Origin of the sequence: Actinophytocola sp. NPDC049390 (assembly GCF_044466355.1) — a bacterium.
GTDB lineage: Bacteria > Actinomycetota > Actinomycetes > Mycobacteriales > Pseudonocardiaceae > Actinophytocola.
In genome coordinates, this window is sequence record NZ_JBITMQ010000013.1 from 54,510 (window position 1) to 109,952 (window position 55,443).

A 55,443-nucleotide genomic window follows, 5' to 3' on the forward strand; every position below is an offset into this window, starting at 1 on the left:
GGTACTGGTAGCCAGGAGGCGGCGCGACCGGTGGCGGTGGCCTGCGGCCGCGGTACCACAGGAGCACCATCAGCCCGGCGAAGACCGCCGCCCCGGCGAGGATCAGGATGATCGTCAGCGCGCTCGACCCGCCGCGGTCCGCGCCGTCCTCGCTCTCCTCGGTGAGTCCGGCGGGGCGGTCGCCGAACTCGGCCGTCAGGTCCTCCGGCGTCGCGTCCACGAGGATCGCGCCGTTCATGTTGACCACCAGGTGGTCGAACTCGCCCGGGTACTTCTTCCACACGATCTCGGCGACCTTCTTGCCGTCCTCCTCGGTGGGCACCGCGTCGGGCATCGCGATGCCGATGCTCAGCACGGAGTTGCCGTTGGTCGTGTTGTGGTTGACGGAGGTCGCGTTGTAACCCGCCGCGTCGAGGTCCTGCTGCAGCTTGCCGAGGTCGGCCAGCGAGGCGCAGCCGGCCAGTGCCAGCACGCAGGCGAGCAGTGCGGCGAGTGCGACTCTGGCCATCGGACCTCCCCAGGAGCGCGGTGATCGAAGTATGACCGTTTCGCGTCCTGCCCGGCACGTAATTGTTCCAAGTTGCGTGTTCGTGGCTGGTGACCTGACGTGGCGGCCAGCAGCACGAGCCCGACGTCGAACACGCCGACCAGGTGGTCGGGCGTGCCGGGCCGGTGCCAGGTGGCTCAGTGCGCCGAACACGGACAGCGCGGTGAAGCGCAGCGCGAGTTGAACTCATGCGCATGTGACTATATGTTGTGGTCATGGGGCACGGACACGGGCACGGGATGCCCGCGAGCGCCTCCGGCAGGCATGTCGGACGGCTGGCCGCCGCGTTCATCGTGACCGCGGTGTTCATGGTGGTCGAGATCGCGACCGGGATCGCGACCGGTTCGCTCGCGTTGCTGTCCGACGGTGCCCACATGGTCACCGACGTCCTTGGAATCGGGCTCGCGCTGGCCGCGATCCTGGCCGCCCGGCGGTCGCGCCGGTCGTCGGCATGGACGTTCGGGCTCTACCGCGCCGAGGTCCTCGCGGCGCTGGCCAACGCGGTGCTGCTGTTCGGGGTCGCCGGGTACGTGCTGTACGAGGCGGTCATGCGGTTCTCGTCGCCGCCGGAGGTACCCGGGGGGCCCGTGGCCGTGGTCGCCGGGCTCGGGCTGGCGGCCAACGTGGTGGCGTTCCTGCTGTTGCGTGCCGGTGCGGCGGAGAGCCTCAACCTCCGCGGCGCGTACCTCGAGGTCGTCGCCGACATGGTCGGGTCGGTCGGGGTGCTGGTGTCCGGGCTGGTCACGCTGCTGTTCGGGTGGCGGTACGCGGACCCGGTGATCGGTGTCGCCATCGGGTTGTTCGTGCTGCCGCGGACGTGGACGCTCGCCAGGCGGTCGTTGCGGATCCTGTTCCAGCACGCGCCGGAGCGGGTCGACGTGGACGCGCTGACCGCGGCGCTGGGCAGGCTGCCCGGGGTGGGGGAGGTGCACGACGTGCACGTCTGGACGCTGACCTCGGGAATGGAGGTCGCCTCCGCCCACCTCACCGTGGGCCCGGACTGCGACCAGTCGGCGATCCTGGCCGCCGCCCGGGAGCTACTGGCACGCGAGTACCAGCTGGAACACGCGACCCTGCAGGTGGAGTCGGGCACAGCCGCGAAGACCTGCCACGAACTCCAGTGGTAACGCGGACGGCATGTGGCCGGGCTAAGAGGCCAGAATTGGAAGTTCTTCGGGGGCTGAGGCGCGTTCGGGGTTGGCTGGCCGCGTGACCCGGTTCGGTGTCTCGAAAGTGCCCTTCGAGACACCGGGCATGTCTCGAAAGTGCCCTTCGAGACGTTCAATGACCCCATGGCGCCCTTCGAGACATCAGCCACGTCCCGAGGGGCACCTTCGAGACATCGGCGCCGGACCCGCCACGCCGACGTCGCCGCCAACCCCCGAAAGACTTCCGAAACCGACCACTAACTAAGGGAACGGGAGCGGTTGGGCGCCGCGCTCTGCCAGGTAGCTCTTCATGAGGTCGGTTTCGCTCTGCTGGCTCGCCACGATCTTCTCCGCGAGGTTGCGGACGTAGCCCCGCGCGGCGTGGTCGGCGGCGTACTGCGCCATCTCCAGCCCGCCCTCGTGGTGGCGCAGCATGAGCTGGAGGAAGAACACGTCCAGCTCCTTGCCGGTCAGCTTGCGCAGCTTGTTCAGCTCGTCACTGGTCGCCATGCCCGGCATGCGCTGCACGGCACCCGTGGTCTTGCCGCCCTCACCGTTGCTGTGGGTGTGCGTGCCGCCCTCGCTCATCCACTGCATGTACGGCTTGCCCACCGCCGGGAGCTGCGGGTGGCCCCACACGGTCAGCCAGCCCGCCATCTCGCTCGACTGGGCCAGCTGGGTGGACTCCACGTCGAACGCGAAACCCTGCAGGATCGGGTCGGACGTGTTGTCACGTTCGATGCCCGCCATCGTGACGGCCTGCAGGTGGTGGACCCGCATGTCCTGCGCGAAGCCGACGTCCACCGAGTCGGCGCTCGGTGGGGCGTCCTCGCTGGTGGTGCCCCTGCTGATCAGCATGCCGCCCGCCGCGCCGACCAGCAGCACGGCGACCAGCGCGGCGATGAGGACGAAAGTGCGGCTCGATGACGAGCTGGGCATCACTGGCTGGGTGCGGTCGCGGGCGGAGCCGTCGACGCGCCGGAGGCCGGCGGAGCGGTGCCGGTCGCGGGCGGCGGGGTCTGCCCGTTCATCTCCTCGTCGGTGGCGTCCGTCGCGCCCTTGCCGTCCATCGTGACCGTGTTCGGGTCGCCCGCCTTGGGCGCCTCGGCCACGTACGGCGGCGGGTTGGTCACGTCGAAGCCCGTGCCCTGGGCGTCACAGCGGCCGCCCGGCTCCGGGTTCTGGTAGTTGTTCTGCCGCAACGACGTGATGAACTGGTCGATGCGCTCGTCGGTGGCGCTCGACAGCTTCAGCTGGTGACCCCAGGACTGCAGCGAGATCGGCTTGTCGAGGTTCGGCCACGGCGACATCAGCATGTACGGCTGGCCCTCGACCTTCGCCTTCAGCGTGTCGAGGTCCTTGCCCTTGACCTGGTCCGGGTTGTAGGCGATCCACACCGAGCCGTGCTCGAGGGAGTGGACCAGGTTCTCGGTGCGCACCGGGTTCGGGTAGACCGTGCCGTTGCACTCGGCCCAGGCGTTGTCGTGCGGGCCGCCGAACGGCGGGCTCTGGTCGTAGGCCACGCGCTGCTCGGCGGTGACGTGCTGAGCGGCCTCGTAGTCCTTGCGGACGACACCCGGGATGTTCTCCGACGGGTCCTGGTTGTCCTCGGAGACGATCCACTTCTCCTTCGCGTCGATCTCCATGAACGCGTAGGTGAAGACACCGCCCGCCAGCGCGATGATCACGATGATCCCGACGATCATGCCCCAGGGCTTGGGCTTGCGTGCGGTACCGACGACGGAACGCCGGGCCTTGTTGACGCTGCTGCCTTTGCCCTTGGGCTTGTTCGCGCCCTTGCTCTTCGTTCCGCTGGCCATCCGGTGCCGGTCCTTGTCTCACTTCTACAGGGAGTCTCCGACCGCCCAGTGTAAGGACACGGTGTCAGGTGGGCGTCAACGGAGGGTGGTCAGTTGTCGTCGACCGGCGCCGCGTCCGGCCCGGGCGGGGCCGCCTCGAACGGTGGCGGGTTGTTCGTGTCGAACTCCGGGCCGACCGAGTCGCAGGACGCGCCGGGCTCCGGCGTCGTGTACTCGTTCTCCCGCAGGGCCGTGATGAACTGGTCGACGCGCTCGTCGTCGACGTCGTCCAGCTTGAGCTGGTGGCCCCACGCCTGCAGCGAGATCGGCTGGTCGAGGCCGGGGTAGGGCGACAGCATCAGGTACGGCTGACCGTCCACGCGCTCGACCAGCGCGTCGAGGTCGCCGCCGGTCACCTCGTCGGGGTCGTACGCGATCCAGACGGCGCCGTGTTCCAGCGAGTGGACCATGTGCTCGTTGCGCACCGCTGTGTCGTAGACGACACCGTTGCAGGTCGCCCAGACCTGGTCGTGCCTGCCGCCGTCCGGCGGGGCCTTCTCGTAGGCGACGCGCTGGCCGGGTTCGGCGTGCACGGCGTCGTACTCGGTGATGACGACGCCCTCGATGTCCTCCGACGGGTCCTCGTTGTCGGGGCTGGGCACCCACTCGGACGCGCCCGGTTTCTCGGACGGCGCCTCCGCGGCGCCCGAGCCGCCGGAATTGTCGGAGGTCGGTTCGCCGGTGCGCTCGACCGAGCAGGCAGCGAGGGAGACGAGAACAGCAGTGATGGCAGCCAGCCTGCCGACCCGGGATTCGATGGCGACCCGCCTCCTGTCGAAGTCAGCACCACGGTATGGCCGAGGCGACTCTATCGGGTGCGCGCACGCTACCTAGACTTCCCGGGGTGACTCCCGCAGCACTTGCCGACCTGGTCCGCGCCGTCGCCACCGACGTGCTGACCAGCCGAGACCTGGACGCCTCCGCCCTGCCGCCCGCCGTGACGATCGAGCGACCCCGCAACCCGGAGCACGGCGACTACGCGACGAACCTCGCGCTGCAGGTGGCGAAGAAGGTCGGCGTGCCGCCGCGTGACCTCGCGAACTGGCTGGCCGAGGCCCTCACCGGCAGGGACGGCATCGCGGGCGCCGAGGTCGCGGGCCCCGGCTTCCTCAACCTGCGGATCGCCGCGGACGCGCAGGGCGACATCGTCCGGCAGGTGCTCGCGCAGGGCGAGTCGTACGGCCACGGCGACCTGATGGCCGGCCGCAGGATCAACCTGGAGTTCGTCTCGGCGAACCCGACCGGCCCGCTGCACCTGGGCGGCACCCGCTGGGCCGCCGCGGGCGACGCGCTGGGCCGCGTGCTGGCCGCGCAGGGCGGCGACGTCACGCGCGAGTACTACTTCAACGACGCCGGTGCCCAGATCGACCGGTTCGTCCGGTCGCTGATCGCGTCGGCGAAGGGGGAGCCACCGCCCGAGGACGGCTACGCGGGCACGTACCTGTCCGACGTGGCCGCCGAGGTGCTGCGCCGCGAGCCGAGCGCGCTCTCGCTGCCCGCCGAGGACTGCGCGGAGATCTTCCGCAAGATCGGCGTCAACCTCATGTTCGACGAGATCAAGGCTGACCTCCACAACTTCCGCACCGACTTCGACGTGTACTTCCACGAGGACTCGCTGCACAAGTCCGGCGCCGTGGGGGAGTTGGTCGAGCAGCTCAAGGAGAAGGGCCACCTGTACTTCGCCGACGGCGCGTGGTGGCTGCGGTCGAAGCAGTACGGCGACGACAAGGACCGGGTGGTCATCAAGGCCGACGGTGCCCCGGCGTACATCGCGGGTGACATCGCCTACTTCGCCGACAAGCGCGGCCGCGGCTTCGACCTGTGCATCTACATGCTGGGCGCCGACCACCACGGCTACATCGCGCGCCTCAAGGCCGCGGCGGCCGCGCTGGACGACGACCCGGACACCGTCGAGGTCCTCATCGGCCAGATGGTGAACCTGGTCAGCGACGGCAAGCCGGTCCGGATGAGCAAGCGCGCCGGGACGATCGTCACGATGAACGACCTGGTCGACGCGGTCGGCGTGGACGCGGCCCGCTATGCGCTGATCCGGTCGTCGGCGAACGCGTCGATCGACATCGACCTCGACCTGTGGTCCCGCAAGACCAGCGACAACCCGGTGTTCTACGTGCAGTACGCGCACGCCCGGCTGTCGTCGATCGCCCGCAACGCCGCGGACCTGGGCATCGCGGTGCCCGACAGCGGCGTCGAGCTGGACACCGAGGTGGACCTCGGTCTGCTCACCCACCAGCGGGAGGGCGAGCTCGTCCGCACGATCGGCCAGTACCCTGAGGTCCTGCGCACGGCCGCCGAGCTGCGAGAACCGCACCGGGTCGCGCGCTACCTGGAAGAACTGGCAGGCGCGTACCACAAGTTCAACGAGAGCTGCCGGATCCTTCCGAAGGGCGACGAGGACGTCACCCCGCTGACCACCGCCCGCCTCGCGCTCGCGGGCGCCACCCGCCGGCTGCTGGCCAACGGCCTTGGCCTGCTCGGCGTCGAAGCACCAGAACGGATGTAGGGCCATGAGGGCACATCCGGCGGGACCCCGCCACGCAGAAGTCCTGCTGCCCAGCAACACCGCGGGGCCCCAGCCGCCCGACCCGGCCGAGCTGGACCGGTTGAACGCCGAGATCTGGCCACGCAACTCGGCCCGCGGCGACGACGGCGTGGTCCGTGTCGCCGGTGTGGACGTCCGCGAGCTGGCCGCCGAGTTCGGCACGCCGCTGTTCGTGATGGACGAGGACGACTTCCGGTCCCGCTGCCGCGACCACGCCCGCGCGTTCGGCGACCCGGCGCTCGTGCACTACGCGGCCAAGGCGTTCCTGTCCGTGAAGATCGCGCGGTGGGTCGCCGAGGAAGGCCTCTCGCTCGACGTGTGCAGCGGCGGCGAGCTGGCGATCGCGATGCGCGCGGACTTCCCGGCCGAGCGGATCACGTTGCACGGCAACAACAAGTCGGTCGACGAGCTGACCCAGGCGGTCGAGGCCGGGGTCGGCGCGGTCGTGCTCGACTCGTACTTCGAGATCGCCCGCCTCGACCGGATCGCCCGCGAGCGCGGCGTCACCCAGAACGTGCTGGTGCGCGTGACCGTCGGCGTCGAGGCCCACACCCACGAGTACATCGCGACCGCGCACGAGGACCAGAAGTTCGGCTTCTCCCTCGCGGGCGGCGCGGCGGCCGAGGCGGTGCGGCGGGTGCTGCGCTCGCCGGGCCTGAAACTCACCGGGCTGCACAGCCACATCGGCTCCCAGATCTTCGACGCCAACGCGTTCGAGCTGTCCGCGCACCGCGTGATCGGGCTGCTCGCGGAGCTGCACAAGGAACACGGGTCCGACGCGCTGGCCTCGGTGACCACAGTGGACCTCGGCGGTGGCCTCGGCATCGCGTACACGGCCGACGACGACCCGCCGCCGCCCGGCTGGCTGGCCGAGCAGCTGCGCAACATCGTGTCCAAGGAGTGCGAGCACGCGGGCCTGGACATGCCGAAGATCGCGGTCGAGCCGGGCCGCGCGATCGTCGGGCCCAGCACGGTGACGCTGTACGAGGTGGGCACCACCAAGGATGTCGAGCTGGGGCACGGGTCGTCGCGCCGGTACGTGAGCGTCGACGGCGGCATGAGCGACAACATCCGCACCGCCCTGTACGACGCGCTGTACGACTGCAGGCTGGTGTCGCGGTCGAGCGACGAGGGGGAGCGGGGCGCGGAGGCGACGCTGTCCCGGGTCGTCGGCAAGCACTGCGAGTCCGGCGACGTGGTCGTGCGGGACTGCTGGCTGCCGGAGAACCTCACGCCGGGCGACCTGATCGCGGTCGCCGCCACCGGCGCGTACTGCTACGCGATGGCCAGCTCCTACAACCGTCTCGTGCGCCCGGCCGTGGTCGCGGTGAAGGACGGCGAGGCGCGCCTTCTGCTGCGTCGGGAGACGCTGGACGACCTGCTGCGCCTGGAGGTTTCATGACTCAGGAGGGGCACAAGCCCATCCGGGTGGCGATGCTCGGGTGCGGCACCGTCGGGTCGCAGGTCATGCGGATCCTGCACGAGCAGGGCGCCGACCTCGCCGCCCGCGTTGGGGCACCCGTGGAGCTCGCGGGTGTCGCGGTGCGCCGCCCCAACCGCCACCCGGACGTCCCGGCGCACCTGATCACGACCGACGCCGAGGCCCTCATCTCCTCCGACGTGGACGTCGTGGTCGAGGTCGTCGGCGGCATCGACCCGGTGCGTGGCTGGCTGCTTTCCGCGCTGTCCAAGGGAAAGTCGGTCGTCACCGCCAACAAGGCGCTGCTCGCCGAGCACGCGGCCGACCTGTTCGCCGCCGCCGACACCTCCGGCGCGGACCTCTACTTCGAGGCGGCCGTGGCGGGCGCGATCCCGTTGGTGCGGCCGCTGCGCGAGTCGCTCGCCGGTGACCACATCACCCGCGTGATGGGGATCGTCAACGGCACCACCAACTTCATCCTGTCCGCCATGGACGCGACCGGCGCGAGCTACGCGGAGACCCTCGACGAGGCGTCCCGGCTCGGCTACGCGGAGGCGGACCCGACGGCCGACGTGGACGGCTACGACGCCGCGTCCAAGGCCGCCATCCTCGCCTCGATCGCCTTCCACACCAGGGTCACCGCCGCCGACGTGTACCGCGAGGGCATCTCCGCGGTCACCCCCGCCGACATCGCCGCGGCGAAAACCCTTGGCAGGACGATAAAACTGCTCGCCATCTGCGAGCGCGTGAACGGCAGCGTCGCGGTGCGCGTGCACCCGGCGATGATCCCGCGCACGCACCCGCTGGCCAGCGTCGGCGGCGCGTACAACGCGGTGTTCGTCGAGGCGGAGGCGGCCGGTTCGCTCATGTTCTACGGCCAGGGCGCCGGTGGCGCGCCGACCGCCAGCGCCGTGCTCGGCGACCTCGTCGCCGTGGCACGCAACAAGGTCAGCGGTGGCCGCGGCCCGGGGGAGTCGTCCTACGCCGCGCTGCCCGTCGTGCCGATCGCGCAGGTGAACACCCGCTACCACGTCAGCCTGGACGTGGCCGACCGCGCCGGTGTGCTGTCGACGGTCGCGTCGGTGTTCGCCGAACACGACGTGAGCATCGCCGCCGTGCGCCAGCAGGGCCGCGGCAGCGACGCGAGCCTGGTGATCGTCACGCACTACGCGCCGGACGAGGCGCTGCGGTCCACAGTGGACAAGGTGGCCGGCCTGCCGTCGGTGCGCGAGGTCGCCAGTGTGATGCGGGTAGAAGGAGAAGAACCGTGACACCGCAAGCGAGTCTTGGCGTGCGCCCGGCGTGGCCGGGCGTCATCGCGGCCTACGCCGACCGGATCGAGCTGCCCGAGGGCGCCAAGCCGGTGACCCTGCAGGAGGGCGGCACGCCGCTCGTCGAGGCGCCGCACCTGTCGGAGCTGACCGGCAGCCAGATCCACCTGAAGGTCGAGGGCGCGAACCCGACGGGCTCGTTCAAGGACCGCGGCATGACCGTCGCGATGACCTACGCGCTCGCGTCCGGCGTGGCGGGCGTGATCTGCGCGTCGACCGGCAACACGTCCGCGTCCGCCGCCGCCTACGCCGCCCGCGCAGGCCTGACCTGCGCCGTTCTCGTGCCGCGCGGCAAGATCGCGAAGGGCAAGCTCGCGCAGGCCGTCGTGTACGGGGCCCGCATCCTGCAGATCGACGGCAACTTCGACGACTGCCTCGAACTGGCCCGCAAGACCGCCGTCGAGTACCCGATCGAGCTGGTCAACTCGGTCAACCCGGTGCGGCTGGTCGGCCAGCAGTCCGCCGCGTGGGAGATCTGCGACACGCTCGGCCGTGCCCCCGACATCCACTGCCTGCCCGTCGGCAACGCGGGCAACATCACCGCGTACTGGAGCGGCTACCGCGCGTACGCCCGGGACGGTGTCGTCGGCTCGCTGCCCAGGATGTTCGGGTTCCAGGCCGCGGGCGCCGCACCGCTCGTGTCCGGCAAGCCGGTCAAGGACCCCGACACCATCGCGACCGCGATCCGCGTCGGCAACCCCGCGTCGTGGACCGGTGCGATCAACGCCCGTGACGAGTCGGACGGCCTCATCGACGCCGTCACCGACGAGCAGATCCTCGCCGCGTACCACCTGCTCGCCCGCAGGGAGGGCGTGTTCGTGGAACCCGCGTCGGCTGCCAGCGTCGCCGGTCTGCTGGCCGCCGCCGAGGACGGCCGCCTGCCCAAGGGCTCGCTCGTGACCTGCACCGTCACCGGCCACGGCCTGAAGGACCCGGACACGGTGCTCGCCGAGATGGCGCCGGTGGAACCGATTCCGGTGGAGCCGCACGCGGTCGCCGCGGCCCTCGAACTGGCATGAACACTTCTGTCCGGGTCCGCGTGCCCGCCTCCACGGCCAACCTGGGGGCCGGGTTCGACGCGCTCGGCATGGCGCTCGGCCTGTACGACACCGTCGTGGTCACCGTGACCGGCGACGAAACCAGGGTCGAGGTGACCGGCGAGGGCGCCGGTGGCGTGCCCACCGACGAGAAACACCTGGTCGTGCGTGCGCTGCGCGCGGGCGCCGACGCGCTCGGCCTCCCGCTACCCGGCGTGTTCCTCCGGTGTCACAACGCGATCCCGCACGCCCGTGGCCTGGGTTCGTCGGCCGCCGCGATCGTCGCGGGCGTCGCCGCCTCGTACGCGCTGGCCGGGAAGGACCTGGACGAACACGCGCTGCAGGTCGCCGCCGAGTTCGAGGGGCACGCCGACAACGCGGCCGCCTCCCTCTACGGCGGGCTGGTGCTGGCCTGGTCGGAAGGTCCCCGGTTCCGCGCCGTGCGGCTCGAACCGCACTCGGCGCTCGCTCCGGTCGTGCTCGTCCCGGACGCCGAGTCCGCGACGTCTGTCACGCGTGGATTGCTTCCCGGCAACGTTCCGCACACCGACGCCGCGTTCACCGCGGGCCGGTGCGCGCTCGCGGTGCACGCACTGACCGTCGAACCCGGGTTGCTACTGCCCGCCACAGAGGACCGGCTGCACCAGGACTACCGCGAGCCCGCGTGGCCGGAAACCATGCGAATGGTTCGTGAACTTCGCGGGAACGGTGTCCCCGCAACGGTTTCCGGCGCGGGACCGACCGTGTTCGCGTTGCCGCCCGGCGGGACGCTGCCGTCCGGAGTCGACACGACCGGGTTCGCCGTGCGGGCGCTCCCGGTGGACCGGACGGGCGTCGTCGTCGAGCCCGCTGGGCTGAATGGAACAAACAGCAGGTAGTCGACGTTGTAGGGTTGTGCCACGCCGGTTGGCCCCGGTTGTTGCACGCCTGCGGGTGTGCGTCTACCCTCAGGGGCGTTCAGTCACCGCGCGTACGGGCGCCCGGTGTCGTTCCCGGGGATTTTCTTTCCTCGGGTCGCATCTTCCGTTCAGTCGGCGACTCGGCCCACTTCCCGGCCGGAGTCGACGTTGGCGGATACCGAAAGCCGTGGTGACCGACTAACGCTCCGCGTTGGCGAGGCCGCGGAGCACGCCGTCTCGGTTGGAGATTCGGCGGTCCGCTGGTTCACGGGTCCACCTCAGGAGGCGGGGACCTGGTCAGGAAGGACATGAGTGAGCAACACTGATCTGCTGGGCAGCGAGACTGCCAACGGCACGGTCGACACCGCTGCCGGTGCGGCCGAGACAACCACGCGTACCAGCGCGAACGGGGGAACGAAGCGTCGCGCCGGTCTCACCGGCATGGTCCTCGCGGAGCTGCGGGAGCTCGCGGGCCAGCTCGGCATCACGGGCACCGCGGGCATGCGCAAGGGTGACCTCATCGCGGCCATCAAGGAGCGCCAGTCCGGCGGCTCGGGCAAGGCGGCCGCGGACTCGAAGGCGGCCTCCGACACGCTGCCGCTCGGCATCGACGAGAAGGCGCCGGCCGCGGAGAAGCCCGAGAAGTCCGAGAAGCCCGCGAAGCCCGAGGTCAAGACCGAGTCGGAGCCGAAGGCCGAGCAGCCCGAGGCCGAGGAGGGCGGACGCCGCGAGGGCAACCGCCGTCGCCGCTCGACCCGTTCCGCCGGTGCGCCGGAGGGCGAGAAGCGCGAGGACCGCGGCGACAACCGTGGCGACCAGCGCGGTTCGGGTGACGAGAAGCCCGCCGAGAAGCAGGGCGACAAGCGCGAGGACCGCGGCGGCCGCGGCAACGACCGGGGCGACCGTGGTGACCGGGGTGGCCGTAACCAGGACAACCGCGGTGACCGTGGTGACCGGGGCGACCGGGGTGGGCGTAACCAGGACAACCGCGGCGACAACCGTGGTGACCAGCGCCAGAACCGCGACAACGGCCCGGACGACGACGATGACGAGGACGGCGGCCGCAGGCGCGGTCGGCGGTTCCGCGACCGTCGCCGCCGCGGCAGCGGTGGTGGCCGCGGCGACAGCCCCGACACCGAGGTGCGCGAGGACGACGTCCTGCTGCCGGTCGCCGGTGTGCTCGACGTGCTGGAGAACTACGCGTTCGTGCGTACCTCCGGCTACCTCGCGGGCCCGAACGACGTGTACGTGTCGCTGTCGCTGGTCCGCAAGTACGGGCTGCGCCGCGGTGACGCGATCACCGGCATGGTGCGCCAGCCGCGTGAGGGCGAGCAGCAGCGGCAGAAGTTCAACCCGCTGGTGCGCGTCGAGACGATCAACGGGCTGGACCCGGACCAGGCCAAGCACCGCCCCGAGTTCACGAAGCTGACGCCGCTGTACCCGAACGAGCGGCTGCGCCTCGAGACCGAGTCGCACGTGCTGACCACCCGCGTCATCGACCTGGTGATGCCGGTCGGCAAGGGCCAGCGCGCGCTGATCGTGTCGCCGCCGAAGGCAGGCAAGACGTCCGTGCTGCAGGCGATCGCGAACGCGATCACCACGAACAACCCCGAGTGCTACCTGATGGTCGTGCTCGTGGACGAGCGGCCGGAAGAGGTCACCGACATGCAGCGGTCGGTGAAGGGCGAGGTCATCGCCTCGACCTTCGACCGCCCGCCGTCGGACCACACGACGGTCGCGGAGCTGTCGATCGAGCGGGCGAAGCGCCTGGTCGAGATGGGCCACGACGTGGTCGTGCTGCTCGACTCGATCACCCGCCTCGGCCGTGCGTACAACCTGGCCGCCCCGGCGTCCGGGCGCATCCTGTCCGGTGGTGTCGACTCGACGGCGCTGTACCCGCCGAAGCGCTTCCTCGGCGCCGCGCGGAACATCGAAGACGGTGGCTCGCTGACCATCTTCGCGACCGCGCTGGTCGAGACCGGCTCCGCCGGTGACACCGTGATCTTCGAGGAGTTCAAGGGCACCGGCAACGCCGAGCTGGTCCTGGACCGCAAGATCGCCGACAAGCGCACGTTCCCGGCGGTCAACGTCGACGCGTCCTCCACTCGTAAGGAAGAGCTGCTGCTCTCGCCGGACGAGCTGGCCGTCACCGTGAAGCTGCGCCGTGTGCTGCACGCGCTGGACAACCAGCAGGCCATCGACCTGCTGCTGACCCAGCTCCGCAAGACCCGCACCAACATCGAGTTCCTGATGCAGGTGGCGAAGAACACACCGTCCGTCAACGACGACTAGTCGCCGGAATATGTCCTGGCAGGGGCGTGTTGAACCCCCTGCCAGGACATCTGGCAAACTGTTGGGTCGAGTCCGGCTCCGGTTCACCCCAGACGTTGTTTCGGGACCCGGCGGCCACCGAGAAAGGGCAAGATCTGTGAAGACCGGTATCCACCCCGAGTACGTCACCACCGAGGTCACCTGCGGTTGTGGGAACACGTTCACCACCCGCAGCACCAAGAAGTCGGGCAGCATCCACGTGGAAGTCTGCTCGAACTGCCACCCGTTCTACACGGGCAAGCAGAAGATCCTCGACACCGGCGGCCGGGTCGCGCGCTTCGAGGCCCGCTACGGCAAGCGGGAGAAGAAGGCCAAGTAGCTTCGGATTCGGCGTCCACCCGTCCCGGGTGGACGCCGTTTTCGTGTCTACGTCACGAGAGGGACCACTGTGGACGCGTCATCGCTCGGTGAGCTGCTCGGCGAGTACGAGGAGCTGGAGCGCTCGCTCGCCGACCCCGCCGTGCACGGCGACCAGGCCCGTGCCCGCAAGCTGGGCCGCCGCTACGCCGAGCTGACCCCGATCGTCCGCACCCTGCGCGAGCTGGAACGCGCCCGCGACGACCTCGCCACGGCGCAGGAGCTGTCCGAGGACCCGGCGTTCGCCGAGGAGGCCGCGTCCCTCGCGGAGAAGGTGCCCGCGCTGGAGGACAAGCTCACCGAGCTGCTGCTGCCCCGCGACCCGCACGACGGCGACGACCTCATCATGGAGATCAAGTCCGGTGAGGGCGGCGACGAGTCGGCGCTGTTCGCCGGTGACCTGCTGCGCATGTACCTGCGGTACGCGGAGAAGCACGGCTGGTCCACCGAGGTGCTCGACGGCACCGAGACCGAGCTGGGCGGGTACAAGGACGCGACCGTCACCATCCGCTCCAAGACCCCGGTCGCCGAGGGTGTGTGGTCCCGCCTGAAGTTCGAGGGCGGTGTGCACCGCGTGCAGCGCGTCCCCGCCACCGAGTCGCAGGGCCGCATCCACACCTCCGCAGCCGGTGTGCTCGTCTACCCGGACGTTCAGGACGCCGCCGAGGACGTGGAGATCCCGGAGAAGGACCTGCGCGTCGACGTGTTCCGGTCGTCCGGCAAGGGCGGCCAGAGCGTCAACACCACCGACTCGGCCGTGCGCATCACGCACCTGCCGACCGGCATCGTGGTGTCCTGCCAGAACGAGCGCAGTCAGTTGCAGAACAAGACGCGCGCCATGCAGGTGCTGAAGGCCCGCCTGGCCGCGGCCGCCGAGGAGGAGGCCCAGAAGCAGGCGTCGGCCGCGCGCGCGAGCCAGGTGCGCACCGTCGACCGCTCCGAGCGCGTCCGCACCTACAACTTCCCGGAGAACCGCATCTCCGACCACCGCGTGAACTACAAGGCCTACAACCTGGACCAGGTGCTGAACGGCGACCTCGACGGCGTGCTCGACGCGCTGGCCACCGCCGACCGGGACGAACGACTCGCCGCGCACCAGTCGGCGTGACAGGCTCACGCCCGTGAGCAGACAGCCGTTGCGCCTCGCGATCATGGCGGCCGAGCGCATCCTCGCCGACGCCGGCGTGGCGTCCCCACGTGCGGACGCGGAGCTGATCGCGGCCCACGTCCTCGACGTGCCGCGCGGGAAGCTGATGCTGACGCCGCTGGTCGACCGGCAGGTCGTCGACGCCATCGGCCAGCTCGTGCACCAGCGCGCGAAACGCGTCCCGCTGCAGCACCTGCTGGGCTGGGCGGCGATGGGCGCGGTGACCCTGGAGGTCGGGCCGGGCGTGTTCGTGCCGCGGCCGGAGACCGAGCTGCTACTGGAGTGGGGGCTCGGGTTCATCGCCGACCGCCAGAACCCGGTCGTGGTGGACCTGTGCACGGGCAGTGGGGCGCTCGCCCTGGCCCTCGCCGCGGAACGACCGGACGCGGAGGTCCACGCGGTCGAGGCGGACCACACGGCGCTCGCGTGGGCCCGTCGCAACATGGCGGACAGCAAGGTCCGCCTGCACGCGGGCGACGTGACGGACCCGGACCTGTTCACCGAGTTCGACGCAGGCGTCGACCTGGTCCTGTGCAACCCGCCCTACGTGCCGATCGGCACCGTCGTGCCGCCTGAGGTGGGGGAGCACGACCCGTTCAAGGCGGTGTTCGCGGGCAGCGACGGCCTCACCGTGATCCGGCACGTGGTCAACCTGGCCGCCAGGCTGCTGAAACCGGGCGGCGCCGTCGCCATCGAGCACGACGACACACAGCGTGAGTCCGTGCCAGAACTGCTGGCGACCAGGAAGGTCCTGACGTCGGTCACCGACCACGACGACCTGGCCGGGCGACCGCGTTTCGCGACCGCGGTCAGGCGGTCCTGACCTAGGACCCCAGCGCCTCGAAGATCGCTGCTGTCGACACCGCGCCCTCGCGCAGCACGAGCGGCTCGTCTCCGGAGAGGTCCACGATCGTCGACGGCACCGGGTCGCCGGACGGACCGCCGTCGAGGTAGACGGCGACCGACTCGCCCAGCTGCGTCCTCGCGTCGTCGGCGGTCGCCGCGGGCGGCTTCCCGGACACGTTCGCGCTGGACACGGCCATCGGACCGACCTCGCGCAGCAGCTCGATCGCCACCGGGTGCAGCGGCATCCGCAGCATCACGGTCCCGCTGGTGTTCCCGAGGTCCCACGACAGCGACGGCGCGTGCGGCAGGACGATCGACACGTCACCGGGCCAGAACGCCTCGACGAGCAGTCGGGCGGAGCGGGGGACCGACAGCACCAGCCCGTCGATCGTCGACCAGGAGCCGACGAGCACCCCGACCGGCATGTCCGGGCCGCGGTTCTTCGCGGCGAGCAGCGCCCGCACGGCGGTGGACGAGAACGCGTCCGCGCCGATGCCGTACACCGTGTCGGTGGGGATCACCACGAGCCGCCCGGCACGCGCGGCGCTGGCCGCGGCGGCGAGCCCGTCGGTGCGGTCCGGTTGCCGCGCGCAGTCGTAGACGACACTCACAATTGGGAACTCTAGCTAGACACCCGGTTTGACGATGTGCGGGGCCATCTCGTCGGCCCGCCGCCGCCACGTCTGCCGCCGGAAGCGGAACACGACCGCGTACAGCAGCGCGGCGCCGACGATCGCGCCGACGAACACCAGCACCACGTTGTCCAGCAGCCCACCGGCCACCACGGTGATCAACCCGAGCGCGATGATCAACACCGCGAGGCTCACCGCGATGCCCTCCGGCGACCAGGTCCAGCGCCTGCCTGCCGCCACCTCGGACAGCAGTTGGCGTGCGCCCCGCTCGAGCTCCATGTCGCCGGTCCGCAGCGCGAGGATCCGCCGTCCCGCGTCCTCACAGATCCGCAGCTGCGCCTCACTGGTGATCACCAGCACGTCGTCGGCGGTCCGCGACCGGCACTGTTCCGCCGCCGAGTACCAGGCGCCGGCCAGGTAGTACCGCAGCGTCGGCTCCGCGGGCCGGTCGGCGACGAGCAGTTCGAGGTCGGCGACGGCACCGGCCGCCTGTCCCTGCCCGATCTGCACCTGTGCGAGTCCCACCTGCCCCAGCAGCGCGCCGAGCCCACCGGTGGGCAGGGCGGAGCGGTAGCTCTCCTCGGCGTCGCGCCAGCCACCGCGCGCGAGGAACACGTCCCCGATACCCACCCGATCGAGTGGATCGTTCCGTAACTCCGCGGCGGCCTCGAACTCGGCGAGGGCCTCGTCGAGCCGCCCGGCCACCAGCGCCGACCGGCCACGATCCGCGTGCAGCCGGGCTTCCGGCTGATCGACAGGCTGGTCGTCCGGCACCAGTCGCCACTTGACGATCACGTCCTGCCACGCTCGAAGCATTGGATCACCTCGGCAGGCACGTTACTCTCGGTATACCCGTGTCGGGGGGTTACAGAGGTGAAACTGGTGGCGAGCGTCAGGTCGCTCAGCTCGCGGTGGGTCGCGTGGGCGTTCTCCGCTGCCTATCTCGTGGTGAGCGCGGCGGTCGGGGCCGTGTTGCTGACGATGCCCAAGACCGACGCGGCGGGCGTCCAGGACCCGGCCACGTACGTGTCGTCCGACGGCGCGTCGCCGACGGCGGCGTCCAGTTCCGCGCCCGCCGGGTTCCAGCGGGTGGCCGGTCCGGAGGGCCTGACGACCGTGATTCCGGACGGGTGGCGTCCGGTGTCCGCGGGCAGCCCCGGCGCGCTGCGTGCCGTGGACCCGTCCGACCCGGCACGCGTCGTGGGGTTCGGCGGGGCCGTGGCCGCCTCGCCCGACATCGTGCGGGTGCACGTGGCGCACGAGTCCGGGTTCGCGTCGCGGGCGGTGGCCTACCGGCGGCTGGACCTCATCAGCGCCACGTACGGCGGGCACCCGGCCGTGGAGTGGGAGTACCAGCACCGGGACGGGCGCGGGCTGCAGCGGGTGCACGCCCTGTACTGGCACGTCGACGGGGTCGAGTACTTCGTGTTCGCGTCGGCGCCGGACGAGCGCTGGTCGCGGATGAAGCCGGTCTACGACGCGATGGTGGCCAACTCGCGGCCGTAAGTCCTTTCAGGACCCGGGCGTGGGGTCGGGACCGGGTCAGTACCGCGCCGGGACGTAGCGCATCGACTGCTTCGGCGGGCGCCGGTAGTCGGGGTCCTTCGGGCCGCGTGGCGGGAGTTCCAGCACCGGCGGCTCGACGTCCTCGTACGGCACCTGGCTCAACAGGTGCGAGATGCAGTTCAGCCGAGCCCTCTTCTTGGAGTCCGCTTCCACCACCCACCACGGCGAGTCCGCCACGTCCGTGTGGGCGAACATGACGTCCTTGGCCTTCGAGTAGTCGAACCACCGACGCCGTGCCTCGAGGTCCATCGGCGAGATCTTCCAGCGCTTCGTCCGGTCGCGCATGCGTTCCTGGAAACGCTTCTCCTGCTCCTCGTCGGACACCGAGAACCAGTACTTCACCAGGATCATGCCCGACCGGATGAGCAGCCGTTCGAACTCCGGGGCCGAGCGGAGGAACTCCTGGTATTCGTCGTCGGTGCAGAAACCCATCACGTGTTCCACGCCGGCGCGGTTGTACCAGGAACGGTCGAACAGCACCATCTCACCGGCCGCGGGCAGATGGGCCACGTAACGCTGGAAGTACCACTGGCTCTTCTCGCGTTCGGTGGGAGTGCCCAGCGCGGCGACCCGGCAGACACGGGGGTTCAGCGGCTCGGTGATGCGTTTGATCGCGCCGCCCTTGCCCGCGGCGTCGCGGCCCTCGAACAACACCGCCACGCGCAGGCCCTTCGCCTTGACCCAGTCCTGCAGCTTCACCAGCTCCAGATGCAGGTGCGCGAGCTCCTGCTCGTAGTTCAGCTTGGTCATCCACGGACCGTAACCCGCTCGCGGTAGCCTGGCCCGGCAAAACTGCCACGAGAGAGAAGCAGCAGGGGTGAACACGCCGTTCTGGGGCCCGGACTTCGATTCGCTGGCCGCTACGGATCCCGAGATCGCCGACGTGGTGCTCGGTGAGCTGGACCGCCTCCGCGGCGGGTTGCAACTGATCGCCAGCGAGAACCTCACGAGTCCCGCGGTGCTGGCCGCGCTCGGGTCGACGCTCTCCAACAAGTACGCGGAGGGCTACCCGGGGCGCCGCTACTACGGGGGTTGTGCGCAGGTGGACGTCGCCGAGGAGATCGGCGTCGCCCGTGCGAAGGAGCTGTTCGGGGCCGAGCACGCCAACCTGCAGCCGCACTCCGGCGCCAGTGCGAACCTCGCCGCGTACGCCGCGTTCTGCGAGCCCGGCGACGCGGTCCTCGCCATGGACCTCAAGCAGGGCGGGCATCTCACGCACGGGTCGAAGGTCAACTTCTCGGGCCGGTGGTTCACGGCCGTCTCCTACGGGGTGCGGCAGGACACCGAGCTGATCGACTACGACCAGGTGCGCGACCTCGCGCTCGCGCACCGGCCGCGCGTGATCGTCGCCGGGGCGACCGCGTACCCGCGGCTGATCGACTTCTCCGCGTTCCGGGCGATCGCCGACGAGGTCGGCGCGATCCTGATGGTCGACGCGGCCCACTTCATCGGGCTCGTGGCCGGGAAGGTGGTGCCCTCGCCGGTGCCGTTCGCGGACGTCGTCACCTTCACCACGCACAAGGTCCTGCGCGGGCCGCGCGGCGGGATGATCGTGTGCCGGGCCGAGCACGCCAAGGCGATCGACAAGGCCGTCTTCCCGTTCAGCCAGGGCGGGCCGCTGATGCACGCCGTCGCCGCCAAGGCCGTCGCGCTGAAGGAAGCCGCGTCCAGCGAGTACCAGGGGTACGCGACCCAGGTCGTCGCCAACGCCGCCGCGCTCGCCAAGGGGCTCGAAGCGGAAGGCATGCGCGTCGTGTCCGGTGGCACCGACACGCACCTCGCGCTGCTGGACGTGCGGCCGCTCGGCGTCACGGGCGCCGAGGCGGAGCGGCGGTGCGGGCTCGCCGACATCACGGTGAACAAGAACGCGATCCCGTTCGACCCCGCGCCACCGGCGACCGCGTCCGGCATCCGGATCGGTTCACCGTGTGTCACCACGCAGGGCATGGCCGAGCCGGAGATGGCCGAGATCGCGCGCCTGATCGGGCGTGCGGTCCGCGCCGAGCCGGGCGAGGAGGACCACGCCGCCGTGGCCGAGACCGTCCGCGCGCTCACCGCGTCGCACCCCGCCTACCCCCGGGACTGACCGCGTGGACCTGGCACAGAACTTCCAGCCCGCCGGACTCCCGATCCGGGAGTACCTGCTCGTCGGGCTGACCACGGCCGTACTGACGTTCCTGTTCACCGGTCTCGTGCGGCGGCTCGCGCTGCGGTGGGGCGCGGTCGCCTACCCCCGGCAGCGCGACGTGCACACCGTGCCGATCCCGCGGCTCGGCGGCCTCGCGATGTACCTCGGCGTGTGCGGCGGCATGCTGCTCGCCCACCAGCTGCCGGTGCTGCGCCGCGCGTTCGACTACTCGCTCGACCCGACCGCGATCCTGCTCGGCGGCGGCCTGATCATGGTGATCGGGATGCTCGACGACCGGTTCGAGCTGGACTCGATCACCAAGCTCGCCGGTCAGACGACGTGCGCGGGCATCCTCGTGCTGCTCGGCCTGCAGTGGATCATCTTCTGGGTGCCGTGGGGCGGCAACGGGGAGGGCGGCTCGCTGCTGATCCTCGACCAGAACCAGGGCGCGATCCTGACCGTGCTGCTCGTGGTCACGATGGTCAACGCGATCAACTTCGTCGACGGGCTGGACGGCCTCGCGGCGGGCGTCGGCCTCATCTCGGCCGTCGCCACCTGCGCGTTCTCGCTGCACCTGCTCGACCGGTCGGGCGGCGACGTCACCTACTACCCGCCCGCGCTGATCGCCGCGACGCTCGCCGGCGCGTGCATGGGTTTCCTGCCGCACAACTTCCAGCCCGCGAAGATCTTCATGGGCGACTCCGGCTCGATGCTGATCGGCCTGATGATGGCGGGCGCGAGCACCTCGGCGTCCGGCAAGGTGCTGAGCCTCGACGGCACGGAGACGATCGCGCTGCTGTCGCCACTGCTGGTGGTCGCGGCGGTCCTGTTCGTACCGGTGCTGGACCTGCTGATGGCGGTCGTGCGGCGCACACGGAAGGGCCTGTCGCCGTTCCACGCCGACAAGATGCACCTGCACCACCGCCTGCTGGAGATCGGTCACTCGCAGCGCAGGGCCGTCCTGTTGATCTACTTGTGGGCCGCCGTGCTGGCGTTCGGGACGGTCGCGTTGAGCCTGTTCGACGCGTTCGCGGTGGTGTGGGGGATCGGTATCGGCCTCCTGATCGCACTGATCGTCTCGATCGTCCCTAGACTCAGGGCGAGATGAGTACCGAGAAGACAGAGCAGGACCAGGCCGAGCCGACCGCCGCTGACCTGGGCATTCAGACGGACCTGCCGAAGACGCACGGTGAGGCGGTCACCCGGCTGGCGGACGCCATGCTGCGCTACGCGATCTGGCCGTCCGCTGTGACCGCGGTCATCGGCATCGTGGTGGCGAGTGTCATGTTCGGCGCGCGCGGCGGGGTCGCGGCGCTGATCGGCGCGCTGGTGGCCGTCGCGTCGTCGCTGGCGACGTGGTGGCTGATGCGCAAGACGGCCGACAAGAACCCGATGATGGTGATGACCGGCGCCCTCGGCGGGTTCGTCGGCAAGATGATCATCCTGCTGCTCGTGCTGATGGTGCTGCGCGAGATCACCTGGCTGCACACCAAGTCGCTGGCGTTCACGATGCTCGCGGTGGTGGTCGTCTGGGCCGCGATGGACACCGTCGCGTTCCGCCGCACGAAGCTGCCTACCTTGATCATCAGCGACGACGACCAGTAGATCTCCTACCAAGTAGTACGCGCGTTCTTCTATCACCTGAGTGGCTGATAGGGTGCGCTTGTACCTCGGTTCACAAGCCCAGGGGCACCCCTCACGAGCAGGGGTGCCGCTGACAGGTGCGCGGGCTGGCTGAGGTACGTTACGTCCAGATCGTGACGATTCCCCCGGCGGTGTGAATCTGCCGGCCGGGAGAACCGGAAGGAGCCCAGTTGCGGGCGCTGTGGCTAGCAGAGGGTGGTTCGTTCGTTCCCCCAGGTGCGGGTGACTTCAACCTCCCTCCCATATTTCTGGGCATCACCAAGCCGATGCTGCTTGTGGTGCTGTCCGTGGTCATCATCGCGGTGTTCTTCCTGATGGCGTCGCGCCGCCTCTCGGTGGTGCCGAGCCGCTTCTCCTTCGTCGCCGAGTCGGTCTACGACTTCGGCCGCAACAACATCGCGCGGGACCTGATCGGCTCCAAGGACTTCCGGCCGTACGTGCCGCTGATCGTGACGATGTTCTGCTTCGTCCTGGTGAACAACATTTTCGGGCTCATCCCGATCATCCAGTTCCCGACGTTCTCGCACATCGGTTTCCCGCTCGCGTTGTCGCTGCTGGTCGTGTACCCGCTGTGGCACTACGTGGGCATTCGGCGGCACGGTTTCGTCGGCCACATCAAGAACCAGCTCGTTCCGCCGGGTGTGCCGAAGCCGGTGCTCGTGCTGCTGGTGCCGGTCGAGGCGTTCGTGAAGTTCTTCATGAACCCGCTCACGCACGCGATCCGGGTGTTCGCCGCGATGTTCGCCGGCCACCTGATCCTGCTCGTGTTCACGCTCGCGGGCCAGTACCTGCTGCTCGAGGCGAGCGGCCCTCTGAAGCCGGTCTCACTGGTCTCGTGGGCTTTCGCCATCGCGATGACGTTCGTCGAGGCCCTGATCCAGGTGCTCCAGGCGTACATCTTCGCGTTGCTGGCGGCGAACTACATCAGCGCCGCTCTGTCTGCGGACCACTGAGTTTCACAACCGATAAAGGCATGCACCCGATCCGCGAAACCTCGCGGACCGAGTTTGGAAGGAAACAAATCAAGTGAGCGCCATTCAGATCGCCCAGGAGTCCTTCAACCTGAACCCGGGCCTTTCGCTCATCGGTTACGGCCTGGGCGCGATCGGCCCGGGCATCGGTGTGGGTCTCATCTTCGCCGCGGTCATCAACGGCACCGCCCGCCAGCCCGAGGCCCAGAGCAAGCTCATGAGCATCGCGTGGCAGACCTTCGTTCTGGTCGAGGTCCTCGCGCTGATCGGCCTGGTGCTCTTCTTCATCGCGTCCACCGGTGGAGCGCCTGAGTAAGACCCCCCTTCTGACGCTCCGGGAGCCACCATGGTGAATACCGCGATTGTTCTGGCCGCGGAAGAGCCGAGTCCGATCATTCCGCACCTGTCCGAGGTCATCCTCGGTCTGGTCGCCTTCCTGCTGCTGCTGTGGGTGCTGCAGAAGTTCGCGTTCCCGCGGTTCGAGGCGCTCTACAAGGAGCGCACCGAGAAGATCGAGGGCGGCATCAAGAAGGCCGAGGAGGCCCAGGCCCAGGCCGAGGAGGCGCTGCAGACCTACCAGTCGCAGCTCGCCGAGGCCCGTGCCGAGTCCGCGCGCATCCGGGACGACGCCCGGCTGGAGGCGGAGCAGATCAAGGAGGAGCTCCGCGTCCAGGCGCAGGAGGAAGCCGCACGTATCGTGGCTGCTGGGCGTGCGCAGCTGGAGGCCCAGCGCGCTCAGATCGTCGCGGAGCTGCGTGCCGACCTCGGCCGCCACGCGGTCGAGCTGGCCAGCCGGGTCGTCGGTGAGTCCCTCGAGGACGAGGCGCGCCGCCGGGGCACCGTGGACCGGTTCCTCGACGACCTCGACTCGGTCTCGGCGCGGAACTAAGGCCCTTTGAGGACGGGATTGACGATGACGCTGTTCCACGCCGCGAGCCGGGAGGCACTCGCCACCGCCGAGCAGAAGCTGCTCGCGGTGCTGAGCGCCAAGCCGGCCGCGCGGGCCAAGAGCGTGCCCGCCGAGCAGCTCGGTGACGAGCTGCTCTCCGTCGTACGCCTGCTCGACGGGGAGGTCGGCCTGCGGCGGGTGCTCGGCGACTCCTCCGCGGAGCGGTCGCGCCGCGAGGGCCTGCTCACCCAGCTGCTGACCGGCAAGATCAGCGCCCCCGCGCTGGACGTGCTGACCACGGCCGTCGGCGAGCGGTGGTCGACACCGCGTGAGCTGGTCGACGGCCTGGACGAGCTGGGCCGCACCGCGCTGCTCGTGCACGCGGAGCGGGAAGGCCGCCTGGACGCGGTGGAGGACGAGCTGTTCCGGTTCAGCCGGATCGTCGCCGGCGACGGCGGGCTGGAGCGGGCCCTGTCCGACCGGACCGCGCCGGTTGAGAGCAAGCGCACGCTGGTCCGGGAGCTGCTCGGCGAGAAGGCCGACAGCGTCACCCTCCGCCTGGTCGAGCAGCTGGTGACCACCCCGCGCGGGCGGACGGTCGTCGGCGGTCTCGGTGAGCTGGCCGCCGAGGCGGCCAAGCGGCGTGAGCGGTCCGTGGCCACGGTGGTCGCACCGGTCCCGCTGAGCGCCGAGCAGGAGGAGCGGCTCGCCGCCACCCTCCAGCGCATCTACTCGCGGCCCATCGCGCTGCACGTCGAGGTCGACCCGAACATCCAGGGCGGCCTGGTGATCAGGGTCGGCGACGAGGTCATCGACGGCAGCGCCACCGGCCGCATCGACGAGCTGCGCCGGCGCCTCGCGGGCTAAGCACCACGAACTTCTGAGATAGACATAGACGGTAGGAGCGGGAACGACATGGCGGAGCTGACGATCTCGTCGGACGAGATTCGCAGTGCGATCGACAACTACGTGTCCAGTTACTCGCCTGACGTCAACCGGGAGGAGGTCGGCCTCGTCGTCGACACCGGTGACGGCGTGGCGCACGTCGAGGGCCTGCCCTCGACCATGGCAAACGAGCTCCTCGAGTTCCCGGGCGGGATTCTCGGGGTCGCACAGAACCTGGAGCCGCGCCAGATCGGTGTGGTCATCCTGGGCAACTACGAGCAGATCGAGGAGGGCCAGGAGGTCAAGCGGACCGGCCGGATCCTCTCGGTCCCGGTGGGTGACGCCTTCCTCGGCCGTGTCATCGACCCGCTCGGCCAGCCCCTCGACGGCCTCGGCGACATCGCCGCCGAGGAGACCCGCGCTCTGGAGCTGCAGGCCGCCACGGTGGTGCAGCGCCAGCCGGTGGGTGAGCCGCTGCAGACCGGTATCACCGCGATCGACGCGATGACCCCGATCGGCCGCGGCCAGCGCCAGCTGATCATCGGCGACCGCAAGACCGGCAAGACCGCGGTCTGCGTCGACACGATCCTCAACCAGCGCGCGAACTGGGAGTCCGGCGACCCGGACAAGCAGGTCCGCTGCATCTACGTCGCGGTCGGCCAGAAGGGCACCACGATCGCGTCGGTGCGCAAGGCGCTCGAGGACAACGGCGCGCTGGAGTACACCACGATCGTCGCCGCCCCGGCGTCCGACTCCGCGGGCTTCAAGTGGCTGGCCCCCTACACCGGCTCGGCCCTGGGCCAGCACTGGATGTACCAGGGCAAGCACGTCCTGATCGTGTTCGACGACCTGACCAAGCAGGCCGAGGCGTACCGCGCGCTGTCGCTGCTGCTGCGCCGCCCGCCGGGCCGCGAGGCGTTCCCCGGCGACGTCTTCTACTTGCACTCCCGTCTGCTGGAGCGCTGCGCGAAGCTGAACGACGAGCTGGGCGCGGGTTCGATGACGGGTCTGCCGGTCATCGAGACCAAGGCGAACGACATCTCCGCCTACATCCCGACGAACGTCATCTCCATCACCGACGGGCAGTGCTTCTTCCAGTCGGACCTGTTCAACTCGGGTCAGCGCCCGGCGGTCGACGTGACCACCTCGGTGTCCCGAGTCGGTGGTGCCGCGCAGATCAAGGCCATGAAGTCGGTCTCCGGCTCCATGCGTATCGACCTGTCGCAGTACGAGGAGCTCAAGGCGTTCGCCGCCTTCGCCTCCGACCTCGACGCCGCGTCGCGTGCGCAGCTGGACCGCGGTGCCCGCCTGTACGAGCTGCTCAAGCAGCCGCAGTACTCGCCGGTGCCGGTCGAGCAGCAGGTCGTCACCGTGTACCTCGGCACCAACGGGCACTACGACGACGTGCCGGTCGAGGACGTCGCGCGGTTCAACAAGGAGCTCATGGAGAACCTGCGCCACAAGCACGAGGGCATCCTCGCCGAGATCCGGGACACCGGTAAGTGGACCGACGACCTCGCCGAGCGCGCCGTCAACGCGACCAAGGAGTTCAAGAAGGGCTTCACCACTTCCGAGGGCAAGACCCTCAGCCAGGAAGAGGCCGAGGCCATGGCCGCCGACGAGGTCGGGCAGGAGACCGTCAAGGTCAACCGTCCGGCCCCGAAGAGCTGACCGGACGGAAGTAGATGGCCGCACAACTTCGCGAACTACGGTCCAAGATCCGGGCGACCAAGTCCATCGGCAAGATCACCAAGGCGATGGAGCTCATCGCCACGTCGCGCATCAGCAAGGCGCAGGCACGGGTGGACGCGTCCCGGCCGTACGCCGAGGAGATCACCAAGGTCCTCTCCGCGCTGGCCAGCGCCGCCACCACGCTCGACGACCCGCTGCTGACCGAGCGCCCGAACCCCAAGCGGGTCGGCGTGCTCGTCGTCACCAGCGACAAGGGTCTCTGCGGCGCCTACAACGCCAACGTGCTGCGTGCCGCCGAGGAGCTCCAGTCGCTGCTGCGTGAGCAGGGCAAGACTCCGGTGCTGTACGTGATGGGCGCCAAGGGCGTCGGTTACTACCGGTTCCGGGACCGCAAGGTCACCGAGAGCTGGACCGGTTTCACGCAGGTGCCGCGGTACGAGAACGCCGCGGAGGCCGGCAGGACGCTGGTCGCCGCCTTCAACGCGGGTGCCGACGACGAGGGTGACGAGGCGGGTGCCGACGGCATCCTCGGCGTCGACGAGCTGCACATCGTGTACACGGAGTTCCGCTCGATGCTGTCGCAGGTGCCGGTGGCCAAGCGGATCGCGCCGCTCGAGGTGGAGTACGCCGAGGAGGGCGCGGAAGCGCCCAGGAGCGACGTCATCCCGTCGGCCTACTCGTTCGAGCCCAGTGCCGAGGCGCTGCTCTCCGCGCTGCTGCCGAAGTACATCAACACCCGGATCTACGCGGCGCTGCTCGAGTCGGCGGCGTCGCAGCTGGCCGCGCAGCGCAACGCCATGAAGTCGGCGTCGGACAACGCGAACGACCTGGTGAAGACGTACACCCGGCTCGCCAACCAGGCACGTCAGGGCCAGATCACCCAGGAGATCAGCGAAATCGTCGGCGGTGCGGACGCACTCGCCTCGGTAGGAAGTGAAGACTGATGACGACAACCGAGAACACCGCCAAGGGCCGCATCGTGCGGGTGACCGGTCCTGTGGTCGACGTCGAGTTCCCCCGTGGCCAGGTGCCGGACCTGTTCAACGCGCTGAAGACCGAGATCACGTTCGAGGAGCTGAAGAAGACGGTGACCCTCGAGGTCGCCCAGCACCTCGGCGACAACCTCGTGCGCACCATCTCCCTGCAGCCGCAGGACGGCCTGGTCCGTGGCGCCGAGGTGCGTGACACCGGCGCCGCGATCTCCGTGCCGGTCGGTGACAAGGTCAAGGGCCACGTCTACAACGCGCTCGGCGAGTGCCTCGACGAGCCCGGCTACGGTTCGGACTTCGAGAAGTGGGAGATCCACCGCAAGCCCCCGGCCTTCGACCAGCTCGAGGGCAAGACCGAGATGCTGGAGACCGGCCTCAAGGTCATCGACCTGCTGACCCCGTACGTGACCGGTGGCAAGATCGGTCTGTTCGGTGGTGCGGGCGTGGGCAAGACGGTGCTCATCAAGGAGATGATCACCCGTGTCGCCCGGAACTTCGGTGGCACCTCGGTGTTCGCCGGTGTCGGCGAGCGCACCCGTGAGGGCACGGACCTCTTCCTGGAGATGAGCGAGGACGGCGTCATCAACGACACCGCGCTCGTGTTCGGTCAGATGGACGAGCCGCCGGGCACGCGTATGCGGGTCGCCCTGTCGGCGCTGACCATGGCGGAGTACTTCCGCGACGTCCAGAACCAGGACGTGCTGCTGTTCATCGACAACATCTTCCGCTTCACCCAGGCGGGTTCCGAGGTGTCGACCCTGCTCGGTCGTATGCCTTCCGCGGTGGGTTACCAGCCGACGCTGGCGGACGAGATGGGTGAGCTGCAGGAGCGGATCACCTCGACCAAGGGGCGTTCGATCACCTCGATGCAGGCGATCTACGTGCCCGCGGACGACTACACCGACCCGGCCCCGGCCACGACGTTCGCCCACCTGGACGCCACCACCGAGCTTTCCCGTTCGGTGTTCCAGAAGGGCATCTTCCCGGCGGTGGACCCGCTGGCGTCGACGTCGACCATTCTCGACCCGGCCATCGTCGGCGAGAAGCACTACGCGGTCGCGTCCGAGGTCATCCGGATCCTGCAGAAGTACAAGGAGCTGCAGGACATCATCGCGATCCTCGGCATGGACGAACTGTCCGAAGAGGACAAGCTGACGGTGAACCGGGCCCGCCGCATCGAGCGCTACCTGTCGCAGAACATGCTGGTGGCCGAGGCCTTCACGCAGATCCCGGGCTCGACCGTGCCGCGTGAGGAGACCGTCGAGGCCTTCGACAAGATCACCAAGGGCGACTTCGACCACTACCCGGAGCAGGCGTTCCTGGGCATCGGTGGCCTGGAGGACCTGGAGAAGAAGTACAAGGAGATCACCAAGAAGTAGGTGCACTCCTGACGGCGAACGCCGCGCTCCCTCACGGGGGCGCGGCGTTCGCCGTCTCCGCCCTTGTGGACGGCTCCCTCATGCCAGGCGCACGTAGTGGTCGCCCACCAGCACCTCCGTCGCGTCGGCGGGCAGCAGCGCGGCGTCGCGCCCCACGGCCTGCCATTCCTCGTCGGGCGAGGTGCGGTAGCTCAGTTCCTTGCCCTTGTCCGCGACGATCCAGCCGCCGTCGTCGGGGATGTGGAACCGGACCGGCAGGATCGCGTCCGCGTCCACCTGGCCGCCGTCGACCCGGACCGTGTCCGTCGTGTCCGCGTTCGCCGCCACCTCGGCGATCAGCCGGGGCTTCGCGGTGCCGACCTGCAGCTCCTTGAGGATGACGACGCGACCGTCCGGCAGCCCCGCCGCGATCGTCCACATGCTGGTGACGAACTCGTAGTCGGTCGGGTAGTGGCGGAAGTAGCCCCACGTCGCGTTCACGCCCTGCGCCGACTTCGCGATGGGTTCGCCCACCCGCCACAGCACGTTGCCCCAGTTCAGCAGGGTGGACGGCAGGCGGATGGACCGGTCGGGGAGCCGCAGGTGGAGCCAGCGGCTCGCGGGCATCGGGATGACCGGCAGCTCGGCGATGGGCGCCTGCTTTGGCGGGTCGTCCCCTTCGAAGACCATCGGCGAGACGTTCCTCGCCCTGTCCGGGGTGGTCACGATGGCGACTCCGTCGTCCGGTGCCAGCCGTCGCCAGTCGAACCGGATCTCCCTGCGGTCCGTGATGAACTCCGCGGCGTCGTCGTAGTGCAGCGGCCTGCCCCGGTCGACGACCAGCATCGTCCGGTCGTCCGGGCCGAACCGGTAGTAGTTGGCCTGCCCCGAGCCGTCCACGCCGATCATCCGGGTGCTGACGAGCTTGAGCCGCCCGTCGCCGGGATCGACGGCGACCAGGCCCTCCGCGGTCCGCGGGCCCTCCTCGGTCACCTGGCTGTTCGGGTGCACGTACACCGGCTGCAGCACGATCGCCGCCCGCCCGGCCGGGGTGGTGCCCGCCCACTGGACGTGCGGCTCGCCGCGCACGTCGTCGTAGTACCGGTCGCGGGCCTCGGGCGCGATCGGCAGGTCCCGCAGCCACACCCGGCGCACCTCGTCGAGGAAGGCCCGGTCGTCGGCGAGGTCACCCGCGGTGGGCTGCGTCAGCCGCGCGTCGGCGACCGGGACCGGCGGGTCGTCCCGAAGCGTGACCACCGTCGCGGTCACGGCGACGGTCGCCACCACGCACGCGACCACGGTCAGCCTGCGCCGGGCTCGTCGTCTGCGCCCACCGCGCAGCACGGCGTCCGCGAAGTCCGGGCGCACGTCGAGCCCGTCGGTCGCGTCCCGCAGGCGCTCGGTCAGTTCCGTCGTGTTCACAGAAAATTCCTCTCGTGGACCGGGTCGGGGAGGTCGGCGTCGTCGAGCACCTCGCGCAGCCGCGCGAGGCCCCGCGACGTCTGGCTCTTGACGGTGCCGGTGCTGCAGCGGAGCGCCCTGGCGACGTCCTTCTCGGCCATGTCGTCGAAGAAACGCAGCACCAGCACGGCCCGCATGCGCGGCGGCAGCGCGTCGAGTGCGCGCACGACGCGGTCCTCCTCGACGACCTGGTGTTCCGGGCCCGGCGTGATGGGCGGCGTCCCGTCGTGCAGCGGTACCTCCCGGACGCGTCGGGACCGGCTCCGCCAGCGGTTGGCGGCGGCGTTCGCGAGCGCCGCACGCAGGTAGGTCTCCGGGCGGCCCCTGATGCGCCGCCATTTCGGGAAGGCGCGTTCCAGCACGTCCTGCAGCAGGTCCTCCGCGGCGCCCCGGTCTCCGCCGCACAGCAGGAACGCGGTCCGCAGCAGCGCGGCCCCGCGATGTGTCACGAAGTCCGTGAAGTCGGCTTCGTCCATGTGTACCCCAGTGGATCGGTGACTTGTCTCACCCCGTTCAGACACCAGCCTGGCTGGGGAGGTTGAGAGCAGACCAATTAGACTTCGTACGAAGACCCATACAAGGAGGTACCGCGTGGCCGAGATGTCCGTCCAGCTGGTCGCCGTGGAACGACGCCTGTGGTCGGGTACCGGCACGTTCGTCTCGGCGCAGACCACCGAGGGCGAGATCGGCATTCTGCCCGGTCACGAGCCCGTGCTCGGTCAGCTGATCGAGGGTGGCGTGGTCAAGGTGCGCACGACCGACGGCGAGACCGTCACCGCGGCCGTCCAGGGTGGGTTCCTCTCCGTGACTGGTGAGGCCGTACGCATCCTCGCCGAGTCCGCCGACCTGGCCGACGAGATCGACGTGACGGCCGCGCAGGCCGACCTCAACTCGGACGACGAGGAGGTCCGCGCCAGAGCGCAGGGCCGACTTCGCGCCGCGGGCCAGCGGGACTGACGGCCGGGCGAACGGGGGAGGGCCGTGGACATCACCGTGGTGGTCGGAGCGGTCCTCCTGCTTGTCACGGTCGTCCTTGTCTGGTTCACGGTCAGACGCCTGCGCGCGTTGCGGTCCGGCGGCGTGCACGCCGCGCTGCGCACCCGGCTCGACGACTCCGGCAAGGGCTGGCACCTCGGGGTGGGCCGCTACCAGGGTGACGAGTTCGTGTGGTTCCGCGTGCTCAGCCTGCGTCCCGGCCCCGACCGGGTGATCAGCCGCAGCGCGCTGGAGATCGCGGACCGGCGGGACCCGTCAGGGCCGGAGCTGTACTCCATGCCGCCCTCGTCGCACGTCCTGCGTTTCCGGGAGGCCGGCAGCGGCGCCGACGTGGAGATCGCCATGGGCCCCGACGCGCTGACCGGCTTCCTGTCATGGCTGGAGTCCGCCCCGCCGGGCCGCCTGCCCTGGGCCTCCTAAGTCTTGTGTGCCCGCGCGGCGGCGAAGCAGTAGACGCCGAACGCGGCGAGCCCGATCGCCACGACCGCCAGCGCCACGGTGCCGAACGGCTGGGCGGCCAGCGTCTTGAGCGCCCGGTCCAGACCGCCCGCCTCGCGTGAGTTGTGCTGGAACGCGGCGAGCCCGAGCAGCACGCCGACGATGCCGATGACCACACCCTTGGCGATGTAGCCGACGACGCCGAGCCGTCGCACCCACTGCCGGGTGCCGCGCGGCAGGTCGTGGATGTCGAGGTCGTCGAGGAACGACTTCTTCACACCGTTCCTGACCTGCCCGACTCCGACACCGACCACGACGGCCGCCACGATCCCGACGAGCACCTGCCCGGCGGGCAGGGCGAGCAGCGTCGCGGTGAACTCCTGTTGCTGCTGGTCACCGGAGCCGCCGGACCCGTTGCCGGACGCCAGTCGCCCGGCGTAGATGCCGAGCGTGACCCCGATGACGGCCTTCACGGCGGCGCCGGCACGCCGCCGGGTCCGTCTGCTCGTCTTGCGGATCCACTGGTACCCGACGGTGGCCTGCATGACCTGCCAGACGCCGTAGGCGACGAGCCCGACGGCCAGCACCCACAGCACGACGGCACCGAACGTGCCGGAGCCCACTTCCTGGACCGCGCCCGTCTGGTCGGCCTGTTCCCCGGTGTCGCCGAACGCCACGCGCGCCGCGAGGTACGCCACGATCACGTGCACGAGCCCGTAGCAGGCCATGCCTGCCCGCCCGAGCCCCTGCGTCACCCTGCTGTTCTTCGCGCGTCGCGCGGACAGTGTCACCATGACCCGGAAATACCCAGGTCAGCGGCGCCGGAACGGTCCGTTCGCAGTAATCAGCGCCCGCCGCCGGGCTGCCACAGCACGTCACCGTCCGGGTTGGCGATCCGCGAGAGGACGAACAACAGGTCGGAGAGCCGGTTGAGGTACTTGGCCGCGAGGAGGTTGGTCCGCTCTCCGTCGGCCTCGACCAGCCCCCACGCGCTGCGCTCGGCCCGCCGGGTCACCGTGCGCGCCACGTGCAGCAGGGCCGCGCCCGCGGTGCCGCCGGGCAGGATGAACGAGGAGAGCTTCTCGAGCCGCCCGTTGAACTCGTCACACCACTCCTCGAGCCGGGTGACGTACTCCTCGGTGATCCGCAACGGCGGGTACTTGGGATCCGGCACGACCGGCGCGCAGAAGTCGGCGCCGACGTCGAAGAGGTCGTTCTGCACGGCGCGCAGCACGTCCAGCAGTTCGTCGGACAGCCCGCCCATCGCCACGGCGACGCCGATGGCCGCGTTCGCCTCGTCGACGTCGGCGTACGCCGCGAGCCGAGGGTCGGTCTTGGACACCCGCTGCCCGTCCCCGAGGGCGGTGGTGCCGTTGTCGCCGACCTTCGTGTACACGCGCGTGATGTGAACGGCCATGCCCGGCACACTACCGGCGGCCGTTCCGTCACGGCCGAGAGCGCCGCCGGTGCTCAGCGGGTTTCCAGCAGGGTCTTGCCGATCGTGGCGCGGGACTGGATAGCCGCGTGGGCGTCCGCCGCCCTCGCCAGCGGGTACCGCTGCCCGATCACGGGGTGCAGCCGTCCGGCCGCGGCTTCCGCCAGGGCGCTCTCGGTGTACGCGCGCAGCTCCGCGGGCGTCGCCGTCGGGCGGACGAGCGTGACCCCGCGTGCGGTCGCCTCGTCCTCGGGGACCGAGGTCCACGCGCCACTCGCCAGGCCGAAGCTCACCATCCGGCCGCCGCGGTCGAGCAGGTCGAACGACGTGCGGCCGATGTCACCGCCGACACCGTCGAAGACCACGTCCACCGCGCCCACCGCGTCCCGGACCCGCTTCGGCCAGCCGTCGTCGGTGTAGTCGACGGCCACGTCGGCGCCCAGGTCCGTCGCCACCGCGACCTTCCGGGTACCACCCGCCGCGGCCACGACCTGTGCACCCGCGGCCTTCGCCAGCTGCACGATCAGGCTGCCGACGCCGCCCGCGGCGGCCTCGACCAGCACCCGGTCGCCCGGCCGGACGTCGGCGGCGCGGGTCATCATCGTCGCCGTCCTGCCGTCCGCGAGCAGGGCCACCGCGACGTCGAGCGTGACCTCCGCGGGCACCCGGAACGGTGCGGTCGCGTCGACGGCCACCCGCTCGGCATAGCCGCCGGAGCCGCCGGTGCTGGTGACGACACGGACGCCGAGCAGGTCGGCGTCGACCCCGTCGCCGACCGCGGCGACCACGCCGCCCACGCCGTTGCCGGGCACCATCGGCAACGTGACCGCGAACGGGCCGTTCCCGCTCGCCCGGAACTGGGTCTCGACGAACGTGGTGTTGGCGTACTCGACGTCCACCACGACCCGGCCCGGCTCCGCGACGGGATCCGGTGCCTCGCCGATCGTCAGCACCTCGGGCCCGCCGAACTCCCGCAACCACACCGCACGCATCAAGTCCTCCACTCGGTAGGACTCCAGCGTGCAACCTCCAGCAACGTGGAGGTCAACGGTCACTCGTCCGATCTGCCGAACGGGAACCCGCTCGACCGTGTGTGCCCCGCGTCACGTCCCGAGATCACCGCCTGGAGCCGGTCACTGAGGAGGCCGAGCGTGGTGGCCATCAGCGTGATCAGCGCGAGCACGGCCACCATCAGCCAGAAGCCGACCTCGGTGTGCGTCACCTCGGTGACGGCGGTCCGCAGCCGGTCGCCGTCCGGGCTCTCGGCCGCACCGGTCTGCCGGGCCCAGTCGAGCAGCGCGTCCTGCAGGTTCGACATGGCGACGGTCATCGTCACGACCGTCGCCGCCAGCGTGGCCACCGCCAGCGCGCCGCCGGTGAGCAGACGTGCCTTCAGGTGCGGGATCAGCACGGTGAGGACACCCGCGGCCGCGAGCACGGCCAGACCGATCGCGAGGATCTGCACGCCGGGATCCGGTGGGTCGGACAGCGCGGTCGGGCTTTCCGGGTCCTCGGCGAGCCGTTTCAGCTCGTCCGGCACCTCGGGGTCGGCTCCGCTCACGAGGTGGCCGCCGGTGTACGTCGCGCCCGCGTCGCCGTAGCCGGGCACGTCACACGACGCCGAGACGAACGGCAGCAGGAAGAACAACAGCAGCACCAGCACGAACCCGGCCGGGCTCGCGAAGCGCGACAGGAACTTCACGGACGACCCCTTGGTAGACGACGGGCCCGCAGGGTAGCGAACCCACCGAGCACCGGGTGGCGCGCGACCCCGAGTGCGGCTGGGGCATGATGGGCGCTCGTGACAGAGCACTTCCAGGTACATGGCGGCGCACGCTTGGTCGGCGAGGTCGACGTGGTCGGCGCCAAGAACAGCGTGTTGAAGCTGATGGCGGCCGCGTTGCTGGCCGAGGGCACGACGACGCTCACGAACTGCCCACAGATCCTGGACGTGCCGTTGATGGCCGAGGTGCTCCGCAGCCTCGGCTGCGAGGTGACCATCGAGGCCGACACGGTCACCATCACCACGCCCGCCGACCTCAACCATCGCGCCGACTCGCCCGCGATGGGCAAGCTCCGCGCCTCGGTGTGTGTGCTCGGGCCGCTGGTCGGGCGCTGCAAGCGGGCCGTGGTCGCGCTGCCCGGTGGTGACGCGATCGGCGTGCGGCCGCTCGACATGCACCAGAACGGCCTCCGGCAGCTCGGCGCGCGCAGCGAGATCGAGCACGGGTGTGTCGTCGCCGAGGCCGAGGGCCTGCACGGCGCCCAGATCTGGCTGGACTTCCCGAGCGTCGGCGCCACCGAGAACATCCTGATGGCCGCCGTGCTCGCCAACGGCACCACCGTGATCGACAACGCGGCCCGCGAGCCGGAGATCGTCGACCTCTGCCTCATGCTCCAGCAGATGGGCGGCAAGATCGAGGGCGTCGGGACGTCCACCCTGACCGTCCACGGCGTCGACGCGCTCCAGCCCACCGAGCACCGGGTGATCGGCGACCGCATCGTCGGGGCGACCTGGGCCTTCGCCGCGGCGATGACCTGCGGTGACGTCACCGTCCGCGGTGTCGACCCCCACCACCTGGACCTGGTGCTGGAGAAGCTCCGCACCGCGGGCGCCGAGGTGACGATCATCGACGACACGTCGTTCCGGGTCGTCCAGCACGACCGGCCCACCGCCGTCGACTTCGTGACGCTGCCGTACCCCGGTTTCGCCACCGACCTCCAGCCGTTCGCCATCGCGCTGACCTCGATCGCCGACGGCACCTCGATGATCACCGAGAACCTGTTCGAGGCGAGGTTCCGGTTCATCGAGGAGATGGTCCGCCTGGGCGCCGACGCCCGCACCGACGGCCACCACGCTGTGGTCCGCGGCGTCGAACGCCTGTCGAGTGCCCCGGTGTGGGCGTCCGACATCCGCGCGGGCGTCGGCCTGGTCCTCGCGGGCCTGTGCGCGGACGGTGTGACGGAGGTCTGGGACGTCTTCCACATCGACCGCGGGTACCCGGGTCTCGTGGAGAACCTGGTCAAGCTGGGTGCGGACGTCCGGCGCGTGACAGGCGACCCGGACCGGAACTGACTCCCTGCGGGGCCTGGCCGCGTCTCGTCGGCTAGCCGGCGTCGGTCTTGCTGCGCCTCCTGTCGCGTACCCGGACCACGACGAACAGCACGATCGCCAGTGCCACCGCGGCGATGACGACCTTCTGGAAGATGCCCGCGTACTCGTCGACGACCTGCCAGTTGGCCCCCAGCAGGTAGCCGGCCACGACGAAGACCGAGTTCCAGATCAGGCTGCCCAGTGTGGTGAGGGAGAGGAACTGCCACATCGGCATGCGTTCCACGCCCGCCGGTAAGGAGATGAGGCTGCGGAACAGCGGCACCATCCGGCCGAAGAACACCGCCTTCGTGCCGTGTTTGAGGAACCATCTCTCGGTGCGGTCGAAGTCGGACGGTTTCATCAGGGGCGCGCGGATGATCAGTGCGCGGACCCGGTCCCGGCCGAGCCAGGCGCCGAGCCAGTAGGTGAGCAGGGCGCCCACCACGGAGCCGAGGGTCGTCCAGAACAACGCCATGAACAGGCTCATGGTGCCCTGGCTCGCGGAGAAGCCGGCCAGTGGCAGCACCAGTTCGCTCGGCATCGGCGGGAAGATGTTGTCGATGCCGACCAGTAACGCCGCGCCCGGACCGCCCAGCTTGTCCATGAGGTCCACCGCCAGGCCGGCGAGACCTCCCGGCTGGTCGGCGGCTGCCACGATCATGCCTCTGCTCCTTCGGATCGGGGGTGGATGATCGCAACGCTATGTGTCCGAAGGTGGGCGCGCCATGAGGAGATCCGCCCGATTTGCCTGTGGTTGTCCGCAGTAAAACATTGTGGACATCCACAGTTCGCGATCCCCGCACCCTCGCTAACCTGGCCACATGCCTTCTCTCGCCACCCATCTGCACCGTGCCCGCCGCGGCACGGTGGGGCTCACGCTGGGTGGTCTTACCGCGCTGGCGGAGATGGTGCTGGTGGTGCTGCTCACCCCGGTGCACGCGATACCCACCGCCCGGCCCCGTATCGAGGCGTTCGGCAGCGGACTGGTCGACCTCAACCGCCGCAGGCTGGTCGCCTACCTGGACTTCGACGACCTCCTGTGCGTCCAGCCGACCTGGCCGCGCACGCAGTCCTACCTGGTCCGCCGGTTCATCGTCGGCCTGATCGGGGCGTCGATCCTCGGGCTCATCCTGATCGGCGTCGTGTCCGCGGCGATCATGGGCTGGCAGGTCGTCGACGGGAAGCCGGTCGGCGGCGGCGAGGAGGGCAACACGTGGTACGAGATCATCGCCATCGCCGGGATGGGGCTGGTCCTCGTGTTCGGGGCGGTGTGGGGCCTGATCGGCGTGGCGACCCTCGAACGGTCCCTGGCCAACCAGTACCTCGGGCCGACCGAGGAGGAACTGCTGCGCAGGCGGGTGTCCCAGCTGGCCACCACCCGCGCCGGGGTCGTGGAGGCGATCAACGACGAACGCCGCAGGATCGAACGCGACCTGCACGACGGTGTGCAGCAGCGGCTGGTCGCGCTGGGCCTGCTGCTGGGCAGGGCGCGGCGCGCGTCCGACCAGGAACACGCGGACGATCTGCTGCGGCAGGCACACGAGGAGTCGCAGCAGGCGTTGCGGGATCTGCGCGACGTCACGTGGCGGGTGTACCCGACCGCGTTGGACGAGGGTGGCCTGCACACGGCCCTGGAGGGCGTCGCCGAGCGGTCGAGCGTGCCGGTGTCGTTGCGGTACGGGTTGGCCGGACGACTGGACCTGGCCACCGAGACGGTCGCCTACTTCGTCGCGTCCGAGGCCGTCACCAACGCGTTGAAACACGGTGGACCGTCCGCGATCGAGATCGACGTGGTGGCGGAAGGGGAGGGGATCGTGGTTTCCGTCCGGGACAACGGAAGCGGGGGTGCGGATCCGGCCGGGTCCGGCCTGTCCGGCTTGGCGAGCCGGGTCGCCGCGGCGGACGGAATGTTCACTGTGGACAGTCCGGCCGGTGGGCCTACGGTGGTTCGTGCGTGGTTACCGGTGTGAGTGCTCTGATCGCGCCAGCGGAGTGGACATCCGGAGCGAGGACGGCCTCGCGTTTCGACAGGGGAGCGTTGTGAGAGTCGTTCTCGCCGAGGACAACACGCTGCTGCGTGAAGGGCTTCTCCGGCTGCTTGCCGAGGAGGGGCACGAGGTCGTCGGCGCTGTCGCGGACGGGGAGTCCCTGGTCGAGATCACCGGCAGGGAGTTGCCGGACGTGGTCGTCACCGACGTGCGGATGCCACCCACCAACACCGACGAGGGGCTTCGCGCGGCCCTGGTGATCCAGGAACGGTGGCCGCAGGTCGGGGTTCTCGTCCTCTCGCAGTACGTCGAGACCCGCTACGCCGGGCAGTTGCTGGGGCGTGACCAGGGCAGGGTCGGCTACCTGCTCAAGGACCGGGTCACCCAGGTCGGAGAGTTCCTCGACGCGCTCGGCCGTATCGCCGACGGTGGGGCGGCGTTCGACGAGGAGGTGGTGCGGCGGCTCGTCACGAAGCCGTCGAAGGCGGACCCGTTGACGACGCTCAGCGAGCGCGAACTCGAGGTGCTCAAGCTGATGGCGGAAGGGCACACGAACAACGCGATCGGGAAGCGGATCCACGTGTCCCGGTCGGCGGTGGAGAAGTTCGTCAACTCGATCTTCCTCAAGCTCGACATCGGGAGCGACTCCGACTACCACCGGCGGGTGCTGGCGATTCTGCGTTACCTCGCGTCCTGACGCCGTGCTCCACGAGCCGCGGTCGCCGCGACGCTAGGTGGTGGCCCCGCCGGGCGGCCGGACCACCACCTCGACCCGCTGCGTCATGTTGTTCGCCATGCCGCCGACGTTCCACGGCTGGTCCACCGGCTGCACGCCCGTCTCGTCCTCGGCACGCGCCATCAGCGTGTACTCGCCCGGCGTGGCCTCCCACGTCGCCGACCACGACCGCCACGCGTACCGGTCCGCGGCCGGGCCCAGCGTCGCGGGCAGCCACGTCCGGCCGTCGCAGCTCACCGACACCGCCGTCACCGGGGCACGACCGGACCAGGCGCGGCCGGTCAGCGTCACCACCCCCGCCGTCACGTACCGGCGGCGCGTCATGAAGTCCGGGTAGCCCGGCGGGACCATCAGCGCGCGGGGACGGATCCGCGTCACCGGTGTGCCCGGATCGTCCGCCGACATCCGTTCCCGGTACGCCACGGCGTTCTGGTACCCGTCGAACGGCTCCGCGACCACCTCGATGTCACGCAGCCACTTCACGTGCGCCATCCCGTACCAGCCCGGCACCACCGCCCGCACCGGCGCACCGTGCTGGGGCGGCAGGGGCGCGCCGTTCATCTCGTACGCCAGCACGACGTCCGCCACGTCGGCCACCGGCAGGCCGCGCTGGTAGTCCTGCTCGACGCCGCGCTCCGTGCCGTGGTCGTGACCGGTGAAGACGACCTCCACCGCGTCGGACGACAGGCCCGCCGCGGACAGGACGTCCGTCAGCCGGGCGCCTCGCCAGCGGGCCGTGCCCACCGCCTCGTCCAGCCACGGCTGGCTCACCGGCCGGGGCAGGAGGCGGGCCCGGCCGTTCCCGGCGCATTCCAAGGTCACCGTGCGTTCGACCGCCGGGAAGTCGCGGAGCGCGGCCAGGTCCAGCACCAGAGGTGTGGCCACGCGGCCGCGGACCGCCAGGCGCCACGTCGTCTCGTCCACGAACGGGATGTCGTAGTGCGTCAGCAGGTAGTGCATGCCGATCGGGGTCACGTCGTAGCGCAGCGCCTCCAGTGGCATGCCGTGGTTGCGGGCCGCCAGGCGCAGTTCGTCGAGGGAGACCGCCTCGTCCGGTGCGGCCACGCGGGCCGCCTCATCCGTGCGCATGGAACACAGCATGCGCCCCCGACGGTCAGTCCGCGAGCAACGTCCGGATCGCGACGTCGTGGTCGTCGGGGAAGACGAGGATCCGCAGGCCCTCACCCTCCGGGTCGGGGACCGTCGTCGCGCGCACGCCGGCCTCCTGCAGACGTTCCTCCACGACCCGGGCGGCCGTCGACGAGGGCACCTTCGCCACCTCGCGCAGCAGGCCGTAGTCCTTGCGGTGCGCCTTGTCGGTGTCCAGACTCGACGCCCACCGCAGCACGACGACGAACAACGCCATCACGCTCAGGCCGACCAGCAGGATCATCAGCATGGACACGGTCACATTGTCTCGCGGTGGACAGTCCGGCACCAGGTGGTCCTGCGGCATGCACCACACACGGGCTGCCGACCAGGTTACCGGCCAGTACGCTCGGGTGAACCGCGCCAACGGAGGTGGTTGGAGATGCCGTACCCATCCGACAGCGAGCGGGACCGGCCGTGGGTGATGCGGACCTACGCGGGCCACTCGTCGGCCGCCGCGTCCAACCGGCTCTACCGGCGCAACCTGGAGAAGGGGCAGACCGGCCTCTCGGTCGCCTTCGACCTCCCCACGCAGACCGGGTACGACCCCGACCACACCCTCGCGCGCGGTGAGGTCGGCAAGGTCGGGGTACCGATCAGCCACATCGGCGACATGCGGCAGCTGTTCGACGGCATCCCGCTCGCCGAGGCCAACACCTCGATGACCATCAACGCCACCGCCATGTGGCTGTTCGCGCTCTACGTCTCACTCGCCCAGGAGCAGGCGGAGGAACAGGGACGGGACTGGCACGAGGTCGTCGGCAAGCTCGCGGGCACCACCCAGAACGACATCATCAAGGAGTACCTGTCCCGCGGCACGTACGTCTTCCCGCCCGGGCCGAGCCTGCGCCTGATCACCGACATGGTGGCGTGGACCGTCGGGAACGTGCCGAAGTGGAACCCCACGAACATCTGCAGCTACCACCTGCAGGAGGCGGGCGCGACCCCGGTCCAGGAGGTCGCCTACGCCATGTGCACGGCCATCGCCGTGCTCGACGCCGTCCGCGACTCCGGGCAGGTGCCGCAGGAGAAGATGGGCGAGGTCGTCGCGCGCATCTCCTTCTTCGTCAACGCGGGCGTGCGGTTCGTCGAGGAGATGTGCAAGATGCGTGCGTTCGCCCAGCTGTGGGACGAGGTCACGCGCGACCGTTACGGCGTGGAGAACCCGAAACACCGCCGTTTCCGCTACGGCGTGCAGGTCAACTCGCTCGGGCTGACCGAGGCGCAGCCGGAGAACAACGTGCAGCGCATCGTGCTGGAGATGCTCGCGGTGTCCCTGTCCCGCAACGCGCGGGCCCGCGCGATCCAGCTGCCCGCGTGGAACGAGGCGCTCGGCCTGCCGACGCCGTGGGACCAGCAGTGGGCGCTGCGCATGCAGCAGGTGCTCGCGTACGAGACGGACCTGTTGGAGTACGAGGACATCTTCGACGGCTCACCTGTCATCGAGTCCAAAGTGGACGCGATCGTCGACGGCGCCAAGGCCGAGATCGAGCGGGTGCAGGAGATGGGCGGCGCGGTCGCGGCCGTCGAGAGCGGCTACATGAAGACCCAGCTCGTCGCCTCGCTCGCCGAGCGCCGCCGCCGGATCGAGGCGGGCGAGGAGATCGTCGTCGGTGTCAACAGGTTCGAGAACACCGAACCGAGTCCGCTCGAGGGCGAGGGCGCCATCGAGACGATCAAGCCCGAGGTCGAGCAGGAGGCCGTCGAGGCCGTCAAGCAGTGGCGCGACAGCCGCGAACAGTCCGAAGTGGACAAGGCGCTGGAGTTGCTGGCCGCCACCGCGCGCACGGACGCGAACCTCATGGAAGCCACACTCGCGTGCGCCAGGGCCGGGGTGACGACAGGGGAGTGGGCGGGCGCGCTGCGCGAGGTGTTCGGTGAGTACCGCGCCCCGACCGGCGTCTCCGGGGCGTCCTCGGGCGGTGACGGTGCCGGTGAGCTGGCCGCCGTCCGGGAACGGGTCCGCGCGACCGGTGACGAACTCGGCGGCAGGCTCCGCATGCTGGTCGGCAAACCGGGCCTCGACGGGCACTCCAACGGCGCCGAGCAGATCGCGGTGCGCGCCCGCGACGTCGGCTTCGAGGTCATCTACCAGGGCATTCGCCTCACCCCGGCGGAGATCGTGACCGCGGCGGTGCAGGAGGGCGTGCACGTGGTCGGCCTGTCCATCCTGTCCGGTTCGCACCTCGCGGTGGTGCCGGACGTCGTCGACGGGCTGCGGGCCGCCGGTGCGGCCGACGTCCCCGTCGTGGTGGGCGGCATCGTGCCGCCCGCCGACGCGCGGCAGCTGCGGGAACGCGGTGTCGCCCGGGTGTTCACCCCGAAGGACTACGAGCTGACCGAGATCATGAACCAGATCGTCGACGTCATCCGATCGGCGCACGGGCTGACCTAGAAGGCGCTCACTGAAAGCAACATGCCGGACACGGAGAGCGTCACCGATGGGGCCTACGGGACCTGGTCCGGAGCGTTACCGACACTATGTCTCGGTTATACAACGGACTTCGTTGATCTTACGCCCAGCTTTGACCAGCCCCGATCTCTCCCCCTACGTTGAGTTGCCATCGAGACGCGATTACGCCGAGCGATTGACGTGAGGACTGGGACGATGGCGATGAACAACTGGACACGACGCGACTTCTTCAGGTTCGGCGCGGTCGCGGGCACCGCGGTCATCGGTGGTCCCGCACTGCTGACGGCCTGTTCGGAGGTCCCGCAGGGTGGATCCGGTGAAGGTGGCACCCTGCAGAGAATCAAGGAAGCCAAGACGATCAAGGTCGGCATCGCCGGCGAGGTCCCTTATGGCTATACCGAGGGTGGCGAGGTCACCGGAGAGGCGCCCGAAGTCGCCAAGGCGGTGTTCAAGGCGATCGGCGTCGACAAGGTCGAGGCGACGCAGGTCGAGTTCGGTCAGCTGATCCCCGCGCTGAACGCCGGGGACTTCGACATGGTGGCCGCGGGAATGGCCATCAAGCCCGACCGCTGCGGGAACGCTGAGTTCTCCAACGTGGACTACGTGACGCCGACCGCCTTCATGGTGCCGAAGGGCAACCCGCAGGGCGTCACGAACTTCGAGGACGTGAAGGCCAAGGGCCTCGCGATCGCCGTGCTGTCGGGCACGATCGAGCAGAGCGTGGCGAAGGCGACCGGGATCGCAGAGGACAAGATCCAGCCCTACGACGGTCAGCCGGAGCTTTTCCAGGCGCTGCAGGACAATCGCGCCTACTGCGGTGCGCTCACCGACATCTCGCTCAAGGAGCTGCTCAAGCAGAACTCCGGTGCGCCGTTCGAGGTGACCGACGGCTTCGTCCCGGTGGTCGGCGGCAAGGAACAGATCCAGGCCGGCGGCTTCGTCTTCCGCAAGGGCGAGACCGACCTGGTCGAGGCCTTCAACGCCGAGCTGGACAAGCTGCACCAGTCCGGCGAGTGGTTGGAGATCGTCAAGCCGTTCGGTTTCACGGAGGACAACCTGCCGCCGGAGGACGTGACCACCGAGCAGCTCTGCGCGGGGTCCTGAGCAGGTAGGCGAACGTCGTGTTCGACAACCTGTCGTTGTTCGTCAGCACGATCGCCGAGGGTTTGCTGCTGACGGTCGAGGCGACCGTCGGCGGCATCCTCATCGCGACCGTGCTGTCGTTCGTGTTCGGTCTCGCGATGCTGTCGAAGTCGCGGACGGTGCGCGTACTCGCGCGGATCTACGTCGAGATCTGGCGCGGCACCTCGGAACTCGTGCAGTTGCTGTGGATCTACTTCGTGTTGCCGGTGCTGGTCGGCTACCGCGTCGTCCCGCTGGTCGCGGGCATCGTGGTGCTGGGCCTGAACTTCGGCGCGTACGGCGCGGAGATCGTCCGCGGCGCCGTGCAGTCGGTGCCGAAGGCGCAGTACGAGGGCGCGATCGCGCTGAACTTCACGCGTGCGCAACGGATGCGGCGCGTGGTCCTGCCGCAGGCACTCGTGGAGATGGTGCCGCCGTTCAACAACCTGTTCGTCCAGCTGCTCAAGGGCAGTTCGCTGTTGACGATCATCTTCGTGCACGAGATGACCTACCAGGCGCGTGAGGTGCTGATCGACCGGCACATCGACCAGGCGTGGCTCATCTGGACGGTCGTTCTGCTCTTCTACCTGGTGCTGGCGGTCCTGATCACCGCCGGGATGCGGGCGCTGGAGCGCTGGGCCGGGAAACTGGTCGGCCGCAAGCCGTCGCGGGCCAAGACCCTGCGGTCCATGGTGCTCAGCACCAGGACGGGGGTGGCGCCGTGAACGACGTCTGGCAGTGGGACTACTTCTGGGACGTTCTCCCGGAGGTGGCCGGAAACGGTCTGCTCGTGACCTTGCAGGCCACGGTCTACGGCTCGGTCATCGCGTACGTGCTCGGCCTCGTGTTCGCGCTGCTGCGCCGGTCACCGTTCCGCGTGGTGCGTGGCGTGACGTGGGCGGTCGTGGAGTTCATCCGCAGCACGCCGCTGCTGGTGCAGATCTTCTTCCTGTTCTTCGTGTTCCCGGACTTCGGCATCAAGTTCGACCCGCTCACCACGGGTGTGATCGCGCTCGGTCTGCACTACGCGACCTACGCCGCCGAGGTCTACCGCGCGGGCATCGAGGCCGTGCCGCCGGGGCAGTGGGAGGCCGCCACCGCGTTGAGCCTGCCGAAGGCGCGGACGTGGCGGGCGGTGATCCTGCCGCAGGCCATCCCGCGGGTGCTGCCCGCGCTCGGCAACTACACGATCTCGATGCTGAAGGAGACCCCGCTCCTGCTGGCGATCGGTGTCCTGGACATCGTGGGCGCGGCACGCGAGGAGGGCTCGGAGACGTATCGCTTCGTCGAGCCGATCACCACCGCGGGCCTGTTGTTCCTCGTGCTGAGCTACTCCGCATCCCTACTCGTTCGATGGTTGGAGCGTCGTGTCGGAACCGTCCACTGAGGATTTCATGATCCGGTTCGAGGACGTGGTCAAGCGGTTCGGCGACCACGTCGTCCTCGACGAGCTGAACTTCACCGTCGCGCCGGGGGAGTTCGTCACGCTGATCGGGCCGAGCGGCTCGGGCAAGACGACGATCCTGCGGCTGCTCATGACACTGGAACAGGTCAGCGGCGGCAAGATCCACGTCGACGGCGAGTGCCTCACGCACATGCGCCGCGGCGAGCGGCTGATGCCCGCCGACGAGAAGCACCAGCGCCAGGTGCGCAAGCGCATCGGCATGGTGTTCCAGCAGTTCAACCTGTTCCCCAACATGAAGGTGCTGCAGAACCTCACCGAGGGGCCGATCCGCTCGCTGGGGTTGTCCAGGGCCGAGGCCGAGGACCGGGCGCGTGAGCTGCTGGACCTGGTCGGGTTGTCCGAGAAGGTGAACGCACACCCGACGCAGCTGTCCGGCGGGCAGCAGCAGCGGGTCGCGATCGCGCGGGCACTCGCCATGCGGCCGGACGTGCTGCTGCTCGACGAGGTCACCTCGGCGCTGGACCCGGAGCTGGTCGCGGGCGTGCTCGCGCTGCTGAAGGACATCGCGAACACCACGGACATCACGTTCCTGTGCGTCACCCACGAGATGGGTTTCGCGCGCGACGTGTCCGACCGGGTGATGATGTTCGACGGCGGCCAGATCGTGGAGGACGCGGCACCGGACAAGCTGTTCAGCGAGCCCGACCACGAGCGGACGCGGGAGTTCCTGAGCGCGGTGCTGGAGCGGGGCTAGGCTCGCAGGCATGGAGCACATCACGGTCAAGGACGACGGTGACACGGTCCGGATCACCATGAACCGGCCGTCGCGGCGGAACTCCTTGTCCTACGAGCACCTGTCCGAGCTGCTCAGCGCCTTCGAGGACGCCGGTGACTCGGCCGCGACGGGCATCGTCCTCGCGGGCGAGGGGCCGGTCTTCTCGGCCGGGCACGACTTCGGCGACGTCGCGTCCCGCGACCTCGTCGGGGTCCGTGACCTGCTGCAGCTGTGCACCGGGCTGATGAAGACGATCGAGTCGGTGCCGCAGGTGGTGGTCGCCCGCGTGCACGGCCTGGCGACCGCCGCCGGTTGCCAGCTCGTGGCGTCGTGTGACCTCGCGGTGGCCGCCGAGTCGGCCGGGTTCGCGCTGCCCGGCGGCAAGGGCGGCTGGTTCTGCCACACGCCCGCCGTGCCGGTGGCCCGCAACATCGGCCGGAAGCGGCTGATGGAGATGGTGCTGACCGGCGACGTCATCGACGCGCCGACCGCGTTGGAGTGGGGCCTGGTCAACCGGGTCGTGCCCGACGAGGACCTGGACGCGGCCGTCGACGACCTGCTCGCGAAGGCCACCCGCGGCAGCCGGGCCAGCAAGGCGCTCGGCAAGCAGACGGTCTACGCGCAGCTGGACCGGCCGGAGGCCGACGCGTACGCGGTCGCCGTCGAGGTCATGGCCGCCGCGTCGCAGCTTCCCGGTGCTCGGGAGGGGATGGCGGCGTTCCTGGAGAAGCGGCGTCCGGAGTGGCCGGACTGAGCAGCCCGGCCGCGCCCACCGCGACCACGCAGAACACCGCGATCAGCAGGAACGTGTGGTTGAGCGGCATCAGGTGCGTCATCGGCCCGACGACCGCCGGGCCCGCGAGGATGCCGAGGTAGCCGAGCCCGGCGACGCGGGACACGTTCGCGCCCGCGTTGTCGCGGTCGGCGTGCCCGGCCGCGCTGAACAGCTGCGGCACGCTCCCGGACAGCCCGATGCCGAACAACGTCCACCCGGCGAGCGCCATCGGGATCGACGAGGTCAGCGACGCGGTGAGGATGCCGACGGCGGCGATCGCCGAGCCGTAGCGGACGATCGCGACCGGGCCGAACCGCTGGGAGACGGGGTCGGTGAGCAGGCGGCCGATGGTCATGGCGGCCGCGAAACAGCCGTACGCGAACGCGGCGGTCGCCTCCGGCGCGTCCAGGACCGTGCTCAGGTGCAGCACGCTCCAGTCGTTCGCGACGCCCTCGGCCAGCATGAGCAGGAACGCGATCACGGCGAGCCACCAGATCCGGCCCGGGGTCCGCCTGCGCTGCTTCGGGCCCTCCTCGGCGGGCTTGGGTGTCTTGCGCATCAGTGCCGGAGTGGCGGCCGCGGCGATGGCCAGCGTGATGCCGGCCGACACGGCGAACGTGGTCACCGGCGACCAGTCCCAGGTCAGCGTGCGCGCCCCGGCGAGGGCGGCGAGGAACCCGCCGACCGACCACACGGCGTGGAACGCGGACATGATCGTGCGGCCGTAGGCGTGTTCCACCTCGACCGCGTGCGCGTTCATGCTGACGTCGAGACAGCCGTTGCCCAGGCCGAGCGCCACGAGTGCCGCGCCGAGCGCGATCCCGTTGGTGGCGAGGCCGGGCAGGATCAGCGCGGTCGTGCACAGGACCGCCGACAGCGGCACCACGCGGTGCGGGCCGAACCGGTCGGTCAGCGGGCCAGCGACCTGCATGCCGGCGAACGCGCCGCCGCCGAGGAGCAGCAGGAGCAGGCCGAACGTGGCGTGGTCGACCCCGGCCCGTTGCTCGATCACCGGGATGTGGACCACCCACATGCCGATGACGAAGCCGTTGAGGCCGAAGAAGGCAAAGGTCGCCACCCGAGCGCGCCGCATCACCATTCGAACATAACCCATGTTCGTTCGGGCGCGCTACGCACTATTGTTGTGTTCGTGAGCACTGAACGGCTGCGCCGGATCGCCGAGGCGACCCGGGACGCGGGTGAGATGAGCGTGATCGAGCTGGCCGCGTTGACCGGCGCCTCCGAGATGACCATCCGGCGTGACCTGGAGGTACTGGCTGCGCAGGGCGTGCTGGAGCGCTACCGGGGCGGTGCGCGGAGTCTGCTGCTGCGGGGCGAGGAGCCGCCGTACGCGTTGCGGGTCACCGAGGACGTCGAGGCCAAACAGCGGATCGCCGCCGAGGTCGCCGCGTTGCTCGCGGATGGCGAGTCGGTCGTGGTGGACAGCGGGACCACGTGTGTCGCGGTGGCCCGCGCGCTGCACGACCGGCGGATGACCGTGGTGCCGCTCTCCCTGCACGCCATGAACGCGCTCGTGGGCGCCCCGTCGCTCACGCTGCTGTTCCCCGGCGGCGCGCCCCGGCCGGGCGAGCTGGCGCTCACCGGTCCGCTGACCGAGGCGTCGCTGGCGTCGCTGCGGTTCGACACCGCCGTCCTCGGGTGCTGCGGGCTCACCGCCGCGCACGGCGTGACCGGTCACGACCTGGCGGACGCCGCCGTGAAGCGGGCCGCCATGCGCTCGGCGAGCCGGGTGATCGCGGTGGCCGACTCGTCGAAGTTCGCCCGCACCGCGCTGGCCGTGGTGACACCGGTGTCCGAACTGGACGTCGTGGTCACCGACACCGCAGCGCCCACCGCCGAGGTGACCGCTCTCGAAGCGGCGGGCGTGGTGGTCCGGCAGGTCTGACTGCCCTGAAAGTCGCTTTCGGGACGTTGAGCCTGGATCCACCGGTGGTCAACCTGGTTGTTCCGGACCTGTGGCAAGCGCGGCCTGGTCAGACCCGCTTCGCACCGCCGGGCGCGCATCCGCCGGGTGCCGTGCTGCGAGGGGCGCCTTCGCGGCATCGCCCGGGTGCCGCGAAGGGCGCTTTCGCAGCATTGAACGCCGGTAGTGCGCCTTTCGCAGCACCGCCCGGGCGCTGCGGGCCCTGGCCCGCGCAGCGGGCCGCCTTGCGCAACGGCCGACCTTGATCACCGGTCGATCCGGGACGTTGAGTGTCCCGAAAGCGTCCCTCAGGACGTTGAGTGTCCCGAAAGGCCCCTTCGGGGAATCCCCCGGCCGGGCGCGCAGCGCCCGAGGCCCGCGAAGCGGGCAAGGCCCCCAAGCAGGCCGGGCGCAAGCCCACGAAGACGACCTGCCTGCCCTCCCGTCGACCTGGCAAAGCCCGATCACACCGGGTCAAGGGGCCCTGCCCGAGATCAGCCCGTCCGGCGAGGACCCCCCGGGAGGGAAACCCCGCACACAACCGAGCACGATCACCGGCGGATTCACGCGCCCTGGTGCCTGCCCCTCGTGGTCATGTTCTGCAGGACCGTCCAAATCGGACCCAGTGCCAGCCAGACGGCGACGACGCCGCCGAGCCGCGTCATCCAGCCGCCCGGCGCCCACAGCGCCTCGGTCTGCGCGGGCGACGCGACCACGAAGGACAGCAAGGCCATCGCCGCGCACGCGATCCCCACCGCGGCAAGGCACTTGCCCCACTCGCGCCACTCGTACCGCACGCGCGCGGGTCCGCTCTTCGGCGGCTTCACCGGCGGCGGACCGCCCGCGAACCGGTGCGCGACGCGCTGGTCGGCCCACCGGATGAGGCTGTGCCCGAACGCGACGCTGAACCCGAGGTAGGCCGCGCCGAGCCCGTGCACCGCGGTCGCCTCGCCGCCACCGCGCAGGTCCACGACGGTGAACGCCAGCAGCGCGACGTCCAGCAACGGCGTGCCGACCAGCAGCACCACGCTCGTCCGCCGCCACCGCAGCAGGTAGCGGGCGACGAGCCCGGCGGCCAGAACCACCCAGAACCCGATCTCACAGGCGACGATCGCGATCGCCATGGGGCTGACATCCTCCATGCCCTCAACCGTGCCGGTCCCGCGCGATCATGTCGTCGGCAAACCGGGGCAGCCGGTGTCATCACTTCGGGGGACCCGCGGTGCCATCCTTGTGCGGACGCCCGCGCGTGCGCGCGTGTGCTGTGATGGGACCGTGAACGCCGGTGTCGAACGGTTGCGTGCGTGGGCGGAGCCGCGCATGCCGGTGCTGGTGGCCGTGCTGCAGTTCGCGGTCGGCAGCGTGATCCTGGCTTCCGGGCTGCGGGAGCTCGTCAGCCTGGGGCCGGGCGGGCTCGCGACGGACGACCCGCTGCGGCTGCTGCCGTTCGCGGTCCTCTGCGCCACCGAGCTGTTGCGCACCCGCGCACCCGGCGTCGGGTTGTCGGCCGCGCTCGTGCTGGCGGGCGCCGAGCTGTTCTACGACGTCGCCGTGCCGACGCTGCTGGTGGTCATGGACCTGCTGTTCGCCGCTGTGGTGTACGGGAAGCGCCGCACGAGCAGGTTCGTCGTGTGGTGCGCGGGCGCCGTGGTGCTGGTGTTCGCGGTCCTGTCGATCGTGTCCGCGCACGACTTCCAGGAGATCGTGGTGCGGGTCGTGCAGGTGTGCAGCATCCCGCTGATCCCCGTGTGGTGGGGCGTCAACGTGCGCCAGCACCGCGACGCGGCGGCGGCCGAGCGCGCACGTGCCGACCAGGTCGCGCGGATCGCCGATCTGGACCGGGACGCGGCCGTGCGCGAGGAACGCGCGCGGATGGCCCGCGACCTGCACGACGTGATCGCCGGTCACCTGTCGGCCATCGCGATCCAGTCCGCCGCCGCGCTGTCCATGGTGGACGGTGACACCGCGGCGATGCGGCGGGTGCTGAAGTCCGTGCGGGAGAACAGTGTCCAGTCGCTGACGGAGATGCGCGCGATGATCCACCTGCTGCGGTCCGAGAAGTCGGGTGTGGAGCACACCGCGCCCGCCCGGTTGCGGGACATCGCGCAGCTGCTGGAGTCCGCGCGGGTCGCGGGGCTGTCCGTGTCGGCCTCGGCCGACCTCGACGCGGAGCTGCCGGTGGCGGTGGACCTGTCGGCGTACCGGATCGTGCAGGAGGCGTTGGCCAACGCGGTCAAGCACGCACCGGGATCGCGGGCGTCGGTGACCGTCGACCGGCAGGACGCCACGTTGGTGGTCGAGGTGGTGAACGACCGTACAGTGTCCACTGTGGAGTCTTCGGGTGGGCGTGGCCTGCTGCACATGCGTGAGCGGGCCGAGGCGGTCGGTGGTGTGCTGGAGGCCGGGCCGCACGAGCGGCAGTGGCGGGTGCGGGCCGAGCTGCCCGCGGAGGAGACCCTGTGAGCGGAGCGAACCATCGAGCGCGCGACGTGATCCGGGTGCTCATCGCCGACGACCACGCGGCCATCCGCGCGGGGCTGACCATGATCCTCGACGGCGCGCCGGACATCGAGGTCGTGGCGGAGGCGGAGGACGGTGCGACGGCGGTGCGCAAGGCGGCGGCGCTGCGCCCGGACGTGGTGCTGATGGACGTCCGGATGCCGGGCACCGACGGGCTGACCGCGACCAGGCAGGTCATCGAGGCGAGGACCGCGCAGGTGATCGTGCTGACCACGTTCGACATGGACGAGTACGTCTACGGCGCGATCCGGGCAGGCGCCGCGGGTTTCCTGCTGAAGTCGGTGGACGCGTCGCGCTTGGTCGAGTCGGTGCGCCTGGTGGCCGCCGGTGACGGCGTCATAGAACCGAGTGTCACCCGAAGGTTGATGGCCGCGTTCGCGTCCGCCCGGCCCGCGGTGTCCCGGCCACCGGGCCTCGACGACCTGACCCAGCGCGAACGCGAGGTGCTGGTGTGCCTGGGGGAGGGCCTGTCGAACCAGCAGATCGCGCGCCGCCTCGGCGTCGGCGAGGCGACGGTGAAGACACACGTGTCGCGGGTGCTCACCAAGCTCGACCTGCGGTCCCGTGTGCAGGCGGCGGTGCTCGCGAAGGACGCGGGGCTGGTCGGCTAGCCTGCTTCGGTGCGTCTCGTGATCGCTCGCTGCCAGGTCGACTACGCGGGCAGGTTGACCGCCCACCTGCCCATGGCCACCCGTCTGTTGCTGGTGAAGGCCGACGGCTCGGTGTCCGTGCACTCGGACGACCGGGCGTACAAGCCGCTCAACTGGATGAGCCCACCGTGCTGGCTCACCGAGGACGACGGCACCTGGACGGTGTCGAACAAGGCGGGTGAGAAGCTGGTCATCACCCTCGACGAGGTCCTGCACGACAGCGCCCACGAGCTGGGTGCGGAACCGGGCCTCGTCAAGGACGGCGTGGAGGCCCACCTCCAGGAGCTGCTGGCGGAACACATCACCACTTTGGGTGACGGGTACTCGCTCGTCCGCCGCGAGTACATGACCGCCATCGGCCCGGTCGACATCCTCTGCCGCGACGCCGTCGGCGCCACGGTGGCCGTGGAGATCAAACGCCGAGGCGAGATCGACGGCGTCGAGCAGCTGACCAGGTACCTCGAACTGCTGAACCGCGACCCGCTGCTGGCCCCGGTGCAGGGCGTGTTCGCCGCCCAGCTGATCAAACCCCAGGCCCGCACCCTCGCCGAGGACCGGGGCATCCGCTGCGTAACCCTCGACTACGACGCCCTACGAGGCATCGAGTCGGACGAGTTCCGCCTGTTCTGAGCCGCGTCGCGGGTGATTTCCCGGAAACGCCACGCGGGCTGACGGCGATGGGCATCCGAGGGGCGCAACGCTCGCGGAGGCCGCTGATGGAGTACCGGATAGAGGTCGATGACGCCGTCGCCCGGCGTCGGCAAGTGGTCGTCTCCGATGCGCCTGGGAAGATCCACATCGCCCCACCGCCCGGCGCGGGGTTCATCCTCACGGCAGATGAGGCCGATCTGCTGGACCTCGCGATCATCGCGGCGTACCGGAGAGCCGTGGCCGAGTGAGCGACGAGATCGACCGTGAGTTGATCGGGATCTTCGAGTTCCGCAAGGGTGCCGCCGACCGCCTCGCGGAGCTGGGGCCCTCTGCGTTCGACCGGGTCCTCCACCTCTACCACAGCACCGACATCCCGCCTCGGCTCTCCGAGCTGGGCGGGCAGCTGGGGCGGCAGTGCGTGGACCTGTGGGCGGAAGCGATAGCCGCGGTCGCGCGGGCCAATCCCGGGAAGTACCTCGACTGGCTGACCGGACGGCAACCGTCCACCCTGGACCTCGTGCTCCTCGGCGACGTCGACGACGCGCGAGCCTCCACTGTGCTCAGAGCCGCGCTCGATCACCCGGAGTGGCTGCATCGCCACCATGCGCAAGAGTCCCTGGTCAGGCGGGGTGAGTGGCCCTGATTCGGGTGTTCCCCGCATGTGCTCGAACTCCGGTGGCTACGGTGCACGTGTGAGGGGAAGCCTTGTCGTAGTGTCCGCGGTCGCCGCCGTCGTGCTCGCCGGGTGTGGCGAGGCGGTGGACACCGCCAAGCAGACCTTTCCGCGCAGCACGGTGCCCGCGGGCCAGCTGGACCCCGGGACGTCGACCGGCAAGCCGAAGACCAACGACCCGACGTTCTCCAACGAGCAACTGCGCAAGCTGGACCCGTGTGCCCTGCTGAGCAGGGACCTCCTGGCCCCGCTCGGCAAGCCGGCCGACAACCGGATGCAGGACTTCAGCAGCTGCTCCAACTACATGGAGGACAAGGACGGCAAGGACCTCAACATCACGATCTACGTCGGCGACACGCTCAACGGCGCCACCGACGCGGACGAGAACATCGGCGGCCTGCCCGCCTACGAGAGCGAGCTGGACGACGGCACGGCCTGCTTCGTCAGCGCCGTCACCTCCACCAACCCGAACCAGGGCCTGCGCGTGCAGGTCGGCGGTGAGGGCGAGGAGCTGTGCGCCACCGGCCGCACGGTCCTCACCGGCATCATCACCATGATCCGGGAGGACCCGCCGGAGCGGAGCGAGAAGTCCGGCTCCATCGCGAGCGTCGACCCGTGCGGCCTGCTGGACCCCGACGAGCTCAAGACCGTGGTCAAGGTCGACACCGAGGTCGAGCCGTACTCCCTGCACTGGTGCAACTGGAGCAAGGACAGCCTCAACGTCGCCGTGTGGTTCCGCACCGGGTACGACCCGAAGGACGACACCGTCGACCCCGGCGCACCGGTCGACCTGGGCAACAAGATCACCGGATACCAGGCCCCGTCGGACGGCCACACCTCCTGCCGGATCGAGTGGCGGCACCGCTCCACCGGTGAGGACGGCGCGGACGAGATCGTCGAGGTCTCCTTCGACAACAAGGACACGCCGAAGGACAACGGCTGCTCGACCGCGGCGGCGGTGGCGAAACTGCTGATTCCCGCACTGCCCAAGCCGTGAACATGCTTCAATTTCGCCGGCACGGGGAACAAGCACGGCGCTAGGGCGTGATGGTGTTGGCAGTTCTGCCTCGGGTGTTGGCGGTCCTCGCGGTGGTGCTGGTCTCCGCGTGCACCTCGCGCGTCGGCGGTCTGCCGGTCGCCGCGACCACGGTCCCGGACGAGCTGACGTCGGAGGCCGCGTTCGAGGACCTGACGACGGTCGCGCCGTGTTCGCTGACCGACCCGGAGGCGTTCGCCGAGTACGGCACGCCCGAGTTCGCGACCCCCGAGTCGTTCGACTACTGCGCGATCCGGATCAACACCGACGGCGACGCCGACGTGCTGATCTCCGTCGGCGCGTTCGGGGTGCTCTCCGCCCAGCCCGAGATCGAGGGCAACCGTGTGAAGGACGTCGAGCCGGGGATGTGGGTCGGCCAGCAGAACGACAGCTCGTCGTTCTGCTCGCAGCTGCTCGTGTTCCCCGACGGGGTGACCATGCAGGTGGCCGGCACCGTGTACGACGGGTCCGCCGACACGTGCCCGATGGTCGACACCGGCATGGAGTGGGCGATCGACGTCATCCTCGACGGCGACGTCGAGCACCGCGACCCCCAGAACGACTCGCTGATCACGGTCGACCCGTGCTCGCTCGTCGGCGACGGCGACATCGCGGCGATCCCCGGTCTCGACGGGGTGAACCGGCCGGACGACTACCCCGGCAAGCACACGTGCTTCTGGGAGCAGCGCCCCGACTCGCCGGTGACCGTGCGGGTGGAGTTCGGCGCCGGGCCGGAGCCCGCGGTGTACGGCGACGCCAAGGAGGGCCTGGTCGCGGGCAGGCAGACGGTGACGAGCCAGTACCGCGAGATCAACGGGCACGACTACTGCGCGGTCGAGACCGGGCACCTCCCGTTCACCGAGATCGAGAGCGAGGACGTGGTCGAGGTGGCCAGCGTCTACGTCCGGATGCCCACCGGACAGGTCACCAAGGCGTGCGCCGCGGCGACCGCCGTCGCCGAGCTCGTGTGGTCCGAACTGCCCGATGCCTGAGCGGTGCCCCTGACCGATACAGGCCGGTGAGCTGGGCCACGGCCAGGCTGCCGCCTTTGTTACTGGCAGGTAGTGTCCGAGTTCGCTGCTCTGGTCGCGGACTGCGGAGGTGCACGGTGGCACGGGATATCCAGCGCGTCGGAGTCGTCGGTCTCGGCACGATGGGTGCCGGCATCGCCGAGGTGGTGGCCAGGACGGGACGTCACGTGGTCGGCGTCGAGGTCGACGAGGCGGCTGTCGCGCGGGCGCGTGAGCACATCGAGCACTCCACCGAGCGCGCCCGGGCGGGCGGCAAGCTGGACGCGGCCGAGCGGGACGCGCTGCTGTCGCGGATCACGTACACGACGAGCCTGAAGGACCTGGCCGACGTCGACCTGGTCGTGGAGGCCATCCCGGAGAGCCTGGAGCTGAAGGCCCAGGTGTTCACCGAACTGGAGCAGGTCTGCCGGCCGGACGTGATCCTCGCGTCGAACACGTCGTCGTTGTCGGTCACCGAGATCGGTGTCCACACGGGACGGCCGGGCAAGGTCGTCGGCCTGCACTTCTTCAACCCGGCGCCGGTGCTGAAGCTGGTGGAGATCGTGCGCACCGTGGTCACCGAGCCGGACGTGATCGCGGACGTCGAGGAGTTCGCGCGTGAGCTGGGCAAGGAGCCGGTGGTCATCGGCGACCGGGCCGGGTTCATCGCGAACGCGCTGCTGTTCGGTTACCTCAACCACGCGGTGTCGATGTACGAGTCGCGCTACGCCACGCGCGAGGACCTCGACGCGGCGATGCGCTTCGGCTGCGGTTACCCGATGGGGCCGTTGGCGCTGCTGGACCTCATCGGTCTCGACACCGCGTACGAGATCCTCGAGACGATGTACCGCCAGTCCCGCAACAGGTTGCACGCGCCGTCGCCGATCCTGAAGCAGATGATCACCGCGGGCCTGCTCGGCAGGAAGTCCGGCCGCGGTTTCTACACCTACGACGGC

General features: G+C 70.1%; 59 protein-coding genes (2 of these 59 running past the window's edge). 41 read left to right on the forward strand and 18 right to left on the reverse strand.

All coding sequences use genetic code 11. From position 1 onward, the window contains the following. Positions 1 to 508 carry the 5' portion of a hypothetical protein gene (locus ACIBVP_RS31735; protein WP_396110074.1) on the reverse strand. It extends 50 nt beyond the left edge of the window, so only the first 508 of its 558 coding nucleotides appear in the window; its start codon is at positions 506 to 508; its stop codon lies off the left edge, out of view. Positions 509 to 762: 254 nt separating this feature from the next. On the opposite strand from ACIBVP_RS31735, the gene ACIBVP_RS31740 reads away from it, so the two are divergent. Then, a complete protein-coding gene (locus tag ACIBVP_RS31740; protein WP_396110075.1) occupies positions 763 to 1,674 on the forward strand; it encodes a cation diffusion facilitator family transporter in 912 nt (303 codons plus the stop codon). Positions 1,675 to 1,956: 282 nt separating this feature from the next. Here the strand turns inward: ACIBVP_RS31740 and ACIBVP_RS31745 are convergent, their stop codons facing one another. From ACIBVP_RS31745 to ACIBVP_RS31755, 3 genes are all read right to left on the reverse strand, one after another. Beyond that, positions 1,957 to 2,634: a DUF305 domain-containing protein gene (locus tag ACIBVP_RS31745; protein WP_396110076.1), complete on the reverse strand. Its 678-nt coding sequence runs from the start codon at positions 2,632 to 2,634 to the stop codon at positions 1,957 to 1,959. Continuing rightward, positions 2,634 to 3,515: a DUF3105 domain-containing protein gene (locus ACIBVP_RS31750; RefSeq protein WP_396110077.1), complete on the reverse strand. Its 882-nt coding sequence runs from the start codon at positions 3,513 to 3,515 to the stop codon at positions 2,634 to 2,636. The genes ACIBVP_RS31745 and ACIBVP_RS31750 overlap by 1 nt, the downstream gene beginning before the upstream one ends. A gap of 89 nt (positions 3,516 to 3,604) precedes the next feature. Beyond that, complete coding sequence (locus ACIBVP_RS31755) at positions 3,605 to 4,156, reverse strand: DUF3105 domain-containing protein (RefSeq protein WP_396110078.1); 552 nt, start codon at positions 4,154 to 4,156, stop codon at positions 3,605 to 3,607. Between the two features lie 242 nt (positions 4,157 to 4,398). On the opposite strand from ACIBVP_RS31755, the gene argS reads away from it, so the two are divergent. From argS to prmC, 9 genes are all read left to right on the forward strand, one after another. Continuing rightward, positions 4,399 to 6,075: an arginine--tRNA ligase gene (argS, locus tag ACIBVP_RS31760; protein ID WP_396110079.1), complete on the forward strand. Its 1,677-nt coding sequence runs from the start codon at positions 4,399 to 4,401 to the stop codon at positions 6,073 to 6,075. A 4-nt stretch (positions 6,076 to 6,079) separates the two neighbouring features. Further along, positions 6,080 to 7,516, forward strand: a complete 1,437-nt coding sequence (lysA, locus tag ACIBVP_RS31765; protein ID WP_396110080.1) for a diaminopimelate decarboxylase — start codon at positions 6,080 to 6,082, stop codon at positions 7,514 to 7,516. After that, complete coding sequence (locus tag ACIBVP_RS31770; protein WP_396110081.1) at positions 7,513 to 8,805, forward strand: homoserine dehydrogenase; 1,293 nt, start codon at positions 7,513 to 7,515, stop codon at positions 8,803 to 8,805. Before lysA ends, ACIBVP_RS31770 begins: the two co-directional genes overlap by 4 nt. Further along, the gene (gene thrC / locus ACIBVP_RS31775) at positions 8,802 to 9,884 is read left to right on the forward strand and encodes a threonine synthase (RefSeq protein ID WP_396110082.1); all 1,083 of its coding nucleotides are present in this window, start codon (positions 8,802 to 8,804) and stop codon (positions 9,882 to 9,884) included. Before ACIBVP_RS31770 ends, thrC begins: the two co-directional genes overlap by 4 nt. Beyond that, positions 9,881 to 10,780, forward strand: a complete 900-nt coding sequence (gene thrB, locus ACIBVP_RS31780) for a homoserine kinase (RefSeq protein ID WP_396110083.1) — start codon at positions 9,881 to 9,883, stop codon at positions 10,778 to 10,780. Before thrC ends, thrB begins: the two co-directional genes overlap by 4 nt. A gap of 333 nt (positions 10,781 to 11,113) precedes the next feature. Then, positions 11,114 to 13,093, forward strand: a complete 1,980-nt coding sequence (rho, locus tag ACIBVP_RS31785; protein ID WP_396110085.1) for a transcription termination factor Rho — start codon at positions 11,114 to 11,116, stop codon at positions 13,091 to 13,093. A gap of 136 nt (positions 13,094 to 13,229) precedes the next feature. Next, entirely contained in the window at positions 13,230 to 13,451 is a 222-nt protein-coding gene (gene rpmE / locus ACIBVP_RS31790; protein WP_396110086.1) for a 50S ribosomal protein L31, read from the forward strand. 69 nt (positions 13,452 to 13,520) lie between these two features. Next, positions 13,521 to 14,597, forward strand: a complete 1,077-nt coding sequence (gene prfA / locus ACIBVP_RS31795) for a peptide chain release factor 1 (RefSeq protein ID WP_396110087.1) — start codon at positions 13,521 to 13,523, stop codon at positions 14,595 to 14,597. A 13-nt stretch (positions 14,598 to 14,610) separates the two neighbouring features. After that, positions 14,611 to 15,459, forward strand: coding sequence for a peptide chain release factor N(5)-glutamine methyltransferase (gene prmC / locus ACIBVP_RS31800; protein WP_396110088.1), 849 nt, complete (start codon positions 14,611 to 14,613; stop codon positions 15,457 to 15,459). Between the two features lies 1 nt (position 15,460). Here the strand turns inward: prmC and ACIBVP_RS31805 are convergent, their stop codons facing one another. After that, positions 15,461 to 16,093 carry an L-threonylcarbamoyladenylate synthase gene (locus ACIBVP_RS31805; protein ID WP_396110089.1) on the reverse strand — a complete coding sequence of 211 codons (633 nt, stop codon included), beginning with the start codon at positions 16,091 to 16,093 and terminating at the stop codon, positions 15,461 to 15,463. A gap of 15 nt (positions 16,094 to 16,108) precedes the next feature. Beyond that, a complete protein-coding gene (locus tag ACIBVP_RS31810) occupies positions 16,109 to 16,930 on the reverse strand; it encodes a tetratricopeptide repeat protein (protein WP_396110090.1) in 822 nt (273 codons plus the stop codon). A 66-nt stretch (positions 16,931 to 16,996) separates the two neighbouring features. Here ACIBVP_RS31810 and ACIBVP_RS31815 point away from each other — a divergent pair, with 66 nt between their 5' ends. Further along, positions 16,997 to 17,620, forward strand: coding sequence for a hypothetical protein (locus ACIBVP_RS31815; RefSeq protein WP_396110091.1), 624 nt, complete (start codon positions 16,997 to 16,999; stop codon positions 17,618 to 17,620). 36 nt (positions 17,621 to 17,656) lie between these two features. Here the strand turns inward: ACIBVP_RS31815 and ppk2 are convergent, their stop codons facing one another. Further along, on the reverse strand, positions 17,657 to 18,430 hold the full coding sequence (gene ppk2, locus ACIBVP_RS31820) for a polyphosphate kinase 2 (RefSeq protein WP_396110092.1): 774 nt from the start codon (positions 18,428 to 18,430) through the stop codon (positions 17,657 to 17,659). A gap of 67 nt (positions 18,431 to 18,497) precedes the next feature. Between ppk2 and glyA the strand changes: the two genes are divergently transcribed. The 10 genes from glyA (at position 18,498) to atpD (ending at position 28,257) form a co-directional block, all read left to right on the forward strand. Beyond that, on the forward strand, positions 18,498 to 19,766 hold the full coding sequence (glyA, locus tag ACIBVP_RS31825; protein WP_396110093.1) for a serine hydroxymethyltransferase: 1,269 nt from the start codon (positions 18,498 to 18,500) through the stop codon (positions 19,764 to 19,766). 4 nt (positions 19,767 to 19,770) lie between these two features. Further along, positions 19,771 to 20,916: a glycosyltransferase family 4 protein gene (locus tag ACIBVP_RS31830; RefSeq protein ID WP_396110094.1), complete on the forward strand. Its 1,146-nt coding sequence runs from the start codon at positions 19,771 to 19,773 to the stop codon at positions 20,914 to 20,916. Continuing rightward, positions 20,913 to 21,413 (forward strand): hypothetical protein, encoded by a 501-nt coding sequence (locus ACIBVP_RS31835; RefSeq protein WP_396110095.1) that lies wholly within the window; start codon positions 20,913 to 20,915, stop codon positions 21,411 to 21,413. Before ACIBVP_RS31830 ends, ACIBVP_RS31835 begins: the two co-directional genes overlap by 4 nt. 209 nt (positions 21,414 to 21,622) lie before the next feature. Continuing rightward, on the forward strand, positions 21,623 to 22,405 hold the full coding sequence (gene atpB, locus ACIBVP_RS31840) for a F0F1 ATP synthase subunit A (protein WP_396110096.1): 783 nt from the start codon (positions 21,623 to 21,625) through the stop codon (positions 22,403 to 22,405). Positions 22,406 to 22,478: 73 nt separating this feature from the next. Next, complete coding sequence (locus ACIBVP_RS31845; protein ID WP_396110097.1) at positions 22,479 to 22,739, forward strand: ATP F0F1 synthase subunit C; 261 nt, start codon at positions 22,479 to 22,481, stop codon at positions 22,737 to 22,739. 30 nt (positions 22,740 to 22,769) lie between these two features. After that, complete coding sequence (locus tag ACIBVP_RS31850) at positions 22,770 to 23,312, forward strand: F0F1 ATP synthase subunit B (protein ID WP_396110098.1); 543 nt, start codon at positions 22,770 to 22,772, stop codon at positions 23,310 to 23,312. Between the two features lie 24 nt (positions 23,313 to 23,336). After that, positions 23,337 to 24,179, forward strand: a complete 843-nt coding sequence (locus tag ACIBVP_RS31855; RefSeq protein WP_396110099.1) for a F0F1 ATP synthase subunit delta — start codon at positions 23,337 to 23,339, stop codon at positions 24,177 to 24,179. A gap of 48 nt (positions 24,180 to 24,227) precedes the next feature. Then, positions 24,228 to 25,868 (forward strand): F0F1 ATP synthase subunit alpha, encoded by a 1,641-nt coding sequence (gene atpA, locus ACIBVP_RS31860; RefSeq protein WP_396110100.1) that lies wholly within the window; start codon positions 24,228 to 24,230, stop codon positions 25,866 to 25,868. 14 nt (positions 25,869 to 25,882) lie between these two features. Continuing rightward, complete coding sequence (locus ACIBVP_RS31865) at positions 25,883 to 26,833, forward strand: F0F1 ATP synthase subunit gamma (protein WP_396110101.1); 951 nt, start codon at positions 25,883 to 25,885, stop codon at positions 26,831 to 26,833. Further along, positions 26,833 to 28,257: a F0F1 ATP synthase subunit beta gene (atpD, locus tag ACIBVP_RS31870; protein WP_396110102.1), complete on the forward strand. Its 1,425-nt coding sequence runs from the start codon at positions 26,833 to 26,835 to the stop codon at positions 28,255 to 28,257. Before ACIBVP_RS31865 ends, atpD begins: the two co-directional genes overlap by 1 nt. A 78-nt stretch (positions 28,258 to 28,335) precedes the next feature. On the opposite strand, the gene ACIBVP_RS31875 is transcribed toward atpD, so the two are convergent. Then, the gene (locus ACIBVP_RS31875) at positions 28,336 to 29,658 is read right to left on the reverse strand and encodes a hypothetical protein (protein ID WP_396110103.1); all 1,323 of its coding nucleotides are present in this window, start codon (positions 29,656 to 29,658) and stop codon (positions 28,336 to 28,338) included. Next, on the reverse strand, positions 29,655 to 30,173 hold the full coding sequence (locus ACIBVP_RS31880) for a SigE family RNA polymerase sigma factor (RefSeq protein WP_396110105.1): 519 nt from the start codon (positions 30,171 to 30,173) through the stop codon (positions 29,655 to 29,657). Before ACIBVP_RS31880 ends, ACIBVP_RS31875 begins: the two co-directional genes overlap by 4 nt. A gap of 124 nt (positions 30,174 to 30,297) precedes the next feature. Between ACIBVP_RS31880 and ACIBVP_RS31885 the strand changes: the two genes are divergently transcribed. Both ACIBVP_RS31885 and ACIBVP_RS31890 read left to right on the forward strand, forming a co-directional pair. After that, complete coding sequence (locus ACIBVP_RS31885; RefSeq protein WP_396110379.1) at positions 30,298 to 30,654, forward strand: F0F1 ATP synthase subunit epsilon; 357 nt, start codon at positions 30,298 to 30,300, stop codon at positions 30,652 to 30,654. Between the two features lie 24 nt (positions 30,655 to 30,678). Beyond that, a complete protein-coding gene (locus tag ACIBVP_RS31890; RefSeq protein ID WP_396110106.1) occupies positions 30,679 to 31,113 on the forward strand; it encodes a DUF2550 domain-containing protein in 435 nt (144 codons plus the stop codon). Here the strand turns inward: ACIBVP_RS31890 and ACIBVP_RS31895 are convergent. The 4 genes from ACIBVP_RS31895 to ACIBVP_RS31910 are packed head-to-tail and all read right to left on the reverse strand — an operon-like array spanning position 31,110 to position 34,268. Further along, positions 31,110 to 31,925, reverse strand: coding sequence for a DUF1206 domain-containing protein (locus tag ACIBVP_RS31895; RefSeq protein WP_396110107.1), 816 nt, complete (start codon positions 31,923 to 31,925; stop codon positions 31,110 to 31,112). The genes ACIBVP_RS31890 and ACIBVP_RS31895 overlap by 4 nt on opposite strands. A 50-nt stretch (positions 31,926 to 31,975) precedes the next feature. Further along, complete coding sequence (locus ACIBVP_RS31900) at positions 31,976 to 32,548, reverse strand: cob(I)yrinic acid a,c-diamide adenosyltransferase (RefSeq protein ID WP_396110108.1); 573 nt, start codon at positions 32,546 to 32,548, stop codon at positions 31,976 to 31,978. A gap of 53 nt (positions 32,549 to 32,601) precedes the next feature. Further along, on the reverse strand, positions 32,602 to 33,558 hold the full coding sequence (locus ACIBVP_RS31905; protein WP_396110109.1) for a zinc-binding dehydrogenase: 957 nt from the start codon (positions 33,556 to 33,558) through the stop codon (positions 32,602 to 32,604). 59 nt (positions 33,559 to 33,617) lie between these two features. Next, on the reverse strand, positions 33,618 to 34,268 hold the full coding sequence (locus ACIBVP_RS31910; RefSeq protein ID WP_396110110.1) for a hypothetical protein: 651 nt from the start codon (positions 34,266 to 34,268) through the stop codon (positions 33,618 to 33,620). A gap of 99 nt (positions 34,269 to 34,367) precedes the next feature. Here ACIBVP_RS31910 and murA point away from each other — a divergent pair, with 99 nt between their 5' ends. After that, positions 34,368 to 35,642 (forward strand): UDP-N-acetylglucosamine 1-carboxyvinyltransferase, encoded by a 1,275-nt coding sequence (gene murA / locus ACIBVP_RS31915; RefSeq protein ID WP_396110111.1) that lies wholly within the window; start codon positions 34,368 to 34,370, stop codon positions 35,640 to 35,642. A 31-nt stretch (positions 35,643 to 35,673) separates the two neighbouring features. On the opposite strand, the gene ACIBVP_RS31920 is transcribed toward murA, so the two are convergent. Beyond that, positions 35,674 to 36,321 (reverse strand): DedA family protein, encoded by a 648-nt coding sequence (locus tag ACIBVP_RS31920; protein WP_396110112.1) that lies wholly within the window; start codon positions 36,319 to 36,321, stop codon positions 35,674 to 35,676. A 160-nt stretch (positions 36,322 to 36,481) separates the two neighbouring features. Here ACIBVP_RS31920 and ACIBVP_RS31925 point away from each other — a divergent pair, with 160 nt between their 5' ends. After that, on the forward strand, positions 36,482 to 37,630 hold the full coding sequence (locus ACIBVP_RS31925) for a sensor histidine kinase (RefSeq protein WP_396110113.1): 1,149 nt from the start codon (positions 36,482 to 36,484) through the stop codon (positions 37,628 to 37,630). A 70-nt stretch (positions 37,631 to 37,700) separates the two neighbouring features. Next, positions 37,701 to 38,345, forward strand: a complete 645-nt coding sequence (locus ACIBVP_RS31930; protein ID WP_396110114.1) for a response regulator — start codon at positions 37,701 to 37,703, stop codon at positions 38,343 to 38,345. Between the two features lie 33 nt (positions 38,346 to 38,378). On the opposite strand, the gene ACIBVP_RS31935 is transcribed toward ACIBVP_RS31930, so the two are convergent. Both ACIBVP_RS31935 and ACIBVP_RS31940 read right to left on the reverse strand, forming a co-directional pair. Further along, positions 38,379 to 39,473, reverse strand: coding sequence for a sulfite oxidase (locus ACIBVP_RS31935; RefSeq protein ID WP_396110115.1), 1,095 nt, complete (start codon positions 39,471 to 39,473; stop codon positions 38,379 to 38,381). Positions 39,474 to 39,498: 25 nt separating this feature from the next. Further along, positions 39,499 to 39,789 carry a hypothetical protein gene (locus tag ACIBVP_RS31940; protein WP_396110116.1) on the reverse strand — a complete coding sequence of 97 codons (291 nt, stop codon included), beginning with the start codon at positions 39,787 to 39,789 and terminating at the stop codon, positions 39,499 to 39,501. 126 nt (positions 39,790 to 39,915) lie between these two features. Between ACIBVP_RS31940 and ACIBVP_RS31945 the strand changes: the two genes are divergently transcribed. The 6 genes from ACIBVP_RS31945 to ACIBVP_RS31970 all read left to right on the forward strand — a co-directional run bounded on the left by ACIBVP_RS31945 (position 39,916) and on the right by ACIBVP_RS31970 (position 46,002). Further along, positions 39,916 to 41,928 (forward strand): methylmalonyl-CoA mutase family protein, encoded by a 2,013-nt coding sequence (locus ACIBVP_RS31945; protein ID WP_396110117.1) that lies wholly within the window; start codon positions 39,916 to 39,918, stop codon positions 41,926 to 41,928. Positions 41,929 to 42,141: 213 nt separating this feature from the next. Continuing rightward, positions 42,142 to 43,050 carry an ectoine/hydroxyectoine ABC transporter substrate-binding protein EhuB gene (gene ehuB / locus ACIBVP_RS31950; RefSeq protein WP_396110118.1) on the forward strand — a complete coding sequence of 303 codons (909 nt, stop codon included), beginning with the start codon at positions 42,142 to 42,144 and terminating at the stop codon, positions 43,048 to 43,050. Between the two features lie 17 nt (positions 43,051 to 43,067). Then, positions 43,068 to 43,793, forward strand: a complete 726-nt coding sequence (ehuC, locus tag ACIBVP_RS31955) for an ectoine/hydroxyectoine ABC transporter permease subunit EhuC (RefSeq protein ID WP_396110119.1) — start codon at positions 43,068 to 43,070, stop codon at positions 43,791 to 43,793. Then, the gene (ehuD, locus tag ACIBVP_RS31960) at positions 43,790 to 44,455 is read left to right on the forward strand and encodes an ectoine/hydroxyectoine ABC transporter permease subunit EhuD (RefSeq protein WP_396110120.1); all 666 of its coding nucleotides are present in this window, start codon (positions 43,790 to 43,792) and stop codon (positions 44,453 to 44,455) included. The genes ehuC and ehuD overlap by 4 nt, the downstream gene beginning before the upstream one ends. 7 nt (positions 44,456 to 44,462) lie before the next feature. Further along, positions 44,463 to 45,227: an ectoine/hydroxyectoine ABC transporter ATP-binding protein EhuA gene (ehuA, locus tag ACIBVP_RS31965; protein ID WP_396110121.1), complete on the forward strand. Its 765-nt coding sequence runs from the start codon at positions 44,463 to 44,465 to the stop codon at positions 45,225 to 45,227. A gap of 10 nt (positions 45,228 to 45,237) precedes the next feature. Further along, on the forward strand, positions 45,238 to 46,002 hold the full coding sequence (locus ACIBVP_RS31970) for an enoyl-CoA hydratase-related protein (protein WP_396110122.1): 765 nt from the start codon (positions 45,238 to 45,240) through the stop codon (positions 46,000 to 46,002). On the opposite strand, the gene ACIBVP_RS31975 is transcribed toward ACIBVP_RS31970, so the two are convergent. Then, a complete protein-coding gene (locus tag ACIBVP_RS31975; protein WP_396110123.1) occupies positions 45,917 to 47,101 on the reverse strand; it encodes an MFS transporter in 1,185 nt (394 codons plus the stop codon). The two genes, ACIBVP_RS31970 and ACIBVP_RS31975, sit on opposite strands and share 86 nt — an antisense overlap. 72 nt (positions 47,102 to 47,173) lie before the next feature. On the opposite strand from ACIBVP_RS31975, the gene ACIBVP_RS31980 reads away from it, so the two are divergent. Then, the gene (locus ACIBVP_RS31980) at positions 47,174 to 47,929 is read left to right on the forward strand and encodes a DeoR/GlpR family DNA-binding transcription regulator (protein ID WP_396110124.1); all 756 of its coding nucleotides are present in this window, start codon (positions 47,174 to 47,176) and stop codon (positions 47,927 to 47,929) included. A gap of 581 nt (positions 47,930 to 48,510) precedes the next feature. Here the strand turns inward: ACIBVP_RS31980 and ACIBVP_RS31985 are convergent. Continuing rightward, positions 48,511 to 49,089 (reverse strand): hypothetical protein, encoded by a 579-nt coding sequence (locus tag ACIBVP_RS31985; protein ID WP_396110125.1) that lies wholly within the window; start codon positions 49,087 to 49,089, stop codon positions 48,511 to 48,513. Positions 49,090 to 49,222: 133 nt separating this feature from the next. Between ACIBVP_RS31985 and ACIBVP_RS31990 the strand changes: the two genes are divergently transcribed. The 8 genes from ACIBVP_RS31990 to ACIBVP_RS32025 all read left to right on the forward strand — a co-directional run. Continuing rightward, positions 49,223 to 50,410, forward strand: a complete 1,188-nt coding sequence (locus tag ACIBVP_RS31990; RefSeq protein ID WP_396110126.1) for a sensor histidine kinase — start codon at positions 49,223 to 49,225, stop codon at positions 50,408 to 50,410. Then, positions 50,407 to 51,078, forward strand: a complete 672-nt coding sequence (locus ACIBVP_RS31995; protein ID WP_396110127.1) for a response regulator — start codon at positions 50,407 to 50,409, stop codon at positions 51,076 to 51,078. Before ACIBVP_RS31990 ends, ACIBVP_RS31995 begins: the two co-directional genes overlap by 4 nt. A gap of 9 nt (positions 51,079 to 51,087) precedes the next feature. Further along, a complete protein-coding gene (gene nucS, locus ACIBVP_RS32000) occupies positions 51,088 to 51,747 on the forward strand; it encodes an endonuclease NucS (RefSeq protein ID WP_396110128.1) in 660 nt (219 codons plus the stop codon). Between the two features lie 86 nt (positions 51,748 to 51,833). Further along, positions 51,834 to 52,016: a hypothetical protein gene (locus tag ACIBVP_RS32005; protein ID WP_396110129.1), complete on the forward strand. Its 183-nt coding sequence runs from the start codon at positions 51,834 to 51,836 to the stop codon at positions 52,014 to 52,016. Then, positions 52,013 to 52,411 carry a hypothetical protein gene (locus tag ACIBVP_RS32010; protein WP_396110130.1) on the forward strand — a complete coding sequence of 133 codons (399 nt, stop codon included), beginning with the start codon at positions 52,013 to 52,015 and terminating at the stop codon, positions 52,409 to 52,411. The genes ACIBVP_RS32005 and ACIBVP_RS32010 overlap by 4 nt, the downstream gene beginning before the upstream one ends. 49 nt (positions 52,412 to 52,460) lie before the next feature. Next, positions 52,461 to 53,438 (forward strand): hypothetical protein, encoded by a 978-nt coding sequence (locus ACIBVP_RS32015; protein WP_396110131.1) that lies wholly within the window; start codon positions 52,461 to 52,463, stop codon positions 53,436 to 53,438. 56 nt (positions 53,439 to 53,494) lie between these two features. Further along, entirely contained in the window at positions 53,495 to 54,469 is a 975-nt protein-coding gene (locus tag ACIBVP_RS32020) for a hypothetical protein (protein WP_396110132.1), read from the forward strand. A gap of 116 nt (positions 54,470 to 54,585) precedes the next feature. Then, positions 54,586 to 55,443, forward strand: the 5' portion of a protein-coding gene (locus ACIBVP_RS32025; RefSeq protein ID WP_396110133.1) for a 3-hydroxyacyl-CoA dehydrogenase family protein. The gene runs 918 nt beyond the window's last position; only the first 858 of its 1,776 coding nucleotides appear in the window; the start codon lies at positions 54,586 to 54,588; its stop codon lies off the right edge, out of view.

Bases quoted from the DNA above. Each gene is read 5' to 3' on its own strand.
- ACIBVP_RS31740 (WP_396110075.1), top strand. From the start codon at position 763: ATGGGGCACGGACACGGGCACGGGATGCCCGCGAGCGCCTCCGGCAGG.
- ACIBVP_RS31745 (WP_396110076.1), bottom strand. From the start codon at position 2,634: ATGCCCAGCTCGTCATCGAGCCGCACTTTCGTCCTCATCGCCGCGCTG.
- ACIBVP_RS31750 (WP_396110077.1), bottom strand. From the start codon at position 3,515: ATGGCCAGCGGAACGAAGAGCAAGGGCGCGAACAAGCCCAAGGGCAAA.
- lysA (WP_396110080.1), top strand. From the start codon at position 6,080: ATGAGGGCACATCCGGCGGGACCCCGCCACGCAGAAGTCCTGCTGCCC.
- ACIBVP_RS31770 (WP_396110081.1), top strand. From the start codon at position 7,513: ATGACTCAGGAGGGGCACAAGCCCATCCGGGTGGCGATGCTCGGGTGC.
- thrB (WP_396110083.1), top strand. From the start codon at position 9,881: ATGAACACTTCTGTCCGGGTCCGCGTGCCCGCCTCCACGGCCAACCTG.
- ACIBVP_RS31810 (WP_396110090.1), bottom strand. From the start codon at position 16,930: ATGCTTCGAGCGTGGCAGGACGTGATCGTCAAGTGGCGACTGGTGCCG.
- ppk2 (WP_396110092.1), bottom strand. From the start codon at position 18,430: ATGACCAAGCTGAACTACGAGCAGGAGCTCGCGCACCTGCATCTGGAG.
- ACIBVP_RS31835 (WP_396110095.1), top strand. From the start codon at position 20,913: ATGAGTACCGAGAAGACAGAGCAGGACCAGGCCGAGCCGACCGCCGCT.
- ACIBVP_RS31850 (WP_396110098.1), top strand. From the start codon at position 22,770: ATGGTGAATACCGCGATTGTTCTGGCCGCGGAAGAGCCGAGTCCGATC.
- ACIBVP_RS31855 (WP_396110099.1), top strand. From the start codon at position 23,337: ATGACGCTGTTCCACGCCGCGAGCCGGGAGGCACTCGCCACCGCCGAG.
- atpA (WP_396110100.1), top strand. From the start codon at position 24,228: ATGGCGGAGCTGACGATCTCGTCGGACGAGATTCGCAGTGCGATCGAC.
- ACIBVP_RS31865 (WP_396110101.1), top strand. From the start codon at position 25,883: ATGGCCGCACAACTTCGCGAACTACGGTCCAAGATCCGGGCGACCAAG.
- atpD (WP_396110102.1), top strand. From the start codon at position 26,833: ATGACGACAACCGAGAACACCGCCAAGGGCCGCATCGTGCGGGTGACC.
- ACIBVP_RS31880 (WP_396110105.1), bottom strand. From the start codon at position 30,173: ATGGACGAAGCCGACTTCACGGACTTCGTGACACATCGCGGGGCCGCG.
- ACIBVP_RS31885 (WP_396110379.1), top strand. From the start codon at position 30,298: ATGTCCGTCCAGCTGGTCGCCGTGGAACGACGCCTGTGGTCGGGTACC.
- ACIBVP_RS31895 (WP_396110107.1), bottom strand. From the start codon at position 31,925: ATGGTGACACTGTCCGCGCGACGCGCGAAGAACAGCAGGGTGACGCAG.
- ACIBVP_RS31900 (WP_396110108.1), bottom strand. From the start codon at position 32,548: ATGGCCGTTCACATCACGCGCGTGTACACGAAGGTCGGCGACAACGGC.
- ACIBVP_RS31905 (WP_396110109.1), bottom strand. From the start codon at position 33,558: ATGCGTGCGGTGTGGTTGCGGGAGTTCGGCGGGCCCGAGGTGCTGACG.
- ACIBVP_RS31920 (WP_396110112.1), bottom strand. From the start codon at position 36,321: ATGATCGTGGCAGCCGCCGACCAGCCGGGAGGTCTCGCCGGCCTGGCG.
- ACIBVP_RS31925 (WP_396110113.1), top strand. From the start codon at position 36,482: ATGCCTTCTCTCGCCACCCATCTGCACCGTGCCCGCCGCGGCACGGTG.
- ACIBVP_RS31935 (WP_396110115.1), bottom strand. From the start codon at position 39,473: ATGCGCACGGATGAGGCGGCCCGCGTGGCCGCACCGGACGAGGCGGTC.
- ACIBVP_RS31945 (WP_396110117.1), top strand. From the start codon at position 39,916: ATGCCGTACCCATCCGACAGCGAGCGGGACCGGCCGTGGGTGATGCGG.
- ehuB (WP_396110118.1), top strand. From the start codon at position 42,142: ATGGCGATGAACAACTGGACACGACGCGACTTCTTCAGGTTCGGCGCG.
- ehuA (WP_396110121.1), top strand. From the start codon at position 44,463: ATGATCCGGTTCGAGGACGTGGTCAAGCGGTTCGGCGACCACGTCGTC.
- ACIBVP_RS31970 (WP_396110122.1), top strand. From the start codon at position 45,238: ATGGAGCACATCACGGTCAAGGACGACGGTGACACGGTCCGGATCACC.
- ACIBVP_RS31985 (WP_396110125.1), bottom strand. From the start codon at position 49,089: ATGGAGGATGTCAGCCCCATGGCGATCGCGATCGTCGCCTGTGAGATC.
- ACIBVP_RS32005 (WP_396110129.1), top strand. From the start codon at position 51,834: ATGGAGTACCGGATAGAGGTCGATGACGCCGTCGCCCGGCGTCGGCAA.